The following is a 57,671-nucleotide window of genomic DNA, read 5'->3' on the forward strand; positions in this document are numbered from 1 at the left end:
ACATCAAAGGATGCAGCCTATACCAATCTGTTATCCTTTGCAGAGAAAAAGACTGCGGCAACAGACCAGTTCTTAGGCACTGTAAGCCATACATTATATCACTATAAAGGTGTGGGTACATACTGGGTAAATAACTGGTTATGTACAGACGGTGCAAAGACCAAGTACAGCGGAAGCGAAGGCGCAGATTACACAGTCAGTGCATCGGATTTTGTAAGTACACAGATTCCGGGCTATGATGCTGCAACCGGTGCTTATACTGCAGATTATCACAGCATTTTCAGAAATGCAGACGGAAGCATAAATCTTTCCGGCTTATATGAAGTAAGCAGTGACAGCCCGCTGTATACAGCAGGTACACAAAATACAGCACTGGGTGCTTCCTTTTCAAAGTAAATGTCTGACTTGAAAAACACAAACCGGTAAACATAACATAAACAAATAAAACTGCCACAGAAAGCAGGCTTGCGGGACAAACACCCGGAAACCGCTTCCTGTGGCTTTTATTATTGCAAAAGTATTTCTGCGGAAATTACATTTCATCCGTATTGTCATACGGCGTAATATAAATATTTTTCTTTTTTAAAAAATGTTCGATTGCCAGATTTAAAATATAGCTTAGTACGGCAACACACGGAACACCTAAAAACATACCGACAACGCCGAATAAGCTGCCGCCGACGGTAATGGAAAAGATAACCCACAGCGGGCGCAGTCCGGTCTTTTCGCCAAGTATTTTCGGACCCAGATACAGACCGTCAAATTGCTGGATAATTAAAATTAAAATTGCCCAGAAGATGACCTTTACGGGGCTGACAATCAAAATGACGACACCGCCGATAACACCGCCCATGTACGGACCAAAGTACGGAATAATATTGGTAATGCCGACAATCACACTCAGCAGCACGGCATATGGGAAACGGAAAATTGTTGTACATACAAAACAGATAATACCGATAATCAGGGAATCAATTGCTTTGCCGATAATAAAGCTGGAAAAAATATTACCGCTTTCACGTAGAATACTGCGTGTCGTATCAGCCGTCTGCTTTGGCATAATCGTGTACATCAGCCGTTTAAAATGGTAAAAAATAATCTTGTGGTCTGAAATCATATAAACAGACACAATAATTGCAATAACAAAATTTAATACGCCTTTAACAATTGCCATGGAGGCAGAAACAATAACAGGCAGAATATTAGTCATAATGCCGGTCAGATAATCTACGATTTTAGGCAGGGCGGAGTAAATTTTTTCATTTAATACATTATAATCAATAAAGGAAAGTGCTGTGTGTGTTTCCTCAAACTGTTCTAAAAAGGCAACGGCATTGTTATACCATACCGGCAGCAGCTGTGTTAAATCACTCAGACTTTCGTATATCTGCGGAATGATAAATACCAGAAGAACGGTGATAATACCGATTGCCAGCAGATAGGATACTAATATAGAAAGCATTTTTGCAGGGCGCACAGCCATCTTAAAACGTTTGGTAAAGACATCCCGGTAAAGCAGATGCACCAGCGGATACAAAACAAATGCAATAAAAGCGCCGGTAATAAACGGAGAAAGCAGATGCGCAATCTGTCCAATCAGCCGCAGTGTCACATTAAAATGTCCGATAAAAATATAAATTAAAATCGCACCCAGAACAAAAGCCAGTGCATAGACTAAAATCGTAAAATACCGGCTGTTCGGTGTAAAATGATTTTTTGGAATGGGTTCATCGGTATGGTTTTTATCTTGATTTTCCATAGTAACTCCTATCTGTCATCTATATTTGTTAAAGACATTCACACGTTTATAAGCAGGTTTATATGGGCGAATGGCTTTGGAATTCTTGCTATTATAAAAATTATACGTTCTTTATTATATAGAAGCAATAGGAAAAGGCAGGAAAAGTATTAGAAATCTAAGAAAACTGTAAAAAAAGCGTAATTGTTTTTAAATAAATACAAAAATAGGGTTGCAATTTATAAAATTCTTTCGTATAATACCTTTTGTGCTTGAGAGAAACAAGCTGATGAATTAAATAAGCGCCGCTAGCTCAGTTGGTAGAGCACCTGACTCTTAATCAGGGTGTCCAGGGTTCGAACCCCTGGCGGCGCACTAAAAGAAGTCTTATGATTTGGTCACAGGAGCCAGGTTGTGGGGCTTTTTATTTTGCCTGAAAATCGCAGACTTAAATGTATACTAAAAAAATACTTGCATTTTTTGAAAAACTCGTATATACTTTCATTTGTTGTTAGCGCTTGCAGACAACAAAGAGAATATAAGCGCCGCTAGCTCAGTTGGTAGAGCACCTGACTCTTAATCAGGGTGTCCAGGGTTCGAACCCCTGGCGGCGCACTAAGGAAAGAACCGTAACTTCTGTATGGAGGTTGCGGTTTTTGCTTTATATAAAATATTATTAAAAAAAAGAATGAGCATTTAACTTTTTTAATAAGTATAGTGGTGTTATAATAAGAAATAATAGATATATGATAAGATGTTATGTAGCAGTTTAATGTAAAATGCTAGATAAAATGTCAGAGAAAGGAGTTATCCAGTTCATATTGGATTATACAAAATGAATATTTTAAATTTTCAATATAAATGCGTTGATGCTTTAAATTTTATGAAAGAAATACCGGATAATACAGTAAAATTAATAATAACTTCTCCACCCTATAATATAGGAAAAGAATATGAAGTCAAAACAAATATAAATACATATTTGGAAAATATGAAGCCGATGATACGTGAAATGGTTAGAATACTGGCGGAGGACGGAAGTATTTGCTGGCAGACAGGTAATTATGTAGAAAATGGCGAAGTATTTCCGTTAGATATATTTTACTATTTTATATTTAAAGAAATGGGATTAAAGTTAAGAAATCGTATTATTTGGCATTTCGGACACGGGCTTCATTGTAAAAATAGATTTAGTGGAAGATATGAAACAATTTTGTGGTTTACAAAGTCAGACAGCTATACATTTAATCTTGATGCAGTGCGGATACCTTCAAAATATCCGGGGAAAAAATATTATAAGGGAGCAAAAAAAGGACAGCTTTCATGCAATAAATTAGGAAAAAATCCGGAAGATGTTTGGGAAATCACTGTAAAGCGTTTAGAAGATGACTGGGATTGTTTAATATGGGATATTCCAAATGTAAAATCAAATCATGTTGAGAAAGAAGATCATCCATGCCAATTTCCTGTAGAATTGGTTGAAAGATGTGTATTGGCATTAACGAACCCTACAGATATTGTGTATGATCCATTTTGCGGAGTCGGAAGTACACTGATCGGTGCATTGAAAAATGATCGAATTGCATATGGAACAGAGCTGGAACAAAAGTATGTAAAGATTGGCTGTGACCGAATAGAACGGTTAAAAAAGGATTGTTTAAAAACCAGACCGATTTATCAAGAAATATACAAACCAAAGATGAATGATAAAGTTGCCCAAATACCTTTGGAATGGAGAAATGGTGATGAAAATTGCAAATATGTATAATCATTTAAATGGCTATGAATATATGTTGGTTCACAAAAAGCAGTTATGGGAAGAAATAGAGAGTGCTATCAATAGTATCAATGCAGATGATTTTATAAAATACAGTAAGGATAAAGCTAAATTAGGGAAAACGCTGTATGATCAAAAGAACATAAATAAACAATTTAGAAGTATATTATATCCTTTAAATTGGAAATCTGTGACAATACCTTATTATGTTACCGGTGATATAGATACTGCAAAAAACGTAGCATTAATTCGTGACAGAGAAGAACAAAAGCAGATTATTGAAGATAATGGATTTGAGGCATATTCTACCAATAATCAGATTGATTTTGTAAAAGATCGGGTTGCGGTTGAAGTACAATTTGGAAAGTATTTTAGTGTTGCATATGATTTGCATGTAAAACATACATTTTTCTTCCTTCGTAATGATATTGATGTAGGAATCGAAATTATACCGACAAGAAAGATGATGTTAAAAATGGATACCGGTGTCGCATGGTTTGAAAATGAAGTTGCAAATGTTATAAGAGAAGGACGTTCAAATCCAACAGTTCCTGTTGTTATTATTGGAATAGAGCAAGACTGAATTTTAAACGGAGTTTACTATCAGTAAAAATACATATGTATGTATAATATATTATGCGCAGGAGAAATTTAAAATGGAGCAAGGTATACAGATTGCGGCAGTCCTGCTGGCAGCAGCAGTGGCTGCGCTTTTGCTTTACCGCCGCCATAAAAGACGGCAGTATCCTTACCGGCAGAAGTTTCTGCTGACAAAGACAGAATATGCATTTTATAAGATATTAGAAGAAAAATGTACAAAAAACGGACTGCGGATATGTCCCAAAGTACGTCTGGAGGATTTTATATCCGTTACCGGAACGAAAAATATCGGAAAATACAGAGGGTATATCAAATCCAGACATGTTGATTTTTTAATCTGTGATAAAGATTTACATATTAAGGCGGGGCTTGAATTAGACGATTCATCCCATGAAACCAGACAGGCGGCACAGACTGATAAATTTAAAAATGAGCTGTTTGAAAGCATCGGACTGCCGCTTTTCAGGATTAAAACCATCCGTTCCGAGTATGAGCGGCAGATTGATAAAATGATTTCGCAAATCCGGCGGATGCGGTAAAGGCAATGCTGTTTCCTATAAATAATGCAGGCATGGCAAATCCAAAGGGAATATTCGTAAAGAATCTATAAAGATTTTATAATTTCTTTTCTGTACGAATTGACGGCAAATCAAACTTGTTATATGATAGGCACAGACCGGAGTACAAAGAAGCGGTACTCCGGTTTTTGCGTAAAAAGATACAGAAAGATATAGAAAGATTACAGAAAAATTAAAGGAAAAGGAACCGCTCGGCATGTATGGATATGTGATTGTCAACAAACCGGAATTAAAGTTTAAGGAATATGACAGATACCGTTCCTATTACTGCGGGCTGTGTGACATTTTAAGAGAGCAGTACGGTATCCGGGGGCAGGTTTCTTTGAGTTATGATATGACGTTTCTGGTGATTCTGCTCACCGGGCTTTACGAGCCACAGACAGCGTATTTAGAAGAACGGTGCATCATACATCCTGTGGCAAAACATCCGGTACGCAAAAATGAAGTGACATCGTATGTTGCGGATATGAATGTGCTGATGGCATATTATAAATGTGTGGATGACTGGAAAGATGAAAAGAAAGTTACAAGACTGACCTATTCCAGACTTTTAAAAGGGCAGGTAAAAAAGATCTGCGGAAAATATCCGCAGAAAGCAGAAGCAATCCGGCAGGCACTTTCCGGGCTTTCGGCGGCAGAAAAAGCGGGAGAAGAAAATATCGACCGCGCAGCGTCCTATTTTGCCACAGTGATGTCCGTTGTCATGGCGATGAAAGAGGATGAGTGGACAGAAGAACTGCAGAAAATGGGATACCAGTTAGGCAAGTTTATTTATCTGTGTGATGCGTATGAAGATGCAGAGGAAGATATAAAAGCCGGGCGGTATAATGTGTTTTGTACCCATGTGGACCAGCCGGGATTTGATGCTTATTGTGAAAGTATATTAAATGCCATGATGGCAGACTGTGTAAGGATATTTGAGCGGCTTCCGATAGTGGAAGAAGCGCAGCTTTTAAGGAATATATTGTATTCCGGTGTCTGGATACGGTTTCAGGCGGCGAAGGAAAAACGAATAAAGGTCAAAAAGCAAGAAGGAGAAAACAGTGGCAGATCCGTATAAAATTCTCGGCGTATCAAGAGATGCTTCCGATGAGGAAATAAAAAAAGCATATAGGGCATTGAGCCGGAAATACCACCCGGATGCCAATATCAATAATCCGAATAAAGCGCAGGCGGAAGAAATGTTTAAAACCGTACAGCAGGCGTATAATCAGATTATGAAAGAAAAGGAAAATGCCGCTTCCGGCGGTTATGGTTACAATGCGGGCGGCTACGGCTATGACGGAGATACGCAGAACCACCGGCAGGGTGCGTATGGCGATTTTGGTGATTTTGGCGGCTTTTGGGGATTTGATCCTTTTGGCTACGGTTATGGCAGTCAGGGCGGACAAAGCAGGCAGAATACCGCAGATGACAAGAACAGCAATTATTTAAGAGCTGCCGCCAATTATATCAGAAGCGGCAACTTTGCTGAAGCGTTAAATGTGCTTGACGGAATTGAAGACCGTGACGGGCGCTGGTACTTTTACAGTGCGCAGGCACATGCTGGAAAGGGTGAACAGGCAACGGCGATTGAACACGCCCAGCGTGCAGTGGCAATGGACCCGGATAATATGCAGTATCAGATGCTCTACCGCCAGTTAGTCAGCGGCGGTCAGTGGTATGCCGGACAGGGCAGGGCATACGGACGTTCCTCCGCAGATAACGGCACGTGTGATTTTTGTGTAAAACTTCTATTATTAAATATGTGCTGTAATTTGTGCGGCAGCGGATTGTGCTGTACAGGCGGCAGATATTACTAAAAAATAATGCCGGAAAAGTTTCATTGACAATGTGTGATAAAACTTTTCCGGCATTAAAGCTTTGTATGGCTTACTGTGCGGACTGCACACTGCACCAGTCCTCTAAGCGGTCAAACAGCATATCAAACGGCACAGACCCCATATCTAAAATATATTTGTGAAAGTCCGGATTGGAAAACGCGGAACCTGTCTGCGCCCGGGCTTCTTTTTTTAATTCTGAAAATCCAATCCAGCCAAGCACATATTTGCAGTAATTGCCGGGGTTGGAAACCATGGACAGATACATTTCATGCGCAACATTCTTGTCTGTAAATCCAAAATCAGCAATATAGGAAGCTACGTCATTTTCCGTCCAGCCAAGGGCATTAATTCCGAGGTCACATTTCGCATACAGACATAGAATTGTGGCGTAATTTGCCTGTGCAAGCGTGTTGAGCAGTGGGTTTCCGGTGTCGGCATACGAATAGGAAAAAAGCTCACAGTATGTAGCCCAGCCTTCCACATAACCGTCCGGTGCAATCAGATAGCGGATAAGGTCCGGGTCAGAATCCGCAAAATACGTAGTCTGATATAAATGCCCCGGATATCCTTCATGTGCCAGTGTCGGATAAAGCTGTGAGCAACGTGTGCCTTTTGGATTAATATAGATAGAATTAATATTCAGATTATCCAGCTGTGGCAGAAAGTACATGGCGGGACTGACCGAATCCTGCAGCGCTTCGGTAATATATTTAATATCATAGCTGACATCCGGTCCCTGCGGGAAATCTGCAGCAATTTTTGTCTTTAAATCAGTAAGGACCGCTGCCGGTTCGGTTATGGAAAACGAAAAATTGTTAAACTGGCTGGAAAGAGAAGAATCCTTTGCCATCAGTGTCTGCATTGTCAACAGGTTGGAGCGGATATAGCTATCCAGCAGCGTATTGTATTCATCGACAGACTTTGACCAGCCAAGCGAATGGTTTAAAAGATACCGGAAATACTTTTCGCCGTCCGGGTAATTGCAAAGACCGCCCTGATAACGGTTCGTGCCGGTAAGTTTTTTGAGTCCGTCTGTCAGAATGCGGTAGCCTTTTATAAGATGCCCGGTGACTGCCGCCTGATTGGCAGTTTTGTAAGCCGATTTATCGGCATCGGAAATGCCGGTTAAAGCATCTAATTTTTCATCAAAAGTCGTAATCAGATAGCTGTCCGGACTGCCGGCACTTTCGATAAAATTTTCACATTCTCCGGCAATCTGTGTGGCAAGCGCATCCTCCATAAAATAACCGTTCCGGCTGCGCAGGGCTTCGTAATCTGCAAGGCTTTGAAAATAGCCGTCCGAGTCTTCTAAAAGTGCTAAGTATTCTTTGACGTCTTTTTCTTCTTCAAAAGTGTATTCTGCGAGAATCAGCGGAAATTGTACGTGAAAACCGGTCGTTGTGCATAAACTGGTCTGGAAAAGGAATAAATCCGAGTATTCCAGTTCATTTTGCAGGTAAATAAGCAGTTCATCGTAGGTAATCTGCTGTTTTGGGGACAGCGTTGTGCGGTCAAAGCTTTTTAGAGCCGTGAGTTTACCGGTAATATCAGATGTATTGTCAAGAGCGGCAAGGTCATACCGTCCGAGTGTGACCTCGTAATTGTCAATGCCAAAGTCTGACGGATGTTCCATGTAGGAATGAAGGGTTATGGTATCCGTTGTGACGGTTTCCGTAAAAAGACGGTTTACATAGTCATTGAAGGCTTCATTACGGGTTTCAGAATGCGGGCTGTCTGTAATCTGTCCGGTATCATTGCCGGGATTTTTGGCTTCCGGAGAGTTAAAGCAGGCACTGCACGGCAGCAAAAGAACCGCACAAAGCAAAAGTGCCGCTGTCTTCTTAAAAAATAGACGTTTTTTGTTCATAAATGGGGATTCCTCCATAAAACTAAAATGATTATACTGACGATGAAGTTATTATACTTAATATCAATGAATATGACAAAGAAGTCAACTGTTTTTCGGGGCTGCAAACTTGACATCTTACCATAATTTCACTATCATTAGTCTATGTGTAAAAACGCGGGGAAATGCACCGCAATGGAGATTTGAAAGGAGAAAATAATATGCCACAGAATAAGGGACCGTTTTACATGACAACGGCAATTGCATATACATCAGGAAAGCCGCATATCGGCAATACTTATGAAATCGTGCTTGCAGACAGCATTGCAAGATTCAGAAGACAGGAAGGATATGATGTTCGTTTCCAGACAGGAACCGATGAACACGGACAGAAGATTGAATTAAAGGCAGAAGAAGCGGGCGTGACACCAAAGGAATTTGTAGACGGTGTATCCGGTGAAATCAAGCGTATCTGGGATTTAATGAATACTTCTTATGATAAATTTATCCGTACCACTGATGCAGACCACGAAAAGCAGGTGCAGAAGATTTTTAAGAAGCTCTACGATAAGGGTGACATTTACAAGGGACATTATGAAGGCATGTATTGTACACCTTGTGAATCCTTCTTTACGGCATCACAGCTGGTAGACGGCAAGTGTCCGGACTGCGGACGTCCCGTACAGCCTGCAAAGGAAGAAGCTTATTTCTTTAAGATGAGCAAGTATGCGGACCGCTTAATCAAGCATATTGAGGAACACCCGGAATTTATCCAGCCGGAATCCAGAAAGAATGAAATGATGAACAACTTCTTAAAGGCAGGTTTACAGGATTTATGTGTATCGAGAACTTCCTTTAAGTGGGGTATTCCTGTAGATTTTGATGACAAGCATGTTATCTATGTATGGATTGACGCGCTTTCAAACTATATCACAGGACTGGGCTATGACGTAGACGGTAACAACGATGCGTTATTTGAAAAATACTGGCCGGCAGACTTACATCTGATTGGAAAGGATATTCTGCGTTTCCACACCATTTACTGGCCGATTATGCTGATGGCACTCGACCTTCCGCTGCCAAAGCAGGTATTTGGACATCCTTGGCTGTTACAGGGTGACGGCAAGATGAGTAAGTCAAAAGGAAATGTAATTTACGCAGATGACCTTGTAGATTTATTCGGTGTCGATGCAGTCAGATATTTCGTGCTTCATGAAATGCCTTTTGAAAATGACGGTGTTATCACATGGGAACTGCTTGTAGAACGTTTAAATTCCGAGCTTGCCAATACACTCGGAAACCTTGTCAACAGAACCATTGCCATGTCCAATAAATACTTTGGCGGCGTTGTGACAAAGACCGGTGTGACCGAAGAAGTCGATGACGACTTAAAGGCAGTTGTGACTGCAACAAGAGCAAAGGCACAGGAAAAGATGGCAACCCTGCACGTAGCCGATGCAATTACAGAAGTCTTCTCATTATTTAAGAGATGTAATAAATATATTGATGAAACCATGCCTTGGGCGCTTGCAAAGGACGAAACAAAGCAGGACAGACTGGCAGAAGTACTTTACAACCTCGTAGAGAGCATTACAATCGGTGCAAACCTTTTAACATCCTTTATGCCGGAAACATCAGAGAGAATCCTTGCACAGCTTTATCCTGAAAATGCAGAAGACGGTGTGCGTGATTTTGATGATTTAGACAAGTTCGGTTTAAGAGCATCCGGTGTCAAGGTAACGGACAAGCCGGAAATTCTGTTTGCAAGACTGGATTTAGAAGAAGTTTTAAAGAAGGCAGAAGAAATCCAGGCAGCACAGAAAACAGCCGCAGGCGGTGTGCAGTACCCACAGGTAGAAGAAAAGCCGGAAATTACTATTGATGACTTTGATAAGATTCAGATTCGTGTCGGTGAAGTCTTAAAGTGTGAACCGGTGCCAAAGGCAAAGAAGCTGCTGGTTTCACAAATCCGTATCGGCGATGAAGTGCGCCAGATTGTATCCGGTATTGCAAAGTATTACAAGCCGGAAGAAATGGTTGGTAAGAAGGTTGCCGTGATTACAAACTTAAAGCCGTGTAAGCTTTGCGGCGTAGAATCACAGGGCATGATTCTGGCAGCAGCCGATGATGCGGACAACTTATCTGTACTGACAGTAGATAAGGACATGATTGCCGGAAGCGAAATCCGCTAGGCGGTGTTATTATCAGGGTGCGGGACACGAGGATTCCGTATGGGAAAACGGACTGTATCAGTTTTTTAAACGCATTTTTAAACAGTAGCGGAGAAGAATAAAATTATGAAAATATTTGAAACACACGCACACTACGATGACGAAGCTTTTAGAGAAGACCGCGAAGCGCTTTTTGATGAAATGTTTGCAAACGATATTGATACGATTATCAATGTCGGCGCCAGCTTTGCGGGCTGTGAACAGTCCGTAGCCCTTGCAGACAGCCATGAAAAAATTTATGCGGCAGTCGGCATCCACCCGGAAGATGTGGAAGAATTAACGGAAGCACGCATGGCGTGGTTAAAAAAGACGGCATCGGAAAATCAAAAAGTGCTTGCAATCGGTGAAATCGGACTGGATTACCACTACCCGGAACCGGCAAAAGAAATACAACAGCAGTGGTTCCGCAGACAGTTAAATCTCGCGGCAGACATTAAAAAACCGGTGATTATCCATTCACGGGAAGCCTGTCAGGACACGCTTGCCTGCATGAGGGCAGAACATGCCGAACAGATTGGCGGCGTGATTCACTGCTATTCGTATTCTAAAGAAGCGGCACAGGAATTTTTAAAAATGGGCTTTTACTTCGGTTTTGGTGGTGTTGTGACGTTTAAAAATGCAAAAAAGGCAGTCGAAGCAGTAGAAGCCATTCCGATAGAGAAGATTCTTTTGGAAACAGACTGTCCGTATATGGCACCCGAACCCAACCGCGGCAAGAGAAATTACAGCGGCTACCTTCCGTATGTGGCGGAACGGATTGCGCAGATTAAGCAGATGACGGCACAGGAGGTCATTGATATTACCAATGCAAACGCAAGGAAGCTGTTCGGGTTTTCTGCGGTACAGGACTAAGAAAGGAAATGCAGCATGGCGGAAAAAGATTATAAAAATGTAATGCACCTCGGAAATCCCACCAATACAATCGCCGTATTGAACCGCTACGGATTTTCATTTCAAAAAAAATTCGGACAGAATTTCTTAATTGATGAAAATGTGGTCGAAAAAATTGTGCGTGATGCCGGTGTGACAAAAGACGACTTTGTACTGGAAATCGGACCGGGTATCGGAACGATGACACAGATTTTATGTGAAAATGCAAGAGAAGTCGTTGCTGTTGAAATTGACGATAAACTCATTCCGATTCTGACGGAGGATACGCTTTCGTGGTATGACAATGTTACGGTTATTCACGAAGACATTTTAAAGCTGGATATTGTAAAGCTTGCCAATGAGCGTAACGGCGGAAAGCCGATTAAGGTCGTTGCAAATCTTCCGTATTATATCACAACACCGATTATTATGGGTCTGTTTGAAAGCCATGTGCCGTTAGACAGCATTACGATTATGGTGCAGAAGGAAGTGGCAGACCGTATGCAGGTCGGACCGGGAACGAAGGATTACGGTGCGCTTTCGCTTGCGGTGCAGTATTATGCAAAGCCGCAGATTTTATTAAATGTTCCGGCAAGCTGTTTTATGCCGCGTCCGAATGTGGACTCCGCTGTTATTCAGCTTACGCGTTATGAAAAGCCGCCGGTAGAAGTTGCTGACGAGCATCTGATGTTTCGTTTAATCCGCGCATCTTTCAATCAGCGCAGAAAGACGATGACAAACAGTGTCGGGAACAGTCCTGAGCTGTCCGTGTCCAAAGAACAGATGGCAGCAGCTCTTGAAAAATGCGGACTTTCTGCAACCGTGCGTGGAGAAGCACTGACCCTTGCGCAGTTTGCCGAACTTGCAAATGTGCTTTCGGAAGATACAGGGAAGTAGTGTGAAGTATAAAAATCCGTCATATTTTAAAAATCCAATTCATAAGGTTGCGTTAGGAGTTCACTGCAAGCAGTCTATTAATAGTATGAATTGGAGGAAATATGGCGGATTATAAAAGACTGGTTTCATATATTTATGCGTACCCGGGCGGTGTCCGGGATAAAAATGTCGGGTTTGCCAAAGCGGAGGTCAGAAACGGACAGTTTAAGCTGACAGTTTCCGTAAAAGGTGTCTATACAGATACCCCTGAGTTATTTGGCGTTTATGTGATGGTTGATGGAAAGAAACATCAGCCGGGCGGGTTTACCCTGCTAAAAACAGGAACAGTCATGGTCAATCAGGGAATCGGACAGTATCAGGATTTATTCAATCCAATGAATATCAATCAATCGGGTTATACATTTGAAGATATCAGCGGCATTGCGCTTGCAAGGGAAAATGAGGACTTTTACCGTATGTTCAGTCTGTGGGAGGATTGTATACTGAATACAGAGGACATTACATTTGCACAGCCGGAAGCAGCGGCGGCTTCAAATCCGGTGGTGCAGGCAGATTCAGAGGAAGTGTCTGTGAAAGAACAGGTAAACCGGACAACAGGGCAGGAGGCGGAGAGAAAATCCGCGGAAATGTCTGGGAATGTGCGTGAATCTGAAACAGTGCGGCGGAACGCGGAAGATGTTTCAGAAAATGAGGTAGAAGAAGCGGCAGTAACATCAAAGCCGGCAACACCCGAATCCGCACAGTCAGCCGGTCGGCAGGCGGATTTGCAACAGGAAACGGCACAGATGAAGGCACAGCAGGTACGCGCCATGGAAGCGGTGCAGGAGTTATTGTTCCGGAATACAAATCCGCAAGGCACAATGCCACAAAATACAAAACTGCAACACACAACGCCGCAAAATGCAAAGCCACAAGAGGAAATGCCGGCATTTGAAAAAGTATTTATCAACCGGGATTTTATAGATGCGTTTGAAGATGACTACTTTTATGACTGTGTGGAAGTGACACCGGAGCTTTTAAAGCAGCTTCCGATTGAGGACGACGCTGTTGTAAACAACAGCTTTCTAGTGCATGGATATTATAATTTTAAGCATATTCTTTTTGGAAAAGTCTGTGAAAATGACAACAACACCCGGTATTTTATCGGAGTTCCGGGAATGTACTGTAACCGGGAGCGGTTTATGGCATCGATGTTTGGCTTTTGCAACTTCAAAAAGAGCCACAGAAGCGACTATTCCAATCCATATTTCGGATACTGGTATCAGGAAATATAGACAAAGCGCAGGTGGTCTTCCCATTTGCCACGCAGATATACATAAGAGTAAGCAGTGCCTTCTGGAATAAATCCAAGCTTTGTGGCAAGTGAAATGGAAGCGGTGTTCTGCGGTGCAATATAGGCTTCTACGCGGTGCATGTGCACTTCCGTGACAAGAATTTTTAAAGCCATGGTCAGCATACGCCGTCCGTAACCTAAATGCTGGAATTCTTTGTCAATTTTATAACCGGTGGTGCAGGAACAAAATGCTCCCTTTTTGATGTCAGAAAAGGACACCGTTCCGATAATCTTGTCGGGGAAATTCGTATCAAACAAAAAGAAGCGGATGTGTTTTCCGGCAACAAAAGCGTTGTATTCCGCAGTTAAAAGGGACTGGATAAATGCTTTGGTGTAAAAATGGTCCGGCTTATCCGTTTCATAAATATCAAACTGTTCCCGGTTGCGCCGGTAAAAAGAAAGCACGGCATCGGCATATTCGGCGGTGAGAACGCGCAGTATCAGATGATTGTTTTTGTACTCAAATTTCACGATGGTTCCCTCCGCTTTGCTTTTTCCTGACGTAACTGTTTAAAAAAGGAAGAAAGCATGGTGGAACATTCTTCTTCCAGTACACCGCGGGTCACTTCACAGCGGTGGTTAAACTGCTCCATTTGAAGAATATTTAACACAGAACCGCCGCACCCGGCTTTCGGGTTCATCGAGCCGATAACAACCCTTGGAATCCGTGCCTGTACAATCGCCCCGGCGCACATCTGGCACGGTTCAAGTGTAATATAAATCGTACAGTCTTCCAGCCGCCAGTCGCCGATAACGCGGCTGGCTTTTTTGATTGCGGTAATTTCTGCATGTCCGAGTGTGGTCTTGTCGGTATTTCTGCGGTTGTACCCGCGCGCAATAATTTTGTCCTGATAGACAATGACACAGCCAATCGGGACTTCTTTTAATTTTAACGCTTTCTTAGCCTGTTTTATGGCTTCTTTCATATATTTGGTATCTAATTCATTCATAATAGAATTATTATAGTATATTTGACGGGAGATTGCCAGTGGGGAGAAGATAAAAAAGGACAGCCGCTCTAAAAATGAACAGCTGTCCTAAAAATATGTGAATAAATTTTTTATATCTTACTGAAACATATTCGCATTAATATGTACTGCCTGACGTTCTTCTTCAGAGGCGGCTAAAAGGTCTTTCTGGCGGAAGCCGAACAGTCCCGCAAAGATAGAACGCGGAAACATCATAATAGCGGTATTGTACTTTGTAACCGTATCATTGTAAAACTGGCGCGCCATAACGATTTTATTTTCCGTTTCCTTTAACTCCGACTGGAGCTGTAAGAAATTCTGGTTGGCCTTTAATTCCGGATACTGTTCACCCACAGCAAGAATGTGGGAAATTTCCCTGCCGAGTGCATTTCCGGCTTCAAAAGATTCTGCGGCAGAAGACGCATTTAAAACACGGCTTCTTAATTCGGTGATTTTTGATAAGGTTTCCTGCTCGTAGTGGGCGTAACCTTTGGTAGTTTCAAGTAAATTCGGAATCAGGTCGGCGCGGCGCTTTAACTGCACTTCAATCTGAGCCCCCTGATTGTCGACACGGTTTCTTAAAACAACCATGTGGTTATAAGTTTTGATAACGGCAATAATCAGCAGTATTACAACGACTGCGATGATACCTCCGATAAATGATGCATTCATAATGATTTCCTCCTTTTAATAATGTCATTGACAATCTGCTGGTTTTCTTCGAGAACAACAGCATAAACTAAATAATCGTCCCACAAAACCAATTCATTTTGTGTGGCTTCACTTAAATTTGAAAAATCGTGAATAAAATTTTTCATGCCGTAAATGTATTCGGTCATCTGATTTCCAAGGGTTGTCCGTTTAAAATGCGCTTTTGTAAATCCTGAACTAATCGTTCCCACAAAGACAAGCAGCGGAATAATAAGGCACAGGAAAAACAGCAAAACCATAATCATCAGGCCTGCCAGTACGGGGAGGTATTCCGGGTACTGAAGCAGATAATTGGTCTGTTCCCCAAAGGAAGCCGTTTCGGGAAGCGCATCTAAAATTTCAAAATAAGCATTTACACGGTCTTTGAAGGCGTAAAATACAAAGCTCATAATGACAATAAAAAACAGCGGTGCCGAACAGCCTAATACACAGCGGCTGCAGGTGGAAGTGGTTTCTTTCTGCTTGTCGGTGGAAGAGAGGCGGCTGGTTAAATAACCGTCTGCCACGGCTTCCTTTTGTAACATATAAATCCAGTTGCCTTCCTTCTGGGCGTTAAAAGTACCGTTGCATAAAGCATTTAAAAGAAAACGGTCACTCTCCCGTAGAGAAGCAAATTCGGGAACATCGGTATTGACGATATAGCGGTTTTCTTCCATTTTAAGAATTCCCATATTTTCATATTTTAAAATACAGGCGGCACGGTCTTTTTTCGGCTCGATTTTTAAATCCGTTAAAAGGCTGATTGTGCCGGGAGAAAGTCCGGTGAGCTTATCCCGGTAATAGTCCAGATACTCAACGGTAATAAAGGAGTTATTTCGCATAATCTGTTTTCTTGCAAAATGAAAAAGCACCTTTGCAAGCAGAAACCAGAATCCGGCCTGCAAAGCGGTAACAAAAAGTATAGCAATAATTAAAGCTATAATGACCGCAGGGGAAGGGGAATCGTGTAAAACTTCCTCGATTTCAGAGTGTGTGTAAATGATTTCGCGCACAATAAATCCGACAGGAATCAGCCATGTCAGCCGTTCCAGCACAGTCAGCCGGTTCAAAGCCTGACTGTGAAAAGTCTTTTTACGGTTTGAATCAAACATAATCATCCTCGTTTCTGGGTAATTTATTTTTTATACAATTTTAAGTGTATTTTAATATAGTATAATGGAAAAAGGAAGTATTTGGCAATGGTACTTTGTGTGCATTTTATATACAAATGGTATTGAATCATGTGGAAAGCTGTAGTATAATTATTACTATAGTGAACGTAATACTAAAAATAAACAGCAGACTTTTGCGAATTTTTTATCGCCTCTTCGCAACAAGTTGCTCAGAAATGAGGAATACCATGGATAAAAAGAAAAAGATACTGATTGGAGCAGTGCTTACGGTGGTTATTCTGCTGGCAGGTGTGATGGCAGGATTTTTGATTGCCAATGCAGAAAAAAAAGGAAGCAGTCCGCAAAATGTTGAAAACGGTGCGCTGACAAATAACGAAAGACCTGTTTACGATGAAAAGGAAAGCACCGAAAGTCCAAAGAATCAGGAGGCACAGGCGCAGTTTACGCCGGGCAATGCATGGGAATCGGACGGGCGGAAGTACATACAGTATGAGTTAAATATTTTCAGTACCGGCAAAAAGAATATTGAAAGCTGGAAGATTACATTTCCGGCGGGAAGCGGCACGGTGATGGAGCAGAGCTGGAACTGCGGCGTTGAGAGCAGTACGGCAGAGGACGGAACGGTTTCATTTACATTATCGCCGGTGGACTATAACCGGGAGATTCCGGCGGGAGAACATACGCAGGGAATCGGTTTTATCATCAGCCGGACGGAAAACTATGAATTAAAGGCGTATCAACTGGAAGCTGTGATTGAAGGCGTTGCGGTTACGGTAACAGATGACGGACAGTCAGGGGACAGTCTGGCAGAGCAGGGGCAGGATAACCATCAGAGTGATGACAGTCAGACAGGTATTATAAAGGAAGAAACACAAAACGGACAGACATGCGGCTCATCAGACGGTTCGCAAAATTCAGATAGTTCAGGTAAATCCGGTGGTTCATCGGGAACGGGGAGCAGTCCACGGCCGGCATCAGGCGGACTGCGGGTTTCCGGTACAACGCTTACCGATGCTTCCGGCAATGCCGTACAGCTTCGCGGTGTCAGCACACACGGACTGGCGTGGTTTCCTGAATATGTCAATAAAGAAGCATTTGAAACACTGCGGGACGACTGGGGCGCCAATGTAGTGCGCCTTGCGATGTATACCGAAGAATATGGCGGATACTGTAACGGCGGTGATAAGGAAGCTTTAAAACAGCTCATTGATGACGGTGTATCCTATGCGACAGAGCTTGGCATGTATGTCATTATTGACTGGCATATTTTAAGTGACGGGAATCCGAACCTGAATAAGGAAGAAGCCAAAGCATTTTTCTCAGAAATGGCAGATAAATATGCAGGGCATAACAATGTAATTTATGAAATCTGCAATGAACCGCAGAATTCTGACTGGAACGGCCAGATTAAACCGTATGCCGAGGAAGTGATTTCCTGTATCCGGCAGTATGACAGCAGTGCGCTGATACTGGTGGGTACGAATACATGGTCGCAGGATATTGACGCAGTAGCGGGAAATGAGCTGGATGACGATAATGTGATGTATGTGCTTCATTTTTACGCGGGCACACATAAAGCTTCCCTGCGCAGTAAACTGGAGTCTGCGTTAAATGCTGGTGTGCCGGTATTTGTCAGTGAATGCAGTATTTGTGATGCTTCGGGAAACGGCGGCATTGATTATGATTCGGCACAAAGCTGGCTGGATTTGTTAAATGACAGAGGTGTCAGCTTCTTAGCATGGAGTCTTTCCAATAAAAATGAAACATCGGCACTCATCCAGCCGGGCTGTAGTAAAACCGGCGGCTGGACAGAAGATGATTTATCGGAAACCGGACGGTGGTTTAGAAAAGCAATACAGGGATAAGGGCGGCAGAGCCGTTTGGGAAAGGAGCAGCATGGCAAATTTATTTACACGGGTCAGTATCCGTAAATTTCAGGATAGAAAAATAGAAAAGAAAGATTTGGAATATATCCTGCGCGCGGCAATGGCGGCGCCGTCTGCGGGCAACCAGCAGCCGTGGGAGTTTTATGTCACGGACGATAAGATGCTTTTGCAGGAGCTTTCAAAGACAAGTCCATATGCAGGACTGCTTGCAGATGCACCGCAGGCAATTATCACGGCATACCGGAAAGATTGTAAAATACCGGAATATGCGCAGATTGATATGAGTATCGCCATGGAAAATATGTGGCTTGCGACTGATGAAATCGGACTGGGCGGCGTGTGGATCGGCATTGCGCCGGTTAAAGAGCGTATGCAGGCGGTAGAAGCAATTTTAAAACTGCCGGAAGACCAAAGCGCGTTTGGCATTTTTGCACTGGGATATCCGGCAGAAGAAAAGAAGCAGGAAGACCGGTACGATACGGAAAGGGTACATTTTCTTTAAAAATAATGAATAGAGCAGGCAGCAGATATCTGCTCACAGGAGGAAATCTGATGAATAAACATATTGAAAAAGCAATGGAACTTAGAAATGAAACACCGATGGTTAATAACTGTGCGCAGACGATTATGCGGGTTTATGCCGATGAACTGGGGATTGACGAAAATCTCTGTGCGGCGATTGGCTGTAATTTCGGTGGCGGCATGAAATGCGGCGGTACATGCGGTGCAATCACGGCAGGACTTATGGTGCTTGGCGCAAAGGGCGTTGATTCGCCTATGGCAGTCCAGCAATTCAGAAAAGGAATCGCAGAGAAACACGACGGCATGACAGATTGTGCGGATTTGTTAAGAGCCAATGCACAAAAAGGCGGGGATAAAAAGACCCACTGTGATAAAATGATTCAGGAAGCGATTGAACTGGTAGATAAGCTGCTAGATGAAAAACAGTAAAATGTTAAAAACGTATCTTTTTAGTTTAGGTGTTCAGACTGTATTGTCGACAGGAGTTTGAATGATTTTTCTAAATGTTTAAGATGTAAATTATCCAAAAGTTTTTGTATAAAGAAGTAAAGTGAGGGGATAAAATGGGAAAGAATATTACTGATGATGACATCATAAAACACAAAAAGAATGCTATAAAGCAGTTAAATAATACTTTTGAAGTATTTATCAACAGTCCTAATCCAAAACATAAAAAGAAAGCTGATTTAGTTGCATATTGGATTGAGAGTTATAGTAAATACTTACTTACCGAAGAAAAATTTGATTATAAACTGATTCCAAGATATAAAAGAGGAGATGTTATTTCTCTGAATTTTGGTTTTAATATCGGTAGTGAACATGGTGGTTTACATTATGCCATTGTATTAGATAATGATAATAAACAATCTTCTCCTGTCGTAACTGTAATTCCACTTTCATCAGGAAATGAAGAAGACACATATGATAGGGATGTTTTTTTAGGAAATGAATTGCATGATAAACTTAATGCAAAGTATATTAAGTTAATAACTCAGGTCGATGAAGAAATTTCTGAATTAACAAAAACATTAGAACTTTTGAAAAAAACGATGAAGGCTAATTCGGAAACAGAAACAAGTTTAGCAAAAGATATAACGGCTCATCTTAGTAATTTGGAAAATCGTGTTGATAAACTTAAGAGAGAGAAAAAGACGTTGCAAATATACGAGAAAGAAATCTTAAAGTTAAAATCTGGAAGTGCCGCTCTTATGGAACAAATTACTACCGTAAGTAAAATGAGAATATACAAACCAAAGAATAGTTCAGATTTACTTTATGGGGTAAAATTTTCGGCTGATGCAATGGATAAAATAAATGAAAAGTTAAAAGAATTGTACGTATATAGTAAATAATTATTGACATTAATTATTTACTATAGTATAGTCAATCTATACAAGATTTAATCTTGAAACAGCGCCTATAGGGCATTTAATAAGACAGATTTATTATGTGAAGGCTCCACCTTATGTGGAGTCTTTTACGTTATAGAAAATAAATTATATAAATAGCGTGAACTCCTATGCTGTGCTGTCTGCGGCACAGAGTGCAAACGTCAAGCGCAGCAGAAAAATTGTAAAAAAGGTGTAGAAGCCATAAGACTTCCACACCTAGAATACCTAAAACACTCTATTAACAACGTAGTGTCAACAATTATCCAAAGTATCTCTTTAAAAGACCCTCAAAAGCCTTTCCGTGTCTAGCTTCATCGCGTGCCATTTCATGCACGGTATCGTGGATAGCATCCAGATTTGCAGCCTTAGCGCGTTTTGCTAAATCAGTCTTACCGGCAGTTGCGCCGTTTTCAGCTTCAACTCTCATTTCAAGGTTCTTCTTTGTGCTGTCTGTTACAACTTCACCAAGCAGTTCTGCGAATTTTGCAGCGTGTTCAGCTTCTTCATAAGCAGCCTTTTCATAGTACATACCGATTTCAGGATAGCCTTCTCTGTGAGCAACTCTTGCCATAGCAAGGTACATGCCGACTTCTGAACATTCACCTTCAAAGTTTGCTCTTAAATCAGCTAAGATGTCTTCGCTGACACCCTGTGCAACACCGACAACGTGTTCAGCTGCCCATGTCTTTTCGCCGGACTGGACAACAAACTTATCAGCGCCTGCATGACAGACCGGACATTCAGCCGGTGCAGCTTCTCCTTCATAAACGTAACCACAAATAGAACATACAAATTTCATAGCTTTAATCTCCTTTGCTTTTTATTTTTAAAATAGTAATCATTATTGTTTTGCTGTGACTATAATATATCATGCGCCAAGTCATTTGTCAATAGAAAATAATAATAATTCCTATTTTTAATTCCTGCTTATAGTATGCCCGGTTTTTCGGGACATCATTAAAGCTTATTTGATATTTTATCAAAAATTTTAAAAGCGTTTACTGCTCGTTTTTATGTGCGCAGGAAGGGCATTTTCCGTAAAAGAAAGTGACGTTGCCCTCAATTTGTCCGTCGAAATTGCTGGCGGCGGCAGTACAGAACTGTCTGCTTTCTTCTGCACCGTCAAAATCCAGATCAATTACTGCACCACATTCTGTACATTGAAAATGATAATGCGGCATGACATTTCCGTCAAAGTGGACAGAGCCGTCTTCACAAGGAACTTTGACTGCCTGACCGTTATCAACCAGAAAAGAAAGATTGCGGTAAACTGTTCCAAGGCTGATATTCGGAAAAGCCTTTAAAACATGTTCATATACAACCTCAGCAGTCGGGTGGTCCTTGCGGGACATTAAAAAATTCTTAATCGCCTCACGCTGTCTGCTATATTTAACCGTAGCCATAAATCCTCCTTGTTTTACAAAATTCTAGTAACTATTCCTATTATTAGTCTAGTGCATTTTTACGGGAAAGTCAAGTGACATTTGAACAGGAAAAAACGACAGTTCACGGATTATGTGTTGTTTTTTGGCAAGGCTGCGATATATTTAAGAAAATAAAAACAGAGTGTGATAAAAGCGGCAGTTCCGCAATCCAATTGTCACACTCTGTTTTATATAGTTTTATAAAATTACTTGGAATTTGCCGTAATCAGTTCCATGATTTTGCCGATAGCGTCATTCTGCTCGCTTAAAGCCATGTTATTGACATAAGTCATGCGCTTCTGATACAGGTCGCGCACGGCCGCAAGCAGTGTTTCCGGTGTAATGTCTTCTTCCATTAAAACAGCAGAGTAGCCGTGTTTTTTAAAGGAGTTGGCATTTAAAATCTGGTCGCCGCGGCTTGCATTGGCAGAAAGCGGAATCAAAAGATTCGGCTTCTTTAAGGCAAGCAGTTCGCAGATTGCATTGGCACCGGCACGCGAAATGACAATATCGCTCATTGCAAATAAATCGCGCATTTCCTTGCTGATATATTCAAACTGGACATAGCCTTCTTTATTTTCAAAGCTTTTATCGGTTTTGCCCTTGCCGCACAGATGAACCACCTGGAAATCCTTTAACAGCTCCGGTAAAATGGCACGCACGGCATTGTTGACCTTTACGGCGCCGGTGCTTCCGCCGACAACAAGAATAACCGGTTTTTCTGTGTTGAAATGACATAGATTCAGTCCGGCAAGTTTATTGCCCTGTAACAGTTCCTTCCGGATAGGAGAACCGGTAAGCACAGCTTTCTGTTGTGGGAGATACTGAACCGTTTCCGGGAAATTACAGCAGATTTTCGTTGCGGAACGCATGGCAATTTTATTGGCAAGTCCCGGTGTCATATCAGATTCGTGGATAATAACCGGAATCCGCTTATGTCCTGCCGCTAAAACAACCGGCACAGATACAAAACCGCCTTTGGAAAAGACGATATCCGGCTTGATTTTGCGCATCAGCGTCCTTGCCTGAAAATACCCTTTGAGAACGCGGAACGGGTCGGAAAGGTTTTTAAGGCTTTTGTAGCGTCTTAATTTTCCGGAAGAAATGCCGTAATACGGGATTTCAAGGTCTTCAATCAGCTGTTTTTCAATGCCGGTATAAGAACCGATGTAAAAAACTTCATATCCGGCTTCCTTTAAGCTCGGAAGCAGTGCAATATTCGGTGTAACGTGTCCGGCAGTACCGCCGCCGGTAAGTACAATCCGTTTCATAATAATCCTCATTTCTGAGCAGCTTGTTGTAAAGAGGCGATGAGAAATTTGCGAAAGCGGTTTTTCATCTGCCATCATAGCTATTTGTTTTTGCTCATAAACAATATAGCCAACGTCAAGCTACGCTTGCCGTGTAAAAAATAAATAATCCGTTAAATACTACATTTTATGGGAAAAACGTTCTTTAAAGCTGCAATGCCGGCACAGTGGTTCAACGGCACGTTTGGCACGGAAGCCTTCTATAAAACGCACACTCCGTTCCCCGGCAAGAATGTCCTTTAGCGGTGTTGTAAAAATATTGCCGAGCGCCATGGCGGCATTGCCGTCTAAGCAGCACGGAACGACCGTTCCGTCACTTAAAACCGCCATATGCTGGCGCAGTCCCTGACAAAAGCCCCTGTCGTTGCAGTACGCATTATCAAGTGCAGGCCATTCAAAAGGTGACTGCACATTGACGTACAAATGTCGTTTAATCACGCAGTTTTTTTCTCCGAACAGTGTTGGAACACCGGTGGTATTCCACAGCCGCAGGGAAATCTCAGTATCCGTCTGTGCAAGCAGTGTTTCACAGGAGGCAAATAACTGCGCAATGTAAGTATCCATGTCAATGCAGTCATTGTCGTCTGCGCTGTGCAGGGAAACATTCATCTGATGGGGAGGCTGTGCAAGCAGTATGGGAAGTTTTTGCGCAAGCAGTGTCCCGTTTGTTGTAAGATTTACGGTTACACCTGCCCTGCGGCACAGCGCAAGAATTTCATCAAGCTGCGGATGCAGCAGCGGTTCGCCCTTTACATGCAGATAAATGTAGTTGGTGTACGGACGGATCTGCTGTAAGGTATGTGCAAATTCATCGACAGACATAAAATGCGGACTGCGCAGGGTTTCCTGACAAAAAGAACATTTTAAATTACAGGAACTGGTGATTTCTATATAAATGCGCTTAAAACGCGCCACATTTCCCATAATTAATTCTGAGCCTTATACTGCTTTAAAGCCGTTGCAAGCTGGTCCGGGCAGGAAGTAGACTTAAATCCGCAGCGGATACCTTCCATACGGCGGATGGCTTCATCAATATCCATGCCTTCTACTAAAGCAGCAACACCCTGTGTATTGCCGGAGCAGCCGCCCTCAAAAGCTACATTGGTTACTTTATTATCAACAACATCAAAATGAATGGCGCGTGAACAGACGCCCTGTGTTTTATAATTCATCATTTTCTCTCCTTTGTTTTTTGCATTGTCATGGTATCATAAAATGAAGCGGGATACAAGAAAATTTATCTAAACAAAGGATAATTGTGCCATGATGTCCGGTAAGGAATCAACAGGATAAAGTTGCAAATTACGAGTGGTATGGGTATAATTATTAATATGCGGTAAAAGCCGCACAATGAAGAAAAATTTGTATAAAATGCTATGAGTGTCAAATCTACATTTTCCGCTCATAGAAGGATTGAAAACGGAGTAGCAAATGGCACGGAAAAAGAAGAAAAAACGACGCCTGAAAAAGGGGGCTGCACTCGTTTTAAAATGGTCCATTGCAATGATTATCATAGGAACTGCCGCATTTTTTCTGATGAATATGGTATATAACCGGGGCATTTATGTAAAGACACACCCGCTGGTACTCGATATGGAAGAAGATGTATCGGCAGAGGATTTTATTGAAACGTATGATGACACAGAGGTGCTGGTCACTTTTGTAGATATGCCGGTGCATCAGATTGGAAAGCAGACGGTTGAGTTTGTAGTGGAAAATAAAAAGGGAAGAAGTAAAAAATATACACAGACACTCGAATGGGTGCATAAAGATAAAACAGCGCCGCAGATTAACGGTGTACATAACATCACAGTGACCATCGGGGATACTGTTTCATATCTGGACGGGGTCAGTGCCGTGGATGATGTGGACGGACCGGTGAATGTAACGGTTGAAAAGGTGTCTGTCAATACAAGACAGACGGGAACGTACCCTATCGCTTATCTGGCAACAGACAGTGCGGGCAACCTGGCAAAGGTCAATGCAAGCGTAACCGTGGTGGAACGCGCACAGGACTGGCAGGAGGCATATGCGCTGGTTGACAGTGTACTGGCAAAGATTACAACACCGCAGATGTCACTCGGACAAAAGGCAAAAGCCATTTTTGATTATGCGCATAACAATATTACGTATGCGGGCGTGCGCCTTGCAGATGACTGGGATGCGGAATGGTATGCAGGACTTCAGAATATTGAGCAGAACGGCACGACAGGCGGCGACTGCTATACGTATTATGCTGTTGCAAATGTGCTGTTACAGCGTGCCGGAGCGGAAACCATGCGTGTGGAGCGGCAGAACGCAGGGGACGGCAGCCACCACTACTGGATTTTGTGTAATGTTGGGACAGGCTGGTATCATTTTGATGCCACACAGATTTCCAACGGATTTACGTGTTTTATGCTGACGGATAAGCAGGTGCGCGACTTTACACAGATAAAGCCGAATTTCTATGATTTTGCCGCAGACCGATATCCTGCAACACCGCAGACGGAATTTGTCCTGCAATAAGCAATCCGTTTATTATGGAAGGAAAAGAAAATGAAGACACTGGGAATTTTAGGCGGAATGGGACCGATGGCGACTGCCTGTTTTATGGAACGGATAACCGCAATGACAGCGGCAGATACCGACCAAGAGCAGATACCGGTGATTGTATACAGCAATACACAGATTCCTGACAGAAGTGCGTATCTTTTAGGCAGACCGCAGGCGGAAAATCCTGTGACGGCATTACGGCAGACGGCGCATTTTTTAGACGGCGCATGTGATTATATTGCAATGCCGTGTGTGACAGCACATGCGTTTTATACGCAGATACAACAGGAACTTTCCCATGCCGTGCTTTTCAATATGGTTGAACTGACGGTGCAGTCCTTAAAGGCACAGAACATAAAAAAAGCGGGACTGCTGGCAACGGACGGCACGATTGCAGGCGGTGTATTTAAAGAAAGTTTAAAAAATGCAGGAATCGAGAGTGTTCTGCCGGGTGCGCTGTCACAAAAAAGCCTTATGGCGCTGATTTACCGGATAAAAGCGGGAAAAGAGCCGGATATGGCGGCGTTTAACCGCATTTTACAGGAACTCGTATCCGGCGGCGCAGAAAGAATCGTACTTGGCTGTACGGAAATTTCCATTTTAAATTTAAAAGAAAAATGTCCGTGTGCCGTACCGTATACAGACTGTATGGAACTGCTGGCGGAGGCGGCGGTGGCAGCGTGCGGCGGACAAGTCGCTCAGAAATGGAGGCAAATGCGAAAATCCATAAATTAAAGATTTTCGCACATCAAGCGTAGCTTGATGTTTCACTTTGTGCCGCAGGCGTCACAAAGTCGTTTTATCGCAGGGCCAAATAAGATTTGGCTCGCGATTCCTCCGGCATTAAAATGCCTGCGGAATGAGGAAAATGCGAAAAATATGCTTGAGAGCATATTTTTCACACGGAGATTTGTTTCTGAGCGAAAACAAATCTCTCTGATTGCAGATGAGAAATCGCCTGCGCGAATTTCTCATCGCAGCTTCGCGACAAAGTCGCTTAGGAATGAGGTAGTATGAGAAATGTATTAGAATATCTGGAAGCGGCATATCTGAAAGCACCGGAAAAGACGGCATATGCCAGTGAAACGGACAGCCTTACGTTCCGGCAGGTTTATATGCAGGCGCGGTCTGTCGGAACAGTGCTTTTAAAAGATGGATTGTATAAAAAGCCGGTGGTGGTTTTTATGGAAAAAAGCCCGCAGACGATTACTGCATTTTTAGGTGTGGTTTATGCGGGGTGCTATTATGTGCCGGTTGATGAGGAAATGCCGTCTTACAGAATGGAACTGATTTTTAAGACACTTTCGCCGCAGGCGGTAATCTGCGATAAAGCAACAACAGATAGGCTTTACAAAATGGGCTATCAGGGACAAGTATATTTATATGAGCAGATATCAGCTACACCGCAGGATACGAAAGCACTGTCGGCAGTCCGTGAAAAAAGCATTGATACCGATGCACTGTATATTGTATTCACATCGGGTTCAACAGGCATCCCAAAAGGTGTTGTAGCCTGCCACCGTTCAGTCATTGATTATATTGAAAATCTTTCAGCAGTGTTGCAGGTATCGGAGGATACCGTGTTTGGCAATCAGGCACCGCTGTATGTCGATGCCTGTTTAAAGGAAATATATCCGACCTTAAAATTTGCGGCAACGGCATACCTGATACCAAAGCAGTTATTTATGTTTCCGGTGAAGCTTGTTGAATTTATCAATGCTCATCAGATTAATACCATCTGCTGGGTTGTTCCGGCACTGACGATGATATCGGGACTGGGCGCATTTGAAAAAGCAGTGCCGTCATCTTTAAAGACGATTGCATTCGGCAGTGAAGTGTTTCCGGCAAGACAGCTTGCACTTTGGAGAAAATATGTCCCCAATGCACGGTACATCAATCTGTACGGACCGACGGAAGCAACCGGAATGTCCTGCTACTATGTTGTGGACAGGGAATTTAAGGAAGACGAAGTGATTCCGATTGGCAGACCGTTTCCCAATACCGGCATTCTGCTTTTAAATGAAGATGGAAAAGAAGTAACGCAGGGAGAAAAGGGCGAAATCTGTATCCGTGGAACGGCGGTGACCATGGGATATTACCGCCAGCCGGAAAAGACTGCCGGGAATTTTGTGCAGAATCCGCTCAATAAGGACTATCCGGAGATTATTTATAAGACCGGAGATTTGGGTTATTATAATGACCGCGGAGAATTAATGTTTGCTTCCCGTAAGGATTATCAGATTAAACATATGGGACATCGTATTGAACTTGGTGAAATTGAAGGCAGTGTAAACTGCATGGAAAAAATCGCAGGCGGCTGTTGTATTTATGATGAGGAAAAGAAAAAAATTGTATTATTTTATGCGGGAGAAGTACAGCCGGCAGAGGTGCTTGCCTTTTTAAAGGAGCGCCTTCCACGCTACATGGTGCCGAGCGTTTTACGACAGGTGGATAGATTGCCGCTGACCTTAAACGGCAAAGTCGACCGCATGAAATTAAAAGAGATGTATGCTGGAGAATAGAAGAAATATGGAACAATTAATTGAAATTTTAAAAGAACTGCACCCGGATGTGGATTATGAAAACTGTACCACATTGATTACGGATAAGATTCTGGATTCGTTTGACATGATTACGATTATCGCCGAGGTGCATAACCGGTTTGATGTTGTCATTCCGGCAGATGAATTAGGACCGGAAAACTTTAATTCGGCACAGGCGCTGTATGCGCTGATTACACGTTTAGAGGATGAATAACCATGCTTTTTACATCATTTGAATTTGTGGCATTTCTAGCGTGTGTGCTGGTGCTGTATTATCTGATTCCGGTGCGGTTTCAGTGGATTTTACTGCTTGTTGCAAATGTATTTTTTTACGCACGTTCCGGGCTTTACGGGCTGCTGTTTATGGGAGTTACGATTGTGACCTCATATGCCGCCGCCCGTATCATGTCTGCGGTGCAGTACCACATGGATGACACGGTAAAGGCACACAAAGAAGTCTGGTCAAAGCAGGAGCGTAAAGCGTACAAACAGCAGATAAAGCGTAAAAAGCGCATGATTTTTATAGGTTGTCTTCTTGTGAATCTTGGAATTCTTGCGGTTTTAAAATATACGAATTTTGCGATTGCCAATGTAAACGGCATTGCGGCGCTGTTTACCGGCAGACACTCCATTGCCCGTGTGAATCTGGTACTGCCGCTTGGCATTTCCTTTTATACGTTTCAGACAATGGGATATGTGATTGACGTTTACCGCGGTAAGGCCGAAGCAGAAAAAAATATTTTTAAAATGGCGCTGTTTACGTCCTTTTTTCCACAGCTGATACAGGGACCCATCAGTCGTTTCGGCGAACTGTCACAGACATTGTATGCGCCGCATCGGTTTGATTTCAGGACGGTGTGGTTCGGGCTGGAGCGTGTGCTGTGGGGCTATTTTAAAAAGCTGGTCATCGCAGACCGTATCGTGGTGGCGGTCAATGCCATTGTGGGACAGCCGGATATTTACAGCGGATTCTACGTATTTTGCGGCATGCTTTTTTATGCGGCAGAATTATATGCCGACTTTACCGGTGGCATTGATATTACAATCGGTATTGCGCAGATGTTTGGCATACAGCTTGCCGAAAACTTTGAACGACCGTATTTTTCAAAAAATATTGCGGAATACTGGCGCAGATGGCACATTACCATGGGAACGTGGTTTAAGGATTATCTGTTTTATCCGCTGTCTGCGTCCATGCCGGTGCTGTCAATGTCTACATTCTGCCGGAAACATTTCGGCGTGGCGGCAGGCAGGCGGATTCCGGTGTATTTTGTAACACTGGTGGTATGGTTTGCCACGGGAATCTGGCACGGCGCAAGCTGGAATTTCATTGTGTGGGGGCTGTTAAATGCCGTAGTCATTCTGCTTTCACAGGAATGTCGTCCGCTTTATGAAAAATTTCACGAACGTTTTCCGGGCATACAAAAAAAATATGCCTACCGTATTTTTCAGGTGGTGCGCACGGTGCTTTTGATGTCCTCACTGCGTATGCTGGACTGTTACCGGAATGTCGGGCTGACTTTTAAAATGTTTGGGACGATGTTTACGGACTGGAATATGACAGCGGCGATGAAGGGACTGTTACAGCTCGGTCTGACAGCGGCGGATTATGCGGTTGTGGCAGTGGCAGTTGTTCTGGTGCTGTGTGTCAGCTTAAAACAGCGGAGAGGCAGTATCCGGGAGCGGCTTTATGAAAGAACAGCGGCAGTGCAGTATCTTGTCGTTTTTGCGCTTTTATTTGCCATTTTAATTTTCGGCGCGTACGGAATCGGGTACGATGCGAATCAGTTCATATATAACCAGTTTTAAAAAATGTTTGTACATAAAGAGGTTTGGGAAGACACGGCGGTTTCATGCTTTAAACCGTGTATTATAATGAAGAAAGGACAGAAATGGTACGCAGTAAAATAAAAACTTTAGGCATTGTGGCAGTTCTTATGGTGCTTTCTGTCCTTGCCCTGTACTTTGCCCAGGCACTGCTCATGCCAAAGTATATGTCAAATGTAAAGGAAGGCGCACTCATTGCCGAGTATTATAAAGCACCGAAAAACAATGATGTCATATTTATCGGGGACTGTGAGGTTTATGAAAATATTTCTCCGGTTACACTCTGGCAGGAATACGGCATTACAAGCTATATCCGCGGCAGCGCGCAGCAGCTGATCTGGCAGTCGTATTATTTATTGGAAGAAACCCTGCGGTATGAAACACCAAAGGCGGTCGTGTTTAACGTGCTGTCCATGAAGTACAATGAACCGCAGAATGAAGCGTATAACCGCATGACCTTAGACGGCATGAAGTGGTCGGACAGCAAGGCGGCATCCATACGGGCTTCCATGACAGAAAAAGAAAGTTTTATAAGCTATGTATTTCCACTGCTTCGGTTTCATTCGCGGTGGAGTGCATTGACAAAAGAAGATTTCCGGTATATGTTTTCAAAAGATATGGTTTCGTATAACGGATATTTATTGCAGACGGAGAGAAAGGGTGTGACGACACAGCCGAGAAAGACGCCGCTTGCCGATTATTCGTTTGGTGAAAATGCGTGGTACTATCTGGATAAAATCACGCAGCTTTGCAAAGAAAAAAATATCCGTCTGGTGCTGATGAAAGCGCCGACAATTTATCCGGTGTGGTATGATGAATGGGAAGAACAGATCAAAGATTATGCCACGCAGAATGATTTGCCGTATTACAATTTTCTGGAGTCCATGCAGGAATCCGGGATTGATTTGACAACCGATACTTATGATGCGGGACTGCACTTAAATGTGTGGGGCGCGGAAAAGCTTTCCTGCTATTTCGGACAGATTCTGCGGACAGAATGTGATCTGCCTGATCACAGGCAGGACAGTGCGGTTTTATCCTACTGGCAGGAAATGGAAGAACGATATGAAGCAGAGAAAGGAACAGCAGATTGATGAAAAAATTTTGGATAACGGCGCTGTGTATTGCAGTGACCGTAATTTCACTTGCAGGCTGCGGTACAGCATCCGGCAGCAGTGCAAAAAATCAGCAGAGCGGTTACATTTTTACCACAGGTGACCAGCAGATTTATATTAATGAAGATGCCCAGACGGTAACAGATGCACTTGGAACACCGCCTAGCGGCACATATGAGGCATTAAGCTGTGCATTCGAAGGAAAAGATACCTTTTATTATTATGACGGCTTTACCTTACAGACGTATGAAAAAGACGGCAAAAAGTATATCTATACAATTACGCTCGAAGATGATACAGTAAATACGGCAGAAGGTATTAAAATCGGTGACAGCTTTGCGGCAGTGACAAAGGCATACGGCACGGATTACGTTGCAGCAGGCAACACCTATGCGTATTCTAAGGATAAAATGACCTTGACATTTGTCATGAATAACGATAAAGTCAGCACGATTTCATATTCACTGCTGACAAGTAAATAAAAAGGAGAATATTATGATAGGAATTATCGGAGCAATGGATGAAGAAGTGGAACAGATTGTAGCAGTCATGGACATTGAACGCGAGGAAACAAAGGCGCAGATGACATTTAAAGCCGGAAAGCTTGCCGGAAAAGATGTTGTTATTGTAAGAAGTGGTATCGGTAAGGTCAATGCGGCGGTCTGCACACAGATTTTAGTGGACGATTTCGGCGTGGATTATGTGATTAATACAGGCATTGCCGGTTCTTTAAAAAATGAAATTAACATTGCAGACATTGTTATTTCGGATGATGTACTGCATCACGATATGGATGCAACAGGCTTTGGCTATGCACCCGGTCAGATTCCGAGAATGGATACGCTCTCATTTAAGGCCGATGCAAAACTGATTGAGCTGGCAAAGGAAAGCTGTGCAAAGGTTGTGCCGCAGATTGGCGTGCATGTGGGCAGAGTTGTCAGCGGCGATCAGTTTATTTCAGACAAGGCGATAAAGGAAAGAATTAGTGCCAATTTTGACGGTTACTGCACGGAAATGGAGGGCGCAGCGATTGCACAGGCTGCATATTTAAACGGTGTGCCGTTTGTCATCTTACGTGCAATTTCCGATAAGGCAGATGACAGCGCGACCATGGATTATCCGACATTTGAAAAACAGGCAATCCACAACTCTGTTCTTTTATTAAAGGAACTTGTTTCCCGCATTGCCTAGTCGCAAAAGCTTAAAATAAGACGAATGTCCCCGATATTTGACGAACGATTTATCGCAGAAATGCTTTTCAATTTAGCATTTCTGCGATATTATTATGTTACGTAATTGAAAGGCAGTATGGCTTATGGGAAAGGAGTGTAAACAAGCCTTAAATGAAAGCTTGTTTGCAACAAGTTGTTCAGAAATGGGGGAAGTATGAAAATAATAGTAGTGTTGATGGCAGTGGTGTTTATGGCGGGGATGGCTATCTGGCTGTTTTTATTTAAAAATTGCTATGAGATGATACAGGATATCCGCAGCGGAACAAGAAAAGTGCCGGTGATCCGCAAGGCAGTCGACAAGTATGATGACTGCTGTAAGCTGGAGATTGCGGTGAATAACACCGAAGTTTTTGTGGAAAAGATTATCGAAAATGAGAAAATTTGTGGACTGCGCATGAAAGCATGGCAGCGGATTGCGGGAATGGTCAAATATGGGATTGCTTTACTGGGAATATTTTCGGCGGTTCTTTTTAAGGGAAATACAGATGAAGTCTATATCTGTGCGGCGGTCGCGGCGATGTGCTGTGTGTCCCTGCATTTTATGGACTGTATGGCAGATGTGGACGGCTATTTAAAGGATACGGTTGTGGAACTCGTGGATTATCTGGAAAACAGTGGCGCCGTGCGCAGTGAAGCGGGAAAAGTGATGGCTGCAAAATTAAAAGGGAAAGCTGCCAGTGAGTTTATGAAAATGAACAGAAGATATGATAAAATCTGTGCGGCAAAAGGACATTTTTCTTGAAAAAACAACATCAAATGTTATAATTTGATTAATAAAAGAACTGTACAAACAGACGAAAGGAGTTTTGACAATGAAGATACTGATACTGGATTCAATTACTTTGGGAGATGACATTTCACTGGATAAGTTAAAGGAACTCGGCGAAGTGATTACATATCCGCAAAGCAGCAGGGAAGAAGCAAAACAGCGGATTACAGAACACAATCCGGAAGTCATTATTACCAATAAAGTTGTGATTGACGAAGCGGTATTATCCGGTGCACCGGCGGTAAAAATGATTGCAGAAACCGCCACAGGCTATAACAACATTGACCTTGCCTATGCAAAGGCACATGGCATAACGGTTGCCAATGTTGCGGGATATTCCACACAGTCTGTCATTCAGCATACCTTTGCGCTGTGTTTCTATCTGCTTGAAAAGTTGAGCTATTATGATAACTATGTAAAATCCGGTGCATATATTAACAGTCCGTGTTTTACGCATTTTGATGCAAAATTTCATGAACTTGCAGGCAAGACATGGGGCATTATCGGACTCGGTGCTATCGGCAGGGGTGTGGCAAAAATCGCAGAAAGCTTTGGCTGCAAGGTGATTTATTATTCAGCAAGCGGACATACTTATGATGTACCGTATGAGCGTGTTGAATTTGATGAAATTTTAGCGCAGTCAGACATTTTATCCATTCATGCACCGCTGAATCAGAATACGGAAAATCTGATGAATAAGGCGGCATTTGAGAAGATGAAAAACAGCGCCATTTTAATTAATGTCGGACGTGGTCCGATTGTAAATGATGCGGATCTGGTAGCCGCTTTGAATGAAAATCAGATTGCGGCAGCAGGACTGGATGTGCTGACAAAAGAACCGGTTGAAGCAGACAATCCGCTCAATTCCGTAAAAGACAGTACAAAACTCATTGTAACGCCACACATTGCCTGGGCAACCGTAGAAGCCCGTACAAGACTGATGGATGAGGTCTATGAAAATATTAAGGCATTTACGGAAGGCAAAGCCCGGAATGTCGTTGGATAATAATAAAAGGCTGTCTGCCCTGAATGGGAGAACCGCTTTCTCGTCAAGTAGACAATTGAAAAATATAAAATTTTCCTGCCAACAGAAATAATCTGTTGGCAGTTTTTGTGCTACTTGTAAATAAATTCTATGATTTGCAAGAAATCTTCTAGTGAACTATTATCAATACACATTCCAACCCTAGATACTCTTATTTTGGTATTTCGATTTTTCTAATTTAATTTAGCCTGAAGTCATTCTATCTCAGCAAGAGGGTTAAATGACGTTCTTTTTTCGTGATTGTTATGTAAGGCATCAAGTTTGTTCTTTTCATATTTAATTGTATCAATGCTTGTTTGCTGATAAGAAACGTCAAATCATAGACTCTTACACTTGAAATATGCTCCCGTCTAGATGACAAGTTTTTATTATTTCACTTATCTACCTAGAAGGGGGAAATTGCTATATCTTTAATCTATGAATTTGAATTCTGATTTTTATATTTGTCTAAGGAATATTTAGCAGCTTTAATAATATCTCTGAGTATGTAAAAATCCTGAGTTGAACAATTACTTATAATATCAAGGATTTCTTCTTTTAAATAGGAATTTTTGATGTTTGTATCATATAGTAATTCGTCTGTTTGAACGGATAAACAATCAGCAATATTTACAAGCACCTGCAGACTGAGTTTTGTGTTTCCGGTTTCAATATGGCTTAGATGAGTGACAGATATTCCGATTTTTTCAGCAAGTTGTTCTTGTGATAAGTTGTTTGCTTTGCGAAATTTCCTAATGCGTTGACCAATTTTATAGTAATCCATAGTGCACCTACCTATATAATATAATGATACTTGAATTGTATAGGCATTTATGATATTATTTAATAAACTACAAGGGCAAAAAAATGTGCATGTACTTAAAGAATAGGAGAGAATGATTATGAGAAAATATGTATTAATAATTGGAATTGCCTTATTATTATTAGCAGGATGCTCACATAAAACAAATGACATTGAAAATAAAAGCGAGATGGTTAATGTATCAGATCAAAAAGAAAATCAATCTACAGAAATAAATAATATAGTTGATGTTAAATTAAAAAGTGTGAAATACACAGGAGATTGTGATGAGCGTTTTTTAGGAGTTTCTGATGATAAAGTATATTTGTTTGATGAAAATGGACAGATTTTAAACGAGTATAATGGTGATAGTTGCCCAACAGAGTTTTTTTATACAATATATGCAAAACAATATATTAATAGTGCAAAACAAAACTCATATTACAAAATTACAGATGTGACTGGAAATGATATATCTTATAAATATATAAATTCAAATGATAAATTTTATAATATATATTTGGTTGATAAAAGTCCTATGATATTAGCAACTATATTTGAAGAAAATCCTACTTCAAGTGTTGCAAAATTAGTGTTCAAAGATGTAAAAGGTGATATTCAATATTCAGTTAGTACCGATGATGAAAGTCTGAAAAGTAATAAAATAGATGTAAAATATTTTAAATCATCAACATTAAAAGTGGACTATATTGGTGATGGTATAGTTTATTTAAAAGATATGCCATATTCATACTTTGTAAACATAAAAACCAAAGAGGTGTTTAAAGATACATATCAAGCTCATAGTAGTTATATAAATGGTTATATGTCATATAGAAGTGTAGACGGTAATGGAATATTAGATGTACATGGTAATCAGGTACTTGGTAGTACATCTAAAACGTTAGATTGTACATATAGCAATGGAGTTTATTATAATTATACAGATAAGAAATTTTATGATTTAGATGGAAATACAATTATTGATTTGTCAGAATTTGATGTGGAAAGCTCTGATAAGTATTCAGGTATTAGTGCTGAAAAGAAATTAGGAGAGTATGTCTTTGATGAATGTGGTTATTGCGATATTGTTATAAACAATCCTTCTGGAAAGAAGTATTATGGAATAATAAATAAAAATGGTGAATGGATTAAGGAACTACAGAGTACTGAAATTAGATATAAGAAAGAATTGTATGAAGATGTAATATTGTATGAAGATCATGAGGGATATAAAGTATACGATGTAAAAAATAAAAAAGATATTGGAATTACTATGACAAGTACAAATCAGTCGTTTGTAAAAGATAACTTCTTTAAGGGAAATTACATCGATATTAAAGATGGAAAAATATATATGTATAATTTCAAAGAAAATAAATCTAAAATAATAGAATTGTTCAAATTATAGAGGAGAATTGCTATGAAAAAAATACTTTTGATGTGGTGTATATTTTTGGCATTGTTTTCTTTATCGGCTTGCAATGAAAGGAATGTTATAAATAATGAAGAAACAACTACAGAGTTAAGTGAAACAGATAAGCGACAGCAAGAATGGCAAAATAAAAAGAATGAAATAATGAATTCTATAAATGAAGAAAATGCTGAATATAAAGGAAAATGTGGAGCATATGCTAATTGGTATTATAAAGATAATATATTTGTTATAAAAGGTAAAGGGGGCGTGATAAAAGATTGGAAAGATTATTTAAGAGAAAATAATATATCTTTGGATATTAAAACGATAGCAATAGATGATAATATATCAGAAATGTATCCAGGGGCTTTTATGTATTCAGATGTTGAAAATGTATACTGGTCAAATGGAATGGATGAAATCACAACAGATGCATTTTTTAATTGCAATGAACTGAAGGAAATATATATACCAAGCAATGTAAAAAAAATAGGTCATTCTGCATTTATGGGGTGTCAAAATCTAGAAAAAATAGAGAATAGTGAGCAGTTAGAAAAAATAGATGATTTTGCCTTTGCATTGTGTAAGCAGTTAAAAGAAATTATTATTTCCAATAATGTTGAAATAGGTGAACAGGCTTTTTATAGGAATACGGTTGTAACAAAAAGGTAAAAATTGGTTTGTAAGGTGGCAAATGAAAAAATATATTATATGAATTTACATAATAATGAAAGTGAGGAATAATCAATGAAAAAGAAAAAAATATTAATAACTGTGTTAATTTTAGTTTTAGTATGTTTAAGTGCGTGTGGAAAAAAAGAAGTAGATAGCAATTCCAAAGATAATTTATTAGGTAAATGGACATTGGTAGAAATGCCAGTGATAAAATGCGAAAATGCAAAGTATATGTATAGTGTTGGATATGATAAGCTTGAGTTGTTTAGCGATGGTTCTGCTATAGAGAACGGGTATTCAGAAAAATGGATAGCTGAGAATGGAAGGCTTAAAATAGGTGATGATGTTTCTAGTTATGAATTATCAGGGGATAAGTTAAAGGTAACAGACGATGATGGTTGTCAAAGAATATATGAAAGAAATTAATTAGTCTATTTGAATATTTGTATAATTTAATGGCACTCAATTTAATACTATAAGAATGAATGTATATAAAACAAAGTGTGTAGGTTATGATCATCAGGCAGAACCTAATACACTTTGTTTTTAACTTAAAAAAGTTTTAAATACTATTGCAAATAAAATAAAGATATGTTATTTTATTAATAGAATATATTCTAAAACTCAAATTAAGCACGGTTTTATATCAATTATTACGTGTTTGAAATCTGATTAATTGTTGAAATCTAAGTTTTTTAGATTTCGTCTGTATTTTTATCATTTTTTTTGGAATTTACTGCGGATTCTGAAATGTTGTTCTATATTCGTTCAGACCCCATTTATAACTGGTTTGAAATCCCAAAAGACTTGAAAAAATTTTAGAAAATCCATTGAAATGCTTGTCGACAATCCCACAAGTCCAGTATAATAAAAGAAAGGAAGAATGCATGGATAATACACCATACGATGACGTATTCCGTACACTTTTAACCGACTGTACGGAGTTAATGATTCCGGTTGTGAATGAAATTTTTCATACAAAATATACCGGAAAAGAAACTATCTGCCTGCTTCAAAACGAGCATTTTATCAAGATGCCGGACGGCAGTGAGCAGGAACGGATTACAGATTCCAGCTTTGAAATCATCAGTGAAGAAACAGCACCGACAGCACAGCCACTGAAAAATCAGGTTTACGGCGGTTCTGCCAGCTGTAACACATCACAGCGCAAACGGTATCACATTGAATGTCAGAGTACGGAGGACGGCACCATGATTGTGCGAATGTTTGAGTACGATACACAGCTTGCATTAGAAAACAGAGAGTTTACATCAAATATTTTGACAGTACAATTCCCAGATTCAGCGATTGTATCCCTCCGGCATACCCAAAACACCCCGGAACACATGACGGTTAAAGTCTTAACTCCGGGCGGAAAGGTATCCTATATCGTGCCGGTATTAAAAGTAAAACGCTATACGATTCATGAACTGTTTGAGAAAAAACTGTTCTTTCTGATACCGTTTCATATCTTTGTGTATGAAAAGGATTTTAAAGAACTCGAAGAAAATAAGAAAAAGTTAAAACAGCTGGAGGAAGAATATGCCGCAATCCGTGAACGGCTTGAAATTGCCTGCCAGATGGGTGATTTAACGGAGTATCCGAAAGTTGTAATTCTTGCAATGTCACGCAAAGTAATAGAGCATTTAGCGGCAAAGTACGAAAAAGTAGCGAAGGGAGTGAGTCAGCAAATGGGCGGAAAAGTATTAAACTATGAAGCAAAAGACATCTTAAACCGGGGACGCGCGGAAGGACGGCGTGAGGGAGAAGAACAGACCAAAATCCAGATTGCAAAAAAACTGCTTGCACTTGGCAATGACATTCAATCGGTAGCAGACTTGGCAGAACTGCCAGAAGAAACAGTTGAGAAGCTGGCACGGTCGATGAATCAGACAAAACGCTGATACACAGATATTTTTGTTACAGTCTAAAAAGTTCCAATACACATTTACAAAAATAAATGTGTATTGGAACTGTATTTATTAAAAAAAATTATTGCAAGAATAGTCTTTTGTATTAGTCTTCTTCAATCACCTGAATTTCCATATAAGAAAAGTCAATGCTGTCAATAAAATTATCCTGATAGAAACGGACTTTGGAATGACGTTTAAACTCCGCAACATTGGAATCCAGCCAGATAGGCTCGCTTAAATCAAAGGCATAGCAGGCACTGTGGATACCGTCAAAAATTTTTCGGGTACGGTTTGTGGCCGCATCATCATTTTCCACCACCATATCCTTGAGCAGATGATTGCTGTCATCAAATAATTTACACCATAATCGGAACATCTTAATTTTCCCGCCTTTCATTTGAGGATTCTTTGAAAAAATCACGGCTGTCTAAGACAACGGTAAACGGACCGTCATTTTCAAGGTCAACACGCATATGTGCACCGAAGCTTCCGGTTTCTACTTTGGTGACTTTTTCGCGGCACAATGCAACAAATTTCTCGTATAAAGCATCGGCACGGTCCGGTTCAAGGGCATCAAAAAAGCTTGGACGGTTTCCCTTGCGGCAGTCGGCGTAAAGTGTAAACTGGCTTACGACAAGCAGTTCGCCACCTACGTCCAAAAGGGAAAGATTGATTTTGTCATTTCCATCAGAGAAAATCCGCAGCTTTGTGATTTTATCCACAAACTTTGGCAGCATTTCTTCAGTATCTCCTTTTCCGGCGCCGAATAAAATCAGCAGTCCTTTACCGATAGAACCGACCGTTTGACCGTCAACGGTGACACTTGCGTGATTGACACGCTGTATTACAAATTTCATTTTTAAATCTCCATTCTTCAAAAAACAGCCGGCAGTCCGTTAAAAGAAGCGGCTGTCCGTGTATGTTCATATTTTTAAGATACAGTGATTGTAATGGATAATCGGGAGAATGACAAGGGGAAGAATAAAAAATTATTATATTGGAAAAATTTAAAAATAAAAATCCCCGGTCAGCCGCGACACGGGTTTCCGGGGATTTCACCTAAAATGTTATTCAGTTTTAGAAATTGACATTTAAATGTCTTGGAAGACCGTCAACCATAATTGGTGAAAGTTCAGCCTGAATGAGTGGTCTGATATAGTGAATCAGATCATCTGTAACATAGTCGTCATCTGTAATCCATTCTAACGGAATCTTCTTTTCCACATTGGCAATATCATGAACATCATGTGTTTCTGTAATGCACATATATGGGTCATCAGAAATTCTCTTTAAGACAACAACCTGTCCTGTAGCACCCTCAAAAGCTGCCTTTACAGCTGCACCACCTACGTTGAAGGCCTCTGTGATATCCGTACGGGAAGTCATGTGTGCGGCACAACGCTGCATGGTAGAAAGTTCAATTGCTCTTGTCTTGATGCCGAGTTCAGAACCAATCTTGTTTGCAAGGAACTTTGCAGAACCTGCTAACTGCTTGTGTCCGAATGCATCGACAAATTCTACGTGGTCAGAAAGTTCAAATACGTATCTGCCGTCAGCAACCTTAATACCTTCTGAAATCGCAATAACCATAGAACGACCCTGTTCGCTTAAAGATTTTACTCTTGCCATGAACTTGTCAATATCAAATACCTTTTCAGGAAGGTAAATCATATCTACGCCTTCACAGTCTTCACCCTTCGCAAGAGCAGCAGCAGCAGTCAGCCATCCGGCATTACGTCCCATGATTTCAACAATTGTGATTGTCGGATAATCATAAACAAGACCGTCACGGATAATTTCTTTCATCGTTGCTGCAATATACTTGGCAGCACTACCGTAACCCGGTGTGTGGTCAGTAACAGCGAGGTCATTATCGATAGTTTTTGGAACACCCATAAATTTAATGTCACTGTTTACAAGATTTGCATAATCGGAAAGCTTCTTAATAGTATCCATGGAATCGTTACCACCGATGTAGAAGAAGTATTTTACTTCCAAATCTTCAAGTGTCTTAAAGATTTTTTCATATACAGCTTTATCTTCATTTACCTCCGGCAGTTTGTAACGACAGGAACCCAGATAAGAAGATGGGGTTCTCTTTAACAAATCGATGTCAATATCAGTCTTAATCTTTTCAGAAAGGTCAACATACTGTCCGTCCAGCAGCCCCTTGATGCCGTGAAGCATACCGTATACTTTTTTTGCCCCTCTGTCACGTGCAGTTTTGTATACACCTACCAGACTTGAGTTAATTACTGATGTTGGACCACCAGACTGACCAACGATTACATTTCCAATCATAAAATCCTCCATTCCTCCGCATTTGCGGTAATATCATCGTGGGACGACACAACTTTAAAAGGCATAAAACCCCCTTGGAAAGGCGGAAAATATGTAATCTTTTCTATGATGTTCCACGAATTCTTATAATTGCATTGTAGCATAAATAAATAAGATGTACAAGTAGCATAAAATAGAACTAAAAAAAATAAAAATTTAATAAAAACTCAAAAAAGACAGAAAATAAAAACAATTGTAACCACAGGGATTTAATACAACCCCCATTTGTGGTAAAATGTGCGTAAGCAATGAGCCGTGCCGGTTAAAAGCGGAAAGAAGTGCCGTGCTTGCACAAGGCGGCAGAAATGGAGAGAAATATGTATTTAGATAAAGAAAAAGCTGTAAAAGCATTTATGGGAACGGGAGAAAAAAACGCAGCCGGAGAAGATTTAGTCACATTTTTGGAAAAATATGACCCGCATAAATACCAGAATCCGTGCAATACCGTAGATATGGCGGTATTTGCCTACAATGAATCCGAAAAGAAAGTGACCAAAGTACTGCTGATTCAGCGGGGAAACCACCCAAGCATCGGATGGTGGGCGCTGCCGGGCGGATTTGTGGAGTACAGGGAAAATCTCGAAACGGCGGCAGCAAGAGAATTACAGGAAGAAACAGGAATTGAGCATTTAAACTTTGAACAGTTAAAAACATATGGTGCATATGACAGGGACCCGCGTACGCGGATTATCACAACTGCCTATATTGCGCTGGTGCCGGAGGGACTTCTGCATGAAAAAGCTGGCGATGATGCTAAAAATGCAGGCTGGTTTACAATAAAAGATACCGAAATTTCAAGAAAAAACAACGCAGACGGTACAGTCTGCGCGACGCATCGGTTATGCCTTGAAAATAAGGAACTGGCAGTCCGCACGGAATCCCAGGTCCGTGTAGAGTGGAGTCCGGGTGCGGTACTTGAAAATAAAACCTATACGATGGAACACACGACCCTGCTGGCTTCTGACCACAGTGCCGTCATTCTGGAAGGATATGAGTATCTGGTAAAAAGACTGGCGGACAGACCGTAGCTGCCATTTTGCGGGTCGGAAAAAAGACCGATGTGCGGTGGATAAAAGGTAAAAAGCATGAATAAAAATGTCACAAATATCAGTACAAAAACAGGCAGAATCAGCGGAACCGGACGATGCGGTTTGTGGTAGGAAAATGTATTATAATATGGAAGACACGCATACCGGTAAAAGGTATAGTGGGCGTATAAAACAGCAATAAAATAAATAGCGATGTTTACCCAGTCCAGATTAAAGCCTAAAATACCGTTGATGCCGTAAAATAAGACGACAACGGCTGCCATGCCGCAGAGTTCGCCAAATGCCGCGCCGTCCCAGTAGCAGGATAAAAACATTTTTTTCAGACTGCGGTTGGAAATAGGTGCATTGCCGCCTGCAATACCGGCAAAACAGCCGATTACAAGCAGTAAAAGAAACGGAAAAAACAATAGCTTTAAATGTTCCCATGTAGACTCATTGACAGGAACAAAAGGGGCAATCAGACGGCTCTGACCGAAAAAATCAAAGGCAAAGTGACAGGCAGTGCCAAGCGCCGCAGTAAGGATAAAAGAAATTGCGGTAAATATTTTTAAGCGCGTAAGTTTCTGGGTGACAGTATTCATAAAACTCCAATCCGCCGGAATACGGCATATACAAAGGTTTGATGATGACATCATAAGATAGTGTATCCATAAAAGAATGCAAATATAACACAGAAACCGAATACAAAAATCAGAAAGGACATTTAAAAATGGCAAAACAGACGTGGAAACCGGGAAATATGTTATATCCCGTACCGGCAGTGATGGTGAGCTGCCAGCGCGAGGGCGGAAAACCGAATATTATTACCGTGGCATGGGCAGGAACAATCTGTTCAGATCCGGCAATGCTTTCAATTTCCGTAAGGAAAAACCGATATTCCTATGACATTATAAAGGAAACAAAAGAATTTGTTGTAAATCTGACGACAAAGCAGTTATGCCGTGCAACCGATTACTGTGGTGTGCGTTCCGGCAGGGATGTTGATAAGTTTCAGGAAATGCACCTGACACCGCAGCCGTCAGAAAAGGTAAAAGCACCGGGCATTGCGGAAAGTCCGGTCAATATAGAGTGCCGTGTGACACAGGTGCTTGAACTGGGCACACACGATATGTTTCTGGCAGAAGTCGTGGCGGTGCGGGTTGATGATGATTACATGGATGAAAAAGGCAGATTTGACTTAAATGCGGCAGATTTAGTGACATATTCCCACGGTGAATATTTTACACTGGGTAAAAAGATTGGCACATTCGGATACTCCGTAGCAAAAAACAAACCCCAAAGCATTGCCGGAAACAACCCGAAACACAAGTCTAAAAGCAGCACAAAAAAAGGTGTAAAAGCGAAAGGCAGAAGCGGTAAACATACCCGAAAAGAAAAAGGAAAAAAGTAAGACAAAAAGGGGGCATTTTCGTTGAAAATTACACAGTTGTCCATTAAAAATTTTAAATCCGTAGAGGAACTGGTAATCCGCGATATTGAAGACGTACTTATTTTAGTCGGAAGAAACAATGCCGGAAAATCTGTCATGCTTGATGCAATCCGCGCGGTATCCGGCGATTATGCCATATCCGAAGCGGATTTTCACCACCGGGACGGCAATATTACCATCGGCATACAGCTTCTGATTACAGATGAAGATTTAGAGTATCTGCATCAGAACGGCATTGTCGGTAATTTCAAGCAGTTCTCACTGTGGAAAGAAAATTTTTGTAAAAAGCTGCCGTCCTATCAGGAAACGGAGGATGGCGGCACGCTTGAATTTGAATACATTTACGGCAGAAACGGCATCGTACGCTATAAAGACGGTTATTTTAAAAACAACCGTTATATCAAAAGTATTTTTCCGAAAATCTATTTCGTGGACCAGTACCGTGACAAAGAAGATATCAGTCAGGATTTGATTTTATTACAGCAGGATACCGGACTGCAGGCACTGCGGGACGACCGGTGCATTTTTGATGAAAAACGCAAATGCCACCAGTGCTTTGAATGTATCGGCGTAATCCAGAAAAAAACGCCGGAACAGCTGACACTGATGGAAACGAGCCGCCTGTTGCAGTACAAATTATTTACGTGTAATTTAAACCGGTTGTCAGAGCGTTTAAACTACTATTTCAGCCGCAACGGCGGGCAGTCCCATGAAATTCATTATGAGATTAAATTTGATGCGGACGAACTGTTTAAAATTGATACCGTTGTGCGTATGCGCGGCAGCAAAAAAGAGGGCGGACTGGATGCGCTCGGTGAAGGCTTAAAAAGCATTTACATTTTATCCCTGCTTCAGACCTATGTGGATACAAAAAACACAGCACCGTATATTATTATGGTAGATACACCGGAAATTTATCTGCACCCGCAGTTAAAAAAGGTTGCGAGTGAAATCCTTTATCGGCTGTCCAAAAAGAATCAGGTTATATTTTCCACGCACGAGCCGGAAATGCTGTTTAACTTTACATCGGGACAGATCCGTCAGGTGTATTCCGACAGCAGGTACAATACGTGTGTACGTGAAGACACCGACTTGGATGCCATTTTAAATGATCTGGGTTACACGGCAAATGACTTGATGAATGTGAGCTTTGTCTTTATTGTTGAGGGTAAGCAGGATAAGAGCCGCCTGCCGCTGCTGCTTAAAAAATATTATTCCGAGGTCTATGATGAGTCCGGACAGCTCAAGCGCATTGCGATTATTTCCACCAACAGCTGCACGAATATCAAGACGTATGCCAATTTAAAATACATTAATTCCGTTTATTTAAAGGACAGTTTTATGATGATCCGGGACAGCGACGGCAAAAACAGGATGCAGTTAGGACAGCAGCTTTGCAAATATTACGGCGACCGGTCACATGAAGATAAAGGCAATCTTCCACGGGTTACGGAGAAAAATGTGCTGATTTTAAAATATTATTCGTTTGAGAATTATTTTCTGTTTCCGGAAGTCATGGCGCAGATTGGTGTTGTAAAAAGTGTCGATGCGTTTTACGACATTTTGTGGAGTAAATATCAGGAATATCTCTATAAATTAACAAGTGTGAAAGCTATGTTAAAAAAAACGGGGATAAAGATACAGTCCCGTCAGGACATTGTGGATAACATTGAAAATATCCGGATTTACGTGCGCGGTCACAACCTGTACGACATTTTCTACGGTCGTTATAAAAAGCAGGAAAATGAAATCCTGACGAAATACATTGAAGCTGCGCCGCGGGAAATTTTCGCGGATATTCTTGAAAAAATAGATGCGTTTGTCTACTTTGATTCGCGTAAAAAAGAAGAATAACACTACAGGCTTAAAGGGGCGGACATCAAAGATGCCCGCTCTTTACAAATTGCTCCGGATATGGTAACATGACAAATATTACAAAAGTGTTACAAAACAGTAAACTACACAGTTTATGGATTATGTTATAGATTATGATAGAAATGCCGTCACACGGCAGAAATGGAGAGAGTCATGTCACATTTTACCAAATATGGGAAAAGAATGAGACTGATGTTGCTGACAGCAATGTTTGTTGCCAGTATGGTATGCTTATTTGCAATACCGTTTGTAGAAAAGAATCTTTTAAATAATCAGGTAGCGTATTACCGTATAGAAGTAAACGGAACAGAAGTCGGGGCTGCCAATTCCCGCGCAGATGCGGCAAAAGCGCTTGCAGATGCAAGAGGACGGCTTTCCGGCATTTATCCTGATGTTGTATATATGGAGCCGGAGTATACGGTAATTAAAGAGAGCCATCTTACGGCGGAACGCATGAGTGAGGAAGAACTCTCAGACAGTATCTATAGTGCATTATTTTCCAGTATAACAGATGTGAATTCACAGATTGCCTATATGGTCAGAATGGACGATGCAACGGTTACACTTGCAAGTCTGGATGATGTGTATACGCTGCTTTCCCGTGTGGAACAGCAGTATGACACCCAAAAAGAGTATACGGTGCAGTTAAATGCCACAGGCAGCAGCGGAGATTATACCGTCAGCTTTGAAAAGACCCAGACGGATGCCAGCAAAGACATCGTATCTGCGGTACTAAGCGGACAGGCATCCACGACACAGGAAGACGGAACGGTCGTGCATGACGGGATTACATCCATTGATTTTGCGCAGAATGTAACTGTCAGCGAAGTGCTTCTTGCAAAGACCGGGATTGTCAATGTGGACACGGCTTACGAAGCAGTGACAAAATCATCAGAAAACCGTGTGTTATATGAAGTAAAGGCGGGAGAAACCGTTGAATCCGTCGCTTCCGATTACAGAATTGATAAAGAACAGATTTACGAATGGAATACGCAGCTGGATACGGATTCGGTGCTTGCAGAGGGTGAGATGATAACACTTTCTGTACCGGAAACCCTGCTGTCTGTTGTGATGACAAAGCGTGAAACATATGATGAGGCGTATCGTGCAACACCGCAGTATATACAGGATGAGGAAGCACAGAAGGGTAAGAATACGATAGAGGAAGAAGGAAGCACAGGAACCAGAAAGGTTACGGCAGAGGTTTCCTATATTAATGGAAGACGGACAGATACGAAGATTATAGATGAAAAAGTCCAGACAGAATCGCAGCCACAGGTGATTTCAGTGGGTACGCAGTCAGACAGTGCGTATGGGTTACCGGTTTCCGGACAGTTTGGCGGAAATGTAAATAACGGTGTCATCTGGCTTGCAAAAGAGCGGACATCTGTTTATGCGGCGGCAGAGGGTACGGTGACACGTACCGGATGGTATGCAGATTACGGATATTGTATTGACATTACACATAAAGACGGCTCCGTAACAAGATATGGACACCTTGATGCAATTGGTGTGGTAAAAGGGCAGAATGTGACAGCAGGACAGCTGATTGCCAACAGCGGCAGTACCGGAAACTGCGATGAACCGTGTCTGTATTTTGAGCTGTGGATAAACGGCAGCACCGTAAATCCACTGCGCTTTATTCAGTAAAAGATAGTTCTTATGTATCAGATAAAGCATATACTGTAAATGCGCCTTTGCAAAACAAAGCTATTTTCGCAAGGTTTTTTTGGCTGTACTCTTTACAAATGTGATGTTTATGTTATAATTTAACAGAATATGTTGAAAATAATAATGAAGTTGATATAGATAAGATAGAGGTGCATAACAATGGAACAGTATGTGATTAAGGGTGGAGTACGCCTTCAAGGAGAAGTTTCCATAGGTGGAGCAAAGAATGCAGCACTCGGCATTCTCGCTGCTGCGATTATGACAGATGAAACGGTAACGATAGAAAACGTGCCGAATGTACGGGATATTCGTGTACTTTTACAGGCAATTGAGGGGATTGGTGCAAAGGTTACTTATGTATACAATAATTCCGTTCAGATTAACAGTGGTTCTATCAGTGATATTAATGTAGATTACGAATATATTAAGAAAATCAGGGCGTCATATTATTTACTGGGCGCACTGCTTGGAAAGTACAAGGAATCCCAGGTGGCTCTTCCGGGCGGATGTAATATCGGAAGCCGTCCGATTGACCAGCACATCAAGGGCTTTAAGGCTTTGGGTGCGGAAGTGGATATTTCCTACGGAAAGATTCATACAAAGGCAGAAAAGCTTGTGGGCAGCCACATTTATTTTGATGTCGTGACAGTCGGCGCAACAATTAACCTGATGTTAGCTTCCTGCATGGCAGAAGGCGATACGATTCTTGAAAATGCAGCAAAAGAGCCGCATATCGTAGATGTAGCGAACTTCTTAAATGCAATGGGCGCGAATATCAAAGGGGCCGGAACAGACGTTATCCGTATTAAAGGCGTTTCCCGTCTGCACGGTACGACGTATTCGATTATTCCGGATCAGATTGAAGCGGGAACATTTATGTTTGCGGCAGCAGCAACCAAAGGTGATATTACGGTAAGAGATGTCATTCCAAAACATCTGGAATCTTTATCTGCAAAGCTGCTTGAAATCGGATGTCAGGTCATTGAAGGTGATGACAGCGTACGTGTTATTGGCAGTGAAGAATTAAAATCTACCAATGTAAAGACACTCCCGTATCCGGGATTTCCAACGGATATGCAGCCACAGATGGCAGTTGTTCTTGCACTTGCCAACGGTTCAAGCATGGTAACGGAAAGCATTTTTGAAAACCGTTTTAAATATGTAGACGAATTAAACCGCATGGGCAGCAAGATTAAGGTAGAGGGTAACACCGCTTATATCGAAGGTGTATCCGGATTTACAGGCGCACAGCTTGCAGCACCGGATTTACGTGCGGGTGCGGCACTTGTACTTGCAGCACTTGCAGCGGAAGGCATTTCCGAAATTGAGGACATTGAATATATTCAGAGAGGGTACGAAGATTTTGAAGGAAAGTTAAGAAGTCTTGGTGCTTTAATTGAACGTGTCGATTCAGAAAGAGATGTACAGAAATTTAAATTAAAAATCGGCTGATGAAAACTGGTATACACTGATGCGGAAACGTGGGTGTGTACCAGCCTTTTTACTTTTATTACTAATATTTAATAAAATTTATTGTTTGTTTTGATAAAAATAAGACAATTTGTGATATGATAAATTTGGTATTTATCTATTTCACACACGCATTTTGTGTCCGTGCGCACAGAACACAAATTCATTATGCGGACCGGAATCATATAGGCTGCAGAATATAGCTAAAATAGACGTAGGGCGTGCGCAGAAATGAAGATGACAATGAAACTGAAAAATAAATTAATATTAACTTTTTGCATTATGAGTATTCTTCCGATGGTTCTGTGCGGACTGGTTATCTGCGGCATGTATAAAATCCATGCACAGAATATGTACCAGACCTATGAGATAGACAGTCAGACATTTCTGATTGATTTTTACTCGCCGATGGAGCTGATGGGAAAGATTACGGAAAATATTTATGACGATATCCGTGAAATTGCAGAGGAAAATCCGGAAAAGTTTAACGATGAAAGCTATCTGGAGCATATTGATTACAGACTGTCAGAGAAGCTCTCAGAGCTGGTTGTCCGTAAAAACGGGGTCTATACATATCAGTCAGAGGTGCTTAAAGAAAAAAATATTGATGAGCTGCTTCCGGCATATGATGAAGATGAGAACATTTGTGATGTGGCACTTTATAAGGGCGGCGACTACCAGACACTGGTAAAGCAGATTAATTTTTCCGACAGTCAGGGCAATGAATACAGTGTATCCATTCTGACATCATTAAATCAGATTGTACCGCAGCTGAAAATGTTTGCAATCGAACTGTTTGCGGCAGTTTTTCTGATACTGGTGATTACAAGCCTGATACTGAATCTGTGGATATACCGTTCCGTTGTGACACCGCTTAATAAGCTGAAGCTGGCGACACATAATATACAGGCGGGTAATTTTGATTTTGAAATGCCGAATGTCCCGAAAAATGAAATCGGTGATGTGTGCCGTGATTTTGAGGAAATGCGTGTCATTTTAAAGCAGTCGTCCGAAGACAAGATTCGTTCCGATATGGAAGAAAAAGAGCTGATCCGCAATATTTCACATGATTTAAAGACACCGCTGACGGCGATTAAAGGTTATGTGGAAGGGATTCAGGACGGTATTGCGGATACACCGCAGAAGCAGGAAAAGTATCTGCGTACAATTGCCAATAAGGTCAATGATATGGACAAGCTGATTGATGAGCTGACGATTTATTCCAAGTTAGATACCAATCGTGTGCCGTATTCCTTTGCAAAGATTCCGATTAAGGGATATTTTGATGACTGCTGTGAGGAGATTAAGATTGACTTAGAAGCGCAGGGCATTGATCTGGATTACCGTTGTTATGCGGGGGATGATGTGTTTATCGTTGCAGATGCGGAACAGTTAAAGCGTGTCATCAACAATATTGTCAGCAACTCCGTAAAATACCGCGACGAAAGCCGGAAAGAAAAAATTACAATTGCCGTTTATGACGAGGGTGATTATGTACACATTCTGCTGGCAGACAACGGAAAAGGCATTGGGGCAAGAGAACTGCCGCGTATTTTTGAACGTTTTTACAGAACGGATTCATCAAGAAACAGCAGGCAGGGCGGAAGTGGTATCGGACTTGCCATTGTTAAAAAAATTATTGAAGACCACAAGGGAAAAATCTGGGCAGAAAGTGTGGAGGGCGAAGGAACAGCCATGCATATCAATCTGTTAAAATATAAAGATAATTCCCATTATTGTATAGAAGATAAAAGTGGAAAAAAGAGTGCAAAGGGACTCAGATAAAATGTAACACAGAAATGTAAAACAGAAAGGAAATTGGGGTATGAGCAGAGTATTAATAGTAGAAGATGAAGAAGCCATTGCAGAAATTGAAAAAGATTATCTGGAATTAAGTGATTTTGAAGTTGTCATTAAGTCAGACGGTACACAGGGACTGGCAACCGCTTTAAATGAAGATTTTGATATTATGATTTTAGATGTCATGCTGCCGGGAACGGACGGTTATGAAATCTGCCGTCAGGTCCGTGAAGTCAAAAACACACCGATTATCATGGTATCGGCAAAGAAAGAAGACATTGATAAAATCCGCGGACTGGGTGTCGGCGCAGATGATTATATGACAAAGCCGTTCAGTCCGAGCGAACTGGTGGCAAGAGTAAAAGCACATCTGGCAAGATATGAGCGCTTGGTCAGCAGTGCAAAGCAGGAAAATGATGTGATTGAAATCCGCGGCATTAAGATTGACAAGACGGCAAGACGTGTTTTTGTCAACGGCGAGGAAAAAGTTTTTACGACGAAGGAATTTGATCTGCTGACATTCCTTGCAGAGCACCCAAACCACGTATTTACAAAGGACGAACTGTTTAAAGAAATCTGGGATATGGATTCTATCGGTGATATTGCAACCGTTACCGTGCATATCAAAAAGATTCGTGAAAAGATTGAGTATGATACGTCAAAGCCGCAGTATATTGAAACCATCTGGGGTGTCGGATATAGATTTAAAATGTAATATAGGGTATGATAACAGCCTGTGGTGTTTTGCATCATAGGCTTTTACTATGAAAATGAAGAAAAGGGTATGGATAAAATGGCTAGGAAAACAAAATACGAAATACGAACGTTAAAAACGGAAACGGATGATGTCAACCAGTATAATGCGCTGCTCCGGTACGCTTTTCAGGTGACAGAACAGGAACTGGCAGAAACCGGCTGGCGGGACGATGAGATTAAACAGTCCAAGTTCCCGGTCTTAGACCGTGCGGACGTGCTGGGCTGTTTTGACGGAAAGACACTCATTTCGCAGTTTGCGGTTTATCCGCTCAAAATGAATATTTACGACACGGTTTTTCAGATCGGATTTGTAACAAGTGTCTGCACCTATCCGGAGTATTCGGGACACGGCATTATGAAAAAACTCATGGTAAAGAGCCTGACCAATATGCGGCATAAGGGCCAGTCGTTTGCACTGTTGTATCCGTATTCCATTCCGCTGTATCACAAGCTTGGCTGGGAAATCGTATCCAATAAAATCTCCTATACGGTCAAAGACCGCCAGATACCGGCGAAAGCGACTGCGCCGGGGTATGTGCGCCGCGTGGACTGGGAAAATGCCGATTTTATGAATCTTCATTCGACTTTTGCATCCGTGACACACGGCTGTCTGTTCCGCAATGCGCTGGCATGGGAAGAATACTGGCGCTGGGACGAGGATGACACCAATGTGGCAGTCTATTACAATGAAGCGGATAAGCCGTGCGGTTACATGGTTTATCTGATCAAGTCCGACATTATGCACATAAAAGAAATGATTTATTTAAACCGTGAGGCACAGCAAGGCTTGTGGGAGTATATCCGTGCGCATGAATCCATGATTGACGAAGTCCGCGGAAACACCTATTTTAGCGAGCCGATAGCCTTTGAAATGGATGACGGCGATATCCGCGAAATGATTCGTCCGTACTGCATGGGCAGAATCGTCGATGTGGAGCAGTTCTTTGAAAATTATCCGTGCGACCCGGACGAAAAACCGGTGCGGATTGCGTTTGAACTGCATGATGAACTGCTTTCATGGAATAATAAGACGGTGACGGTGCTGTTTGAGGACGGACACTGTAAAATTACAAAAGAACCCGCAGATTATACCTTAAAAATGAGCATTGCGACACTCACAACCCTGCTTTTAGGATACAAGACCGCAGAACGTCTGTATGAAATGGAGCGGATAGAAGGCACGGAGGAAGCTGCAGAACATTTAGATGATGTATTGTTTCACAAGATTCCGTATATTTCGGACTATATTTAATAAGAATTTTATATTTATCGGCAGGAACAGGGGAGTTGACAGCATTGGTATAATAAAAGATAAGGAAAAGATTAGAACTTGCCGTAAAGGCAGAAAGGAAGATAATCATGACAAAGGTAGATATTATTTCAGGATTTTTAGGTGCAGGAAAAACCACTTTAATCAGTAAATTATTAAAAGAAGCATTAAAGGACGAGCAGGTCGTTCTGATAGAAAACGAATTTGGCGAAATCGGTATTGACGGTGGATTTTTAAAGGATTCCGGCGTGGAAATCAGGGAAATGAATTCCGGCTGTATCTGCTGTTCACTGGTAGGCGACTTCGGTACATCTTTAAAGGAAGTTGTTGACAAGTACCATCCGGACAGAATCATCATCGAGCCGTCAGGTGTCGGCAAGCTCTCCGATGTCATTAAGGCAGTAAAGGACCTTCATATCGAAAATGAAATCCGCTTAAACAGTGCATCAACTGTAGCAGATGCTTCTAAAGTAAAAGTATACATGAAGAACTTCGGTGAATTCTTCAACAACCAGATTGAACATGCAGGCACAATCATTTTAAGCCGTACACAGAATGTCAGCGAAGACAAGTTAAAGAAGGCTATTGAACTGATTCGTACAGTCAATGCCAATGCACATATTATTACGACACCTTGGGATGACTTAGAGGGTACACAGATTTTAGGTGCCATGGAAAACGTAACGAACCTCGAACTGGAAATGCTTGCAGAAGCAGCTGAAAAAGCGCATGAAGAACATGAACACGAGCATCATCACCATCATGACGGCGAGGAGTGCTGCTGTGGTCATCATCACGATGAGGACGAACACGACCACCATCATGACCACGATGAGGACGAACACGAACATCACCATCACGGACATGACGAGGAATGTGGCTGCGGACATGACCATGACCACGAGGAACATGAACATCATCATCACGACCATGATGGCGAATGTGGCTGCGGACATGACCATCACCATGAAGGACATCATCATGCAGATGACGTATTCTCAAGCTGGGGTACGGAAACACCGAATAAATATGATAAAGCAACACTTGAAGGTATTTTAAAGAAGCTGGCTGAAACAGAAGAATATGGTAAGATTCTGCGTTCAAAGGGTATGCTTCCTTGCACGGACGGCACATGGATGTATTTTGATTTAGTACCGGGAGAATACGAAATCCGTGACGGCAAGGCAGATTTCACAGGAAGAATCTGCGTCATCGGTGCTGAATTAAAAGAAGATGCGTTAAAAACATTATTTGAAATCGCCTAAGCTCTGCGGCAATTCACAGGGACAGGAGTTGAAAGGAAGGACATATGGCAGAAGAAGAATACCAGATTCCGATATTTTTTATTAACGGACAGTTAGACAGCGGAAAGACTCGTTTTATAACAGAAACAATTGAGATGGGACAGTTTGCGGAAGCAAAAAATAAGCTGCTCATTGTATGCGAAGAAGGCGAGGAGGAGTACGATGAAAAAATGCTCAAAGATAACGGTGTGAGCATGGTTGTACTTGAAAAAGAAGATTTAACCGAAGAAAAGTTAAAAGAACTGGATAAGCAGTATGACCCATGGATTGTTATTGTCGAGTACAACGGCATGTGGGACCCGGCACTTTTAATGGGAACTGCAAAGCCGTTTGGCTGGCAGATTTATCAGTCCATTACACTGGTGAATGCAGAAACCTTCGGTGTACAGTGGGCAAATATGAAATCCATCATGGCTGAAATGGTTAAAAATGTAGATATGGTTATTTTTAACCGCTGCAGCAGCGGCATGGATCTTGGCAGCTACAGAAGAAGCATGAAAGCGTTAAATTCATACGTACAGATAGTCTTTGAAGACAAAAACGGCGATATGATGTCCATTGCAGAGCAGCTTCCGTATGATGTCAATGCAAATGTGATTGAGGTCGATGACTGCGATTACGGCATCTGGTACATGGACGTTTCCGAGCGCCCTGAAGTGTATAAGGGTAAAACCGTACGCTTTAAGGGGCAGGTTTTAAAAAATAAATATTTTAAAGACAAAAATTTTGTACCGGGCAGAAAGGTCATGACCTGTTGTGCAGAGGATACTTCCTTTATCGGTTATATCAGTTTTTACGATAAAATATCTTCTCTTGAAAATAGACAGTGGATTACGGTAACGGCACAGATTGCATATGAGTTCCAGATGGCATATAAGAAAAAAGGTCCGGTTCTTTATGTGCAGAAGGTAGAACCGGCAGAAGCACCGGAAGACGAACTGGTTTACTTCTAAATAAAGAGAGGACAATACCGATGATTCAGGATATTTTACCACGCCATCTGGACAATCAGTTCAGGTGGCTGACACCGCAGAAAAGCGATATTATTCTTTTATTTGAGGGCTCCAGTGTGCTTGCAAAATGGCAGGATGAAAAAATTTATTATCCTGATTACGAAGAATTCTGCACACAGACAGATGCGGCAAAATACACGTTTATTTATGTATTGTCTGTCGATGAAATCCAGTATTTTCTGGCAATGCGCAAAGGAGAAGTGCTGGAGGGCAGCTTTCAGGGAGAGCTTTCCGATGCGAAAGTGCATGAGGAATATCAAAGCGAATTAGACGGCTATGATTTTTTAGGTGTCAATATCTTCCGCAGTGCCGTACCGAAATACAGGGCATTTGCAGCGATTACGGCATATCATTTATATGGCTGGTACCGTGACAACCGTTTCTGCGGCAGATGCGGAAAACCGATGGTACACGATAAAAAGGAACGCATGGTGCGATGCATGTGCTGCAACAATATGGTGTTCCCGAAAATTTGTCCGGCGGTGATTATCGGCGTGACAGACGGGGACAGAATATTGCTCACCAAATATGCGGGAAGAACATATAAAAATTATGCGCTGGTTGCCGGATTTACGGAAATCGGAGAAACGCTGGAACAGACCGTAGAGCGGGAAGTCATGGAAGAAGTAGGGCTTCACGTAAAAAATATCCGGTATTACAAGAGCCAGCCGTGGGCGTTAAGCGGTTCGCTGCTTGCGGGATTTTTTTGCGAACTGGACGGTGACGATACAATCAGCTTGCAGGAAGATGAGCTGTCTGTCGGGAAATGGGCCCATGCAGATGACCTTGAACTCGAAGATGACGGCATCAGCCTGACAAGAGAAATGATTTTAAAATTTAAAGAAGAACACACCAAAAGATAAACGGATAACAGACATGCGGCAGAAAATTTACGCATATATTGAAGATGAATTTAGTATATTTCATGATTTCATGTGGAAATGGAGCAGCATGTTAAATTATTTGTGGGCGGCAATGATTGTAATCGGAATTGTATACGGCGCTTTTACCGGCAATATGACAGCTGTATCGGACGGAGCGCTCGATTCGGCAAAAGAAGCGGTTACGTTGTGCATTACCATGCTTGGTGTGATGTCTCTTTGGACGGGGCTTATGGAAATTGCCAATCGCTCAGGACTGATTGATAAATGTACCAAAGCGATTCTGCCATTGATGCAGTGGCTGTTTCCGGGTGTACCAAAAGACCACGATGCGATGCAGCATATTACCACCAATGTCATCGCCAATTTTTTAGGGCTTGGCTGGGCGGCGACACCGGCGGGACTGCGTGCAATGAAAGCGCTTTCAGAGTTAAACGTGGAAAACAGCCGCGCCAGCACAGATATGTGTACCTTTCTTGTAATTAATATTTCTTCGATTCAGCTGATTCCGGTCAATATTATTGCATACCGCAGCCAGTACGGCAGTGTGAATCCGACGGCAATTGTAGCACCGGCAATTCTTGCGACCACAGTCAGTACATTGGCTGCGATTGTATTTTGTAAGATGATGGCAGGAAAATCGGCATAACATTTGTACTGACGTCATATATTTATAATAATGTACAAAATGACGGTGGTTTCATGGGATTTATCGTTGCAGTATCCGCATTTATTATTCCACTCATTATTTTTTATGTGGTTGTGGACGGAATCATACATCAGACGGATGTCTATGATGTATTTGTTGAAGGTGCAAAAGACGGCATGAAAACGGTGGTGTCCATTCTTCCGACACTGATTGGACTGATGATGGCAGTTGGAATTTTGCGGGCATCCGGTTTCCTTGCGTGGATTTCCGCAAAGATCGGAATACTGACAGACCCGTTTGGGATTCCCTCACAGATGATTCCTCTGATTATCGTCAGAATGTTCAGTTCTTCGGCGGCAACGGGGTTATCACTGGATTTGTTCCGGGAATATGGAACGGATTCTTACATAGGACTGATTACATCCATTATGATGAGCTGTACAGAAACGATATTTTATACAATGTCGGTCTATTTTCTGGCGGCAAAGGTGCGAAAGACGCGGTGGACGCTTGCGGGAGCACTTGTATCGACAGCAGCGGGAATTGCAGCAAGTGTTTTTCTGGCACGCCTGATGAGTTAAAAATAAAAAATGGAGGATTACAGGAAAATGAAAAAATATCTGGCAGAATTTCTCGGCACATTTATCCTGACATTTATGGTATGCGGGGCAGTCTCATTCACGGGTGGATATGCGGGGTATCTCGGTGTTGTCGGCATTGCGCTGACAGCCGGTTTTACGGTGGCGGTGCTGTTATACGTTTTTGGCACGGTATCGGGAGCACATTGTAATCCGGCAGTGTCGGCGGGCATGCTGATTGCCGGAAGGCTCAGTGTCGTGGATTTTATGGGTTATGTGGTATCACAGGTGTTTGGCGCACTTGCAGCGGCATTTGCCCTGTATGGATTGTCAAAGTCATTTGACACACAGGTAATATCCCAGTATCAGTCCTATGGATATGATTTGGTCGGACTTGGCACAAATGGTTATGCAGATACATCGGCTTTCTTAAAAATTAATGTCTGGGGTGCATTTGTTACGGAGCTGCTCTTGACATTTGTCTTTGTGCTGGCATTTCTCTGTGTGACGGCGAAAACAGCGTACAAAAATGTGGCAGGGCTGGTAGCCGGTATGGCATTTTGCATGGCAGAACTGTTTGGACTGGTACTTACAGGCGCAGGAATCAATCCGGCAAAAAGCTTTGGTACAGCCTTTGTAAAGGCAGTTTTTGGTGATGTAAAGGCTCTTTCACAGGTCTGGGTATTTCTTGTGGCACCGCTTGCGGGCGGCCTGCTT

At 41.7% G+C, this 57,671-nt stretch carries 58 protein-coding genes and 2 tRNA genes (2 of these 60 cut by a window edge); 44 read left to right on the forward strand and 16 right to left on the reverse strand.

Features of this window, described 5'->3' with window-relative positions; all coding sequences use genetic code 11:
* A protein-coding gene (locus WMO37_RS10720; protein ID WP_349155002.1) for a right-handed parallel beta-helix repeat-containing protein crosses the window boundary here: on the forward strand, positions 1–396 show its end. 3,252 nt of this gene lie to the left of the window's left edge; the window shows 396 of its 3,648 coding nt (coding positions 3,253–3,648); its start codon lies beyond the left edge, outside the window; its stop codon occupies positions 394–396.
* A 136-nt stretch (positions 397–532) separates the two neighbouring features.
* On the opposite strand, the gene WMO37_RS10725 is transcribed toward WMO37_RS10720, so the two are convergent.
* Positions 533–1,759 carry an AI-2E family transporter gene (locus tag WMO37_RS10725; protein WP_349155003.1) on the reverse strand — a complete coding sequence of 409 codons (1,227 nt, stop codon included), beginning with the start codon at positions 1,757–1,759 and terminating at the stop codon, positions 533–535.
* A 281-nt stretch (positions 1,760–2,040) separates the two neighbouring features.
* Here WMO37_RS10725 and WMO37_RS10730 point away from each other — a divergent pair.
* From WMO37_RS10730 to WMO37_RS10760, 7 genes are all read left to right on the forward strand, one after another.
* Positions 2,041–2,113 (forward strand) — tRNA-Lys (locus WMO37_RS10730).
* A gap of 167 nt (positions 2,114–2,280) precedes the next feature.
* Positions 2,281–2,353: transfer RNA gene (locus WMO37_RS10735), tRNA-Lys, on the forward strand.
* Positions 2,354–2,573: 220 nt separating this feature from the next.
* A complete protein-coding gene (locus tag WMO37_RS10740; protein WP_349155004.1) occupies positions 2,574–3,506 on the forward strand; it encodes a DNA-methyltransferase in 933 nt (310 codons plus the stop codon).
* A complete protein-coding gene (locus tag WMO37_RS10745) occupies positions 3,484–4,098 on the forward strand; it encodes a BglII/BstYI family type II restriction endonuclease (protein ID WP_349155005.1) in 615 nt (204 codons plus the stop codon). The genes WMO37_RS10740 and WMO37_RS10745 overlap by 23 nt, the downstream gene beginning before the upstream one ends.
* Before the next feature lie 73 nt (positions 4,099–4,171).
* Positions 4,172–4,654, forward strand: a complete 483-nt coding sequence (locus tag WMO37_RS10750) for a DUF2726 domain-containing protein (RefSeq protein WP_349155006.1) — start codon at positions 4,172–4,174, stop codon at positions 4,652–4,654.
* A 235-nt stretch (positions 4,655–4,889) separates the two neighbouring features.
* Positions 4,890–5,753, forward strand: a complete 864-nt coding sequence (locus WMO37_RS10755; protein WP_022432420.1) for a DUF5685 family protein — start codon at positions 4,890–4,892, stop codon at positions 5,751–5,753.
* Positions 5,737–6,495 carry a J domain-containing protein gene (locus WMO37_RS10760; RefSeq protein ID WP_349155007.1) on the forward strand — a complete coding sequence of 253 codons (759 nt, stop codon included), beginning with the start codon at positions 5,737–5,739 and terminating at the stop codon, positions 6,493–6,495. Before WMO37_RS10755 ends, WMO37_RS10760 begins: the two co-directional genes overlap by 17 nt.
* A 70-nt stretch (positions 6,496–6,565) precedes the next feature.
* Here WMO37_RS10760 and WMO37_RS10765 read toward each other — a convergent pair whose 3' ends face one another.
* A complete protein-coding gene (locus WMO37_RS10765) occupies positions 6,566–8,383 on the reverse strand; it encodes a DUF885 domain-containing protein (protein WP_349155008.1) in 1,818 nt (605 codons plus the stop codon).
* A gap of 200 nt (positions 8,384–8,583) precedes the next feature.
* Between WMO37_RS10765 and metG the strand changes: the two genes are divergently transcribed.
* The 4 genes from metG (at position 8,584) to WMO37_RS10785 (ending at position 13,634) form a co-directional block, all read left to right on the forward strand.
* Positions 8,584–10,554 carry a methionine--tRNA ligase gene (gene metG / locus WMO37_RS10770; protein ID WP_022432417.1) on the forward strand — a complete coding sequence of 657 codons (1,971 nt, stop codon included), beginning with the start codon at positions 8,584–8,586 and terminating at the stop codon, positions 10,552–10,554.
* Positions 10,555–10,659: 105 nt separating this feature from the next.
* A complete protein-coding gene (locus WMO37_RS10775) occupies positions 10,660–11,445 on the forward strand; it encodes a TatD family hydrolase (RefSeq protein WP_022432416.1) in 786 nt (261 codons plus the stop codon).
* 15 nt (positions 11,446–11,460) lie between these two features.
* The gene (gene rsmA, locus WMO37_RS10780) at positions 11,461–12,360 is read left to right on the forward strand and encodes a 16S rRNA (adenine(1518)-N(6)/adenine(1519)-N(6))-dimethyltransferase RsmA (RefSeq protein WP_022432415.1); all 900 of its coding nucleotides are present in this window, start codon (positions 11,461–11,463) and stop codon (positions 12,358–12,360) included.
* A 101-nt stretch (positions 12,361–12,461) separates the two neighbouring features.
* Positions 12,462–13,634, forward strand: a complete 1,173-nt coding sequence (locus tag WMO37_RS10785; RefSeq protein ID WP_022432414.1) for a DUF6128 domain-containing protein — start codon at positions 12,462–12,464, stop codon at positions 13,632–13,634.
* Here the strand turns inward: WMO37_RS10785 and WMO37_RS10790 are convergent.
* The 4 genes from WMO37_RS10790 to WMO37_RS10805 all read right to left on the reverse strand — a co-directional run bounded on the left by WMO37_RS10790 (position 13,622) and on the right by WMO37_RS10805 (position 16,463).
* Entirely contained in the window at positions 13,622–14,164 is a 543-nt protein-coding gene (locus WMO37_RS10790) for a GNAT family N-acetyltransferase (protein ID WP_022432413.1), read from the reverse strand. The genes WMO37_RS10785 and WMO37_RS10790 overlap by 13 nt on opposite strands.
* Complete coding sequence (gene tadA, locus WMO37_RS10795) at positions 14,161–14,643, reverse strand: tRNA adenosine(34) deaminase TadA (RefSeq protein ID WP_022432412.1); 483 nt, start codon at positions 14,641–14,643, stop codon at positions 14,161–14,163. Before tadA ends, WMO37_RS10790 begins: the two co-directional genes overlap by 4 nt.
* A 117-nt stretch (positions 14,644–14,760) precedes the next feature.
* The gene (locus WMO37_RS10800; RefSeq protein WP_022432411.1) at positions 14,761–15,333 is read right to left on the reverse strand and encodes a LemA family protein; all 573 of its coding nucleotides are present in this window, start codon (positions 15,331–15,333) and stop codon (positions 14,761–14,763) included.
* Positions 15,330–16,463 carry a DUF2207 family protein gene (locus tag WMO37_RS10805; protein ID WP_349155009.1) on the reverse strand — a complete coding sequence of 378 codons (1,134 nt, stop codon included), beginning with the start codon at positions 16,461–16,463 and terminating at the stop codon, positions 15,330–15,332. The genes WMO37_RS10800 and WMO37_RS10805 overlap by 4 nt, the downstream gene beginning before the upstream one ends.
* Positions 16,464–16,711: 248 nt before the next feature.
* Here WMO37_RS10805 and WMO37_RS10810 point away from each other — a divergent pair, with 248 nt between their 5' ends.
* The 4 genes from WMO37_RS10810 (at position 16,712) to WMO37_RS10825 (ending at position 20,244) form a co-directional block, all read left to right on the forward strand.
* Positions 16,712–18,349: a cellulase family glycosylhydrolase gene (locus tag WMO37_RS10810; protein ID WP_349155010.1), complete on the forward strand. Its 1,638-nt coding sequence runs from the start codon at positions 16,712–16,714 to the stop codon at positions 18,347–18,349.
* Positions 18,350–18,380: 31 nt separating this feature from the next.
* Positions 18,381–18,872, forward strand: coding sequence for a nitroreductase family protein (locus WMO37_RS10815; RefSeq protein ID WP_022432408.1), 492 nt, complete (start codon positions 18,381–18,383; stop codon positions 18,870–18,872).
* Positions 18,873–18,922: 50 nt separating this feature from the next.
* Positions 18,923–19,321 (forward strand): C-GCAxxG-C-C family protein, encoded by a 399-nt coding sequence (locus WMO37_RS10820; protein WP_349155011.1) that lies wholly within the window; start codon positions 18,923–18,925, stop codon positions 19,319–19,321.
* Positions 19,322–19,455: 134 nt separating this feature from the next.
* A complete protein-coding gene (locus WMO37_RS10825; RefSeq protein ID WP_349155012.1) occupies positions 19,456–20,244 on the forward strand; it encodes a type II toxin-antitoxin system PemK/MazF family toxin in 789 nt (262 codons plus the stop codon).
* A gap of 298 nt (positions 20,245–20,542) precedes the next feature.
* On the opposite strand, the gene WMO37_RS10830 is transcribed toward WMO37_RS10825, so the two are convergent.
* The 5 genes from WMO37_RS10830 to WMO37_RS10850 all read right to left on the reverse strand — a co-directional run bounded on the left by WMO37_RS10830 (position 20,543) and on the right by WMO37_RS10850 (position 24,189).
* A complete protein-coding gene (locus WMO37_RS10830; RefSeq protein WP_349155013.1) occupies positions 20,543–21,082 on the reverse strand; it encodes a ferritin family protein in 540 nt (179 codons plus the stop codon).
* 199 nt (positions 21,083–21,281) lie between these two features.
* A complete protein-coding gene (locus tag WMO37_RS10835; protein WP_349155014.1) occupies positions 21,282–21,686 on the reverse strand; it encodes a Fur family transcriptional regulator in 405 nt (134 codons plus the stop codon).
* 227 nt (positions 21,687–21,913) lie between these two features.
* Positions 21,914–22,978, reverse strand: coding sequence for an undecaprenyldiphospho-muramoylpentapeptide beta-N-acetylglucosaminyltransferase (gene murG / locus WMO37_RS10840; protein WP_022432402.1), 1,065 nt, complete (start codon positions 22,976–22,978; stop codon positions 21,914–21,916).
* Positions 22,979–23,137: 159 nt separating this feature from the next.
* A complete protein-coding gene (locus WMO37_RS10845) occupies positions 23,138–23,941 on the reverse strand; it encodes a radical SAM/SPASM domain-containing protein (protein WP_349155015.1) in 804 nt (267 codons plus the stop codon).
* 2 nt (positions 23,942–23,943) lie between these two features.
* The gene (locus tag WMO37_RS10850; RefSeq protein WP_227091059.1) at positions 23,944–24,189 is read right to left on the reverse strand and encodes a TIGR03905 family TSCPD domain-containing protein; all 246 of its coding nucleotides are present in this window, start codon (positions 24,187–24,189) and stop codon (positions 23,944–23,946) included.
* 259 nt (positions 24,190–24,448) lie between these two features.
* On the opposite strand from WMO37_RS10850, the gene WMO37_RS10855 reads away from it, so the two are divergent.
* The 10 genes from WMO37_RS10855 (at position 24,449) to WMO37_RS10900 (ending at position 34,044) form a co-directional block, all read left to right on the forward strand.
* Complete coding sequence (locus WMO37_RS10855) at positions 24,449–25,525, forward strand: immunoglobulin-like domain-containing protein (protein WP_022432399.1); 1,077 nt, start codon at positions 24,449–24,451, stop codon at positions 25,523–25,525.
* 30 nt (positions 25,526–25,555) lie between these two features.
* Positions 25,556–26,287, forward strand: coding sequence for a cysteate racemase (gene cuyB, locus WMO37_RS10860; protein WP_349155016.1), 732 nt, complete (start codon positions 25,556–25,558; stop codon positions 26,285–26,287).
* A gap of 278 nt (positions 26,288–26,565) precedes the next feature.
* Positions 26,566–28,074, forward strand: coding sequence for an amino acid adenylation domain-containing protein (locus tag WMO37_RS10865; protein WP_349155017.1), 1,509 nt, complete (start codon positions 26,566–26,568; stop codon positions 28,072–28,074).
* Between the two features lie 7 nt (positions 28,075–28,081).
* The gene (locus WMO37_RS10870; RefSeq protein ID WP_349155018.1) at positions 28,082–28,309 is read left to right on the forward strand and encodes an acyl carrier protein; all 228 of its coding nucleotides are present in this window, start codon (positions 28,082–28,084) and stop codon (positions 28,307–28,309) included.
* A 2-nt stretch (positions 28,310–28,311) separates the two neighbouring features.
* On the forward strand, positions 28,312–29,904 hold the full coding sequence (locus WMO37_RS10875) for an MBOAT family O-acyltransferase (protein WP_349155019.1): 1,593 nt from the start codon (positions 28,312–28,314) through the stop codon (positions 29,902–29,904).
* Positions 29,905–29,987: 83 nt separating this feature from the next.
* Positions 29,988–31,016 carry an SGNH/GDSL hydrolase family protein gene (locus WMO37_RS10880; protein WP_349155020.1) on the forward strand — a complete coding sequence of 343 codons (1,029 nt, stop codon included), beginning with the start codon at positions 29,988–29,990 and terminating at the stop codon, positions 31,014–31,016.
* Positions 31,016–31,519 carry a hypothetical protein gene (locus WMO37_RS10885; protein ID WP_349155021.1) on the forward strand — a complete coding sequence of 168 codons (504 nt, stop codon included), beginning with the start codon at positions 31,016–31,018 and terminating at the stop codon, positions 31,517–31,519. The genes WMO37_RS10880 and WMO37_RS10885 overlap by 1 nt, the downstream gene beginning before the upstream one ends.
* Positions 31,520–31,532: 13 nt before the next feature.
* Positions 31,533–32,228 carry a 5'-methylthioadenosine/adenosylhomocysteine nucleosidase gene (locus tag WMO37_RS10890; RefSeq protein ID WP_349155022.1) on the forward strand — a complete coding sequence of 232 codons (696 nt, stop codon included), beginning with the start codon at positions 31,533–31,535 and terminating at the stop codon, positions 32,226–32,228.
* 195 nt (positions 32,229–32,423) lie between these two features.
* Positions 32,424–33,011, forward strand: a complete 588-nt coding sequence (locus WMO37_RS10895) for a hypothetical protein (RefSeq protein ID WP_022432391.1) — start codon at positions 32,424–32,426, stop codon at positions 33,009–33,011.
* Between the two features lie 70 nt (positions 33,012–33,081).
* On the forward strand, positions 33,082–34,044 hold the full coding sequence (locus tag WMO37_RS10900) for a D-2-hydroxyacid dehydrogenase (RefSeq protein ID WP_349155023.1): 963 nt from the start codon (positions 33,082–33,084) through the stop codon (positions 34,042–34,044).
* Between the two features lie 454 nt (positions 34,045–34,498).
* On the opposite strand, the gene WMO37_RS10905 is transcribed toward WMO37_RS10900, so the two are convergent.
* Positions 34,499–34,846 (reverse strand): helix-turn-helix domain-containing protein, encoded by a 348-nt coding sequence (locus WMO37_RS10905; protein WP_349155024.1) that lies wholly within the window; start codon positions 34,844–34,846, stop codon positions 34,499–34,501.
* A gap of 118 nt (positions 34,847–34,964) precedes the next feature.
* On the opposite strand from WMO37_RS10905, the gene WMO37_RS10910 reads away from it, so the two are divergent.
* The 4 genes from WMO37_RS10910 to WMO37_RS10925 all read left to right on the forward strand — a co-directional run bounded on the left by WMO37_RS10910 (position 34,965) and on the right by WMO37_RS10925 (position 38,860).
* The gene (locus WMO37_RS10910; RefSeq protein WP_349155025.1) at positions 34,965–36,275 is read left to right on the forward strand and encodes a hypothetical protein; all 1,311 of its coding nucleotides are present in this window, start codon (positions 34,965–34,967) and stop codon (positions 36,273–36,275) included.
* Positions 36,276–36,287: 12 nt separating this feature from the next.
* The gene (locus tag WMO37_RS10915) at positions 36,288–36,953 is read left to right on the forward strand and encodes a leucine-rich repeat domain-containing protein (protein WP_349155026.1); all 666 of its coding nucleotides are present in this window, start codon (positions 36,288–36,290) and stop codon (positions 36,951–36,953) included.
* Between the two features lie 75 nt (positions 36,954–37,028).
* Positions 37,029–37,382 (forward strand): hypothetical protein, encoded by a 354-nt coding sequence (locus tag WMO37_RS10920; RefSeq protein ID WP_349155027.1) that lies wholly within the window; start codon positions 37,029–37,031, stop codon positions 37,380–37,382.
* 461 nt (positions 37,383–37,843) lie between these two features.
* Positions 37,844–38,860 carry an RpnC/YadD family protein gene (locus WMO37_RS10925; RefSeq protein WP_349155028.1) on the forward strand — a complete coding sequence of 339 codons (1,017 nt, stop codon included), beginning with the start codon at positions 37,844–37,846 and terminating at the stop codon, positions 38,858–38,860.
* A gap of 112 nt (positions 38,861–38,972) precedes the next feature.
* Here the strand turns inward: WMO37_RS10925 and WMO37_RS10930 are convergent, their stop codons facing one another.
* The 3 genes from WMO37_RS10930 to WMO37_RS10940 form a co-directional block, all read right to left on the reverse strand.
* A complete protein-coding gene (locus WMO37_RS10930; RefSeq protein WP_022432388.1) occupies positions 38,973–39,245 on the reverse strand; it encodes a hypothetical protein in 273 nt (90 codons plus the stop codon).
* Between the two features lies 1 nt (position 39,246).
* Positions 39,247–39,726 carry a D-aminoacyl-tRNA deacylase gene (dtd, locus tag WMO37_RS10935; protein WP_349155029.1) on the reverse strand — a complete coding sequence of 160 codons (480 nt, stop codon included), beginning with the start codon at positions 39,724–39,726 and terminating at the stop codon, positions 39,247–39,249.
* Between the two features lie 220 nt (positions 39,727–39,946).
* Positions 39,947–41,170 (reverse strand): 6-phosphofructokinase, encoded by a 1,224-nt coding sequence (locus WMO37_RS10940; protein ID WP_022432386.1) that lies wholly within the window; start codon positions 41,168–41,170, stop codon positions 39,947–39,949.
* Positions 41,171–41,526: 356 nt separating this feature from the next.
* Here WMO37_RS10940 and WMO37_RS10945 point away from each other — a divergent pair, with 356 nt between their 5' ends.
* Positions 41,527–42,237, forward strand: a complete 711-nt coding sequence (locus tag WMO37_RS10945; RefSeq protein ID WP_022432385.1) for an NUDIX domain-containing protein — start codon at positions 41,527–41,529, stop codon at positions 42,235–42,237.
* Here the strand turns inward: WMO37_RS10945 and WMO37_RS10950 are convergent.
* Positions 42,138–42,839 carry a DUF6512 family protein gene (locus tag WMO37_RS10950; RefSeq protein ID WP_349155030.1) on the reverse strand — a complete coding sequence of 234 codons (702 nt, stop codon included), beginning with the start codon at positions 42,837–42,839 and terminating at the stop codon, positions 42,138–42,140. The two genes, WMO37_RS10945 and WMO37_RS10950, sit on opposite strands and share 100 nt — an antisense overlap.
* A gap of 128 nt (positions 42,840–42,967) precedes the next feature.
* Between WMO37_RS10950 and WMO37_RS10955 the strand changes: the two genes are divergently transcribed.
* The 13 genes from WMO37_RS10955 to WMO37_RS11015 all read left to right on the forward strand — a co-directional run.
* Entirely contained in the window at positions 42,968–43,648 is a 681-nt protein-coding gene (locus tag WMO37_RS10955) for a flavin reductase family protein (protein ID WP_227091007.1), read from the forward strand.
* 21 nt (positions 43,649–43,669) lie between these two features.
* Positions 43,670–45,541, forward strand: coding sequence for an ATP-dependent nuclease (locus WMO37_RS10960; protein ID WP_227091008.1), 1,872 nt, complete (start codon positions 43,670–43,672; stop codon positions 45,539–45,541).
* Between the two features lie 174 nt (positions 45,542–45,715).
* The gene (locus WMO37_RS10965; RefSeq protein ID WP_227091010.1) at positions 45,716–47,212 is read left to right on the forward strand and encodes a M23 family metallopeptidase; all 1,497 of its coding nucleotides are present in this window, start codon (positions 45,716–45,718) and stop codon (positions 47,210–47,212) included.
* Between the two features lie 180 nt (positions 47,213–47,392).
* Positions 47,393–48,685: a UDP-N-acetylglucosamine 1-carboxyvinyltransferase gene (gene murA, locus WMO37_RS10970; RefSeq protein WP_349155031.1), complete on the forward strand. Its 1,293-nt coding sequence runs from the start codon at positions 47,393–47,395 to the stop codon at positions 48,683–48,685.
* 255 nt (positions 48,686–48,940) lie between these two features.
* The gene (locus tag WMO37_RS10975; RefSeq protein ID WP_349155032.1) at positions 48,941–50,488 is read left to right on the forward strand and encodes a sensor histidine kinase; all 1,548 of its coding nucleotides are present in this window, start codon (positions 48,941–48,943) and stop codon (positions 50,486–50,488) included.
* A gap of 40 nt (positions 50,489–50,528) precedes the next feature.
* Positions 50,529–51,218, forward strand: coding sequence for a response regulator transcription factor (locus WMO37_RS10980; RefSeq protein ID WP_022432378.1), 690 nt, complete (start codon positions 50,529–50,531; stop codon positions 51,216–51,218).
* Positions 51,219–51,287: 69 nt separating this feature from the next.
* Entirely contained in the window at positions 51,288–52,511 is a 1,224-nt protein-coding gene (locus WMO37_RS10985; RefSeq protein ID WP_349155033.1) for a GNAT family N-acetyltransferase, read from the forward strand.
* Between the two features lie 107 nt (positions 52,512–52,618).
* Positions 52,619–53,794: a CobW family GTP-binding protein gene (locus WMO37_RS10990; protein ID WP_349155034.1), complete on the forward strand. Its 1,176-nt coding sequence runs from the start codon at positions 52,619–52,621 to the stop codon at positions 53,792–53,794.
* Positions 53,795–53,838: 44 nt separating this feature from the next.
* On the forward strand, positions 53,839–54,786 hold the full coding sequence (locus tag WMO37_RS10995; protein ID WP_349155035.1) for a TIGR03943 family putative permease subunit: 948 nt from the start codon (positions 53,839–53,841) through the stop codon (positions 54,784–54,786).
* 20 nt (positions 54,787–54,806) lie between these two features.
* Positions 54,807–55,709 carry an NAD(+) diphosphatase gene (nudC, locus tag WMO37_RS11000; RefSeq protein WP_349155036.1) on the forward strand — a complete coding sequence of 301 codons (903 nt, stop codon included), beginning with the start codon at positions 54,807–54,809 and terminating at the stop codon, positions 55,707–55,709.
* A gap of 88 nt (positions 55,710–55,797) precedes the next feature.
* Entirely contained in the window at positions 55,798–56,376 is a 579-nt protein-coding gene (locus WMO37_RS11005) for a nucleoside recognition domain-containing protein (RefSeq protein WP_349155053.1), read from the forward strand.
* Between the two features lie 53 nt (positions 56,377–56,429).
* On the forward strand, positions 56,430–56,957 hold the full coding sequence (locus WMO37_RS11010; protein ID WP_349155037.1) for a spore maturation protein: 528 nt from the start codon (positions 56,430–56,432) through the stop codon (positions 56,955–56,957).
* Between the two features lie 27 nt (positions 56,958–56,984).
* A protein-coding gene (locus WMO37_RS11015; RefSeq protein WP_349155038.1) for an MIP/aquaporin family protein crosses the window boundary here: on the forward strand, positions 56,985–57,671 show its 5' portion. It continues 114 nt past the right edge of the window; the window shows 687 of its 801 coding nt (coding positions 1–687); it begins with the start codon at positions 56,985–56,987; its stop codon lies off the right edge, out of view.

Source organism: Lachnospira intestinalis (assembly GCF_040095895.1).
Classification (GTDB): domain Bacteria; phylum Bacillota; class Clostridia; order Lachnospirales; family Lachnospiraceae; genus Lachnospira; species Lachnospira intestinalis.

Coding starts and splice junctions, on each gene's coding strand:
- WMO37_RS10725 (WP_349155003.1), bottom strand. CDS start 1,759: ATGGAAAATCAAGATAAAAACCATACCGATGAACCCATTCCAAAAAAT.
- WMO37_RS10740 (WP_349155004.1), top strand. CDS start 2,574: ATGAATATTTTAAATTTTCAATATAAATGCGTTGATGCTTTAAATTTT.
- WMO37_RS10745 (WP_349155005.1), top strand. CDS start 3,484: ATGAAAATTGCAAATATGTATAATCATTTAAATGGCTATGAATATATG.
- WMO37_RS10750 (WP_349155006.1), top strand. CDS start 4,172: ATGGAGCAAGGTATACAGATTGCGGCAGTCCTGCTGGCAGCAGCAGTG.
- WMO37_RS10755 (WP_022432420.1), top strand. CDS start 4,890: ATGTATGGATATGTGATTGTCAACAAACCGGAATTAAAGTTTAAGGAA.
- WMO37_RS10765 (WP_349155008.1), bottom strand. CDS start 8,383: ATGAACAAAAAACGTCTATTTTTTAAGAAGACAGCGGCACTTTTGCTT.
- metG (WP_022432417.1), top strand. CDS start 8,584: ATGCCACAGAATAAGGGACCGTTTTACATGACAACGGCAATTGCATAT.
- WMO37_RS10775 (WP_022432416.1), top strand. CDS start 10,660: ATGAAAATATTTGAAACACACGCACACTACGATGACGAAGCTTTTAGA.
- rsmA (WP_022432415.1), top strand. CDS start 11,461: ATGGCGGAAAAAGATTATAAAAATGTAATGCACCTCGGAAATCCCACC.
- WMO37_RS10785 (WP_022432414.1), top strand. CDS start 12,462: ATGGCGGATTATAAAAGACTGGTTTCATATATTTATGCGTACCCGGGC.
- tadA (WP_022432412.1), bottom strand. CDS start 14,643: ATGAATGAATTAGATACCAAATATATGAAAGAAGCCATAAAACAGGCT.
- WMO37_RS10800 (WP_022432411.1), bottom strand. CDS start 15,333: ATGAATGCATCATTTATCGGAGGTATCATCGCAGTCGTTGTAATACTG.
- WMO37_RS10805 (WP_349155009.1), bottom strand. CDS start 16,463: ATGTTTGATTCAAACCGTAAAAAGACTTTTCACAGTCAGGCTTTGAAC.
- WMO37_RS10810 (WP_349155010.1), top strand. CDS start 16,712: ATGGATAAAAAGAAAAAGATACTGATTGGAGCAGTGCTTACGGTGGTT.
- WMO37_RS10815 (WP_022432408.1), top strand. CDS start 18,381: ATGGCAAATTTATTTACACGGGTCAGTATCCGTAAATTTCAGGATAGA.
- WMO37_RS10820 (WP_349155011.1), top strand. CDS start 18,923: ATGAATAAACATATTGAAAAAGCAATGGAACTTAGAAATGAAACACCG.
- WMO37_RS10825 (WP_349155012.1), top strand. CDS start 19,456: ATGGGAAAGAATATTACTGATGATGACATCATAAAACACAAAAAGAAT.
- WMO37_RS10830 (WP_349155013.1), bottom strand. CDS start 21,082: ATGAAATTTGTATGTTCTATTTGTGGTTACGTTTATGAAGGAGAAGCT.
- WMO37_RS10835 (WP_349155014.1), bottom strand. CDS start 21,686: ATGGCTACGGTTAAATATAGCAGACAGCGTGAGGCGATTAAGAATTTT.
- murG (WP_022432402.1), bottom strand. CDS start 22,978: ATGAAACGGATTGTACTTACCGGCGGCGGTACTGCCGGACACGTTACA.
- WMO37_RS10845 (WP_349155015.1), bottom strand. CDS start 23,941: ATGGGAAATGTGGCGCGTTTTAAGCGCATTTATATAGAAATCACCAGT.
- WMO37_RS10850 (WP_227091059.1), bottom strand. CDS start 24,189: ATGAATTATAAAACACAGGGCGTCTGTTCACGCGCCATTCATTTTGAT.
- WMO37_RS10855 (WP_022432399.1), top strand. CDS start 24,449: ATGGCACGGAAAAAGAAGAAAAAACGACGCCTGAAAAAGGGGGCTGCA.
- cuyB (WP_349155016.1), top strand. CDS start 25,556: ATGAAGACACTGGGAATTTTAGGCGGAATGGGACCGATGGCGACTGCC.
- WMO37_RS10865 (WP_349155017.1), top strand. CDS start 26,566: ATGAGAAATGTATTAGAATATCTGGAAGCGGCATATCTGAAAGCACCG.
- WMO37_RS10870 (WP_349155018.1), top strand. CDS start 28,082: ATGGAACAATTAATTGAAATTTTAAAAGAACTGCACCCGGATGTGGAT.
- WMO37_RS10875 (WP_349155019.1), top strand. CDS start 28,312: ATGCTTTTTACATCATTTGAATTTGTGGCATTTCTAGCGTGTGTGCTG.
- WMO37_RS10880 (WP_349155020.1), top strand. CDS start 29,988: ATGGTACGCAGTAAAATAAAAACTTTAGGCATTGTGGCAGTTCTTATG.
- WMO37_RS10885 (WP_349155021.1), top strand. CDS start 31,016: ATGAAAAAATTTTGGATAACGGCGCTGTGTATTGCAGTGACCGTAATT.
- WMO37_RS10890 (WP_349155022.1), top strand. CDS start 31,533: ATGATAGGAATTATCGGAGCAATGGATGAAGAAGTGGAACAGATTGTA.
- WMO37_RS10895 (WP_022432391.1), top strand. CDS start 32,424: ATGAAAATAATAGTAGTGTTGATGGCAGTGGTGTTTATGGCGGGGATG.
- WMO37_RS10900 (WP_349155023.1), top strand. CDS start 33,082: ATGAAGATACTGATACTGGATTCAATTACTTTGGGAGATGACATTTCA.
- WMO37_RS10905 (WP_349155024.1), bottom strand. CDS start 34,846: ATGGATTACTATAAAATTGGTCAACGCATTAGGAAATTTCGCAAAGCA.
- WMO37_RS10910 (WP_349155025.1), top strand. CDS start 34,965: ATGAGAAAATATGTATTAATAATTGGAATTGCCTTATTATTATTAGCA.
- WMO37_RS10915 (WP_349155026.1), top strand. CDS start 36,288: ATGAAAAAAATACTTTTGATGTGGTGTATATTTTTGGCATTGTTTTCT.
- WMO37_RS10920 (WP_349155027.1), top strand. CDS start 37,029: ATGAAAAAGAAAAAAATATTAATAACTGTGTTAATTTTAGTTTTAGTA.
- WMO37_RS10925 (WP_349155028.1), top strand. CDS start 37,844: ATGGATAATACACCATACGATGACGTATTCCGTACACTTTTAACCGAC.
- WMO37_RS10930 (WP_022432388.1), bottom strand. CDS start 39,245: ATGTTCCGATTATGGTGTAAATTATTTGATGACAGCAATCATCTGCTC.
- dtd (WP_349155029.1), bottom strand. CDS start 39,726: ATGAAATTTGTAATACAGCGTGTCAATCACGCAAGTGTCACCGTTGAC.
- WMO37_RS10940 (WP_022432386.1), bottom strand. CDS start 41,170: ATGATTGGAAATGTAATCGTTGGTCAGTCTGGTGGTCCAACATCAGTA.
- WMO37_RS10945 (WP_022432385.1), top strand. CDS start 41,527: ATGTATTTAGATAAAGAAAAAGCTGTAAAAGCATTTATGGGAACGGGA.
- WMO37_RS10950 (WP_349155030.1), bottom strand. CDS start 42,839: ATGAATACTGTCACCCAGAAACTTACGCGCTTAAAAATATTTACCGCA.
- WMO37_RS10955 (WP_227091007.1), top strand. CDS start 42,968: ATGGCAAAACAGACGTGGAAACCGGGAAATATGTTATATCCCGTACCG.
- WMO37_RS10965 (WP_227091010.1), top strand. CDS start 45,716: ATGTCACATTTTACCAAATATGGGAAAAGAATGAGACTGATGTTGCTG.
- murA (WP_349155031.1), top strand. CDS start 47,393: ATGGAACAGTATGTGATTAAGGGTGGAGTACGCCTTCAAGGAGAAGTT.
- WMO37_RS10975 (WP_349155032.1), top strand. CDS start 48,941: ATGACAATGAAACTGAAAAATAAATTAATATTAACTTTTTGCATTATG.
- WMO37_RS10980 (WP_022432378.1), top strand. CDS start 50,529: ATGAGCAGAGTATTAATAGTAGAAGATGAAGAAGCCATTGCAGAAATT.
- WMO37_RS10985 (WP_349155033.1), top strand. CDS start 51,288: ATGGATAAAATGGCTAGGAAAACAAAATACGAAATACGAACGTTAAAA.
- WMO37_RS10990 (WP_349155034.1), top strand. CDS start 52,619: ATGACAAAGGTAGATATTATTTCAGGATTTTTAGGTGCAGGAAAAACC.
- WMO37_RS10995 (WP_349155035.1), top strand. CDS start 53,839: ATGGCAGAAGAAGAATACCAGATTCCGATATTTTTTATTAACGGACAG.
- nudC (WP_349155036.1), top strand. CDS start 54,807: ATGATTCAGGATATTTTACCACGCCATCTGGACAATCAGTTCAGGTGG.
- WMO37_RS11005 (WP_349155053.1), top strand. CDS start 55,798: ATGTTAAATTATTTGTGGGCGGCAATGATTGTAATCGGAATTGTATAC.
- WMO37_RS11010 (WP_349155037.1), top strand. CDS start 56,430: ATGGGATTTATCGTTGCAGTATCCGCATTTATTATTCCACTCATTATT.